A 57671-nucleotide genomic window follows, 5' to 3' on the forward strand; every position below is an offset into this window, starting at 1 on the left:
AAAGTCGTGATCACCAACTACCCGGAAGGCCAGGTCGAGAACCTCGAATTGGCGTGCCACCCGAAAGAAGACATGGGCGTGCGCGTTCTGCCGTTCGCCCGTGAGCTCTACATCGACCGTGAAGACTTCATGGAAGAGCCGCCAAAAGGCTACAAACGCCTGGAACCAGCTGGCGAAGTGCGTCTGCGCGGCAGCTACGTGATCCGCGCCGACGAAGCGATCAAGGACGCCGATGGCAACATCGTCGAACTGCGTTGCTCTTACGATCCGGAAACCCTGGGCAAGAACCCTGAAGGCCGCAAGGTCAAAGGCGTGGTTCACTGGGTGCCGGCCGCGGCCAGCGTCGAGTGCGAAGTGCGTTTGTACGATCGCCTGTTCCGTTCGGCCAACCCTGAGAAGGCCGAAGACAGCGCCAGTTTCCTGGACAACATCAACCCTGACTCGCTGCAAGTCCTCACCGGTTGTCGTGCTGAGCCTTCGCTTGGCAATGCACAGCCGGAAGACCGTTTCCAGTTCGAGCGCGAAGGTTACTTCGTCGCGGATATCAAGGACTCGAAACCCGGTCATCCGGTGTTCAACCGTACCGTGACCTTGCGTGATTCGTGGGGCCAGTGATTCAAGGAACATAAAGTGCTTACGATCTACAACACGCTCACCAAGAGCAAAGAAGTCTTCAAGCCGCTGGATGGCAACAATGTGCGCATGTACGTCTGCGGGATGACCGTGTACGACTACTGCCACATTGGCCACGGCCGCAGCATGGTCGCGTTTGACCTGGTGACCCGCTGGTTGCGGTTCAGCGGTTATAACCTGACTTATGTGCGCAACATCACCGACATTGAAGACAAGATCATCAATCGGGCCAAGGAGAACGGCGAGCCGTTCGATGTGCTGACCGAGCGCATGATCACCGCAATGCACGAGGACGAGGCGCGCCTCAATATCCTCAAGCCGGACATGGAGCCGCGGGCCACCGATCACATCGCTGGCATGCAGGCCATGATCCAGACCCTGATCGACAAGGGTTACGCCTACGCCCCGGGCAATGGCGACGTGTACTACCGCGTCGCCAAGTTCATGGGCTACGGCAAGCTGTCGCGCAAGAAAATCGAAGACCTGCGCATCGGCGCGCGGATCGAAGTCGACGAGTCCAAGCAGGACCCGCTGGACTTCGTGCTGTGGAAAGGCGCCAAGCCGGGCGAGCCGAGCTGGCCTTCGCCTTGGGGCGACGGTCGTCCGGGCTGGCACATCGAGTGCTCGGTGATGTCGACCTGCTGCCTCGGTGAGACCTTCGATATTCATGGCGGCGGCAGCGACCTCGAGTTCCCGCACCACGAAAACGAAATCGCCCAGAGCGAAGCGGCCACCGGCAAGACCTACGCCAACGCGTGGATGCATTGCGGCATGATTCGCATCAATGGCGAGAAGATGTCCAAGTCCTTGAACAACTTCTTCACCATTCGCGACGTGCTGGAAAAGTACCACCCGGAAGTCGTGCGTTACCTGCTGGTGTCGAGCCACTACCGCAGCGCGATCAACTATTCGGAAGACAACCTCAAGGACGCCAAAGGCGCGCTCGAGCGTTTCTACCATGCGTTGAAAGGCCTGCCGAGCGTAGCGCCTGCTGGCGGTGAAGCCTTTGTCGAGCGTTTCACTCAGGTGATGAACGACGACTTTGGTACGCCGGAAGCGTGTGCCGTGCTGTTCGAGATGGTTCGTGAGATCAACCGTCTGCGTGAGAGTGATCTTGATGCGGCGGCGGGTCTGGCAGCTCGCTTGAAGGAATTGGCCAGTGTGTTGGGTGTGTTGCAGCTCGAAGCTGATGACTTCCTGCAGGCCGGTGCCGAAGGGCGGGTTGATGCGGCTGAGGTTGATGCGCTGATTGCCGCGCGTCTGGCGGCTCGTGCTGGTAAAGACTGGGCCGAATCCGACCGCATCCGCGACCAGCTGACCGCCATGGGCGTGGTGCTGGAAGACGGGAAGGGCGGCACGACCTGGCGTCTGGCTGACTGATCGCTGCGTTTGCTACAAACAAAACCCGCCTTGTGCGGGTTTTTGTTTATGCGCAGGGCGCAAGTGCTGCGGAGACAGGGCTGGCGCCATCGCGAGCAAGCCTTGCTCCTACGGGATAGCGTCGTTCGCTGAACTTGTGTACGGCGCAATCCCGTAGGAGCAAGGCTTGCCCGCGATTGACTGCGCAGCAGTCAGCTTTCCGACTGGCGCAACCGCTTGTAAAGGGTATTGCGGCTAACCCCGAGCCGTCGGGCCAAATGGGAGATATTGCCTCCGGCCGCCTGCAACTGCCGATTCAAATCCTCGGCATCATTCAAATCAACCGCCAACGGCTCCGGCAAATCCACCGGCTCCATCTCCATATCCACAAAAAAATCATCCGGCAAATGCTCCGGCCGCACCGGTTGTTCCTCGGCCATGGCCAGCGCTACCTGCATCACGCTGCTGACCTGTCTTAAATTCCCCGGCCACGGATGACGGCTGAACAACTCCAGCACCTCTCGGCTCAACCCGGCCCACTGCGATGGCTCTCGGTGCTGTTCCCACAGGCGTTTGAACAAGGCCTCTTTATCACTGCGTTCTCTTAAGGGCGGCAGTTCCAGGGTCAAACCACCAATCCGGTAATACAAATCCTCGCGGAAGCGCCCCAACTGAACCTGTTCGCGCAACGAGCGGTTGGTCGCGGAAATAATCCGTATATCCACCTGGAACAACTCGCTGCTGCCCACCGGTTGTACGCAACGCTCCTGCAACACTCGCAGCAGTCGAGCCTGAGTCGGCAACGGCATATCACCGATTTCATCAAGGAACAGGGTGCCTTTGTCGGCCTTGCGGATCAGCCCGATGCTGCCTTTCTGGTTGGCGCCGGTAAACGCGCCTTTTTCGTAGCCAAACAGCTCGGACTCAACCAGTTCGGCGGGGATGGCTGCACAGTTGACGGCAATGAACGGTTTTTTACTCCGGGAACTGGCCTGATGCAGGGCTTTGACGAAGACTTCCTTGCCGACTCCGGTTTCACCGTGGATCAATAACGGAATGTCTTTTTCCAGCAACCGCTCGGCCTGGCGCACGGCTTTTTCCACGCGGCTGTCACCGAAGTGCAGGGTGTTGAGGCTGATCGCTGCCGGTGTCGCCACCGTGGGCTCAGTAAACACTCGCGCCTGAATTACTGCCTGTTTCGGCCGCTTCAACAGGCACTGGAAGCGGTTGCGTCCTGAGGTTTGCAAGGCGAAGGGCAGGCCGTCCGGCTGGTTCAGCAATTCCAGCAGCGAGACCTTGAACAGGCTTTCGACACTGACCCGCGACAGGCTGATGCCCAACAGATTGTCGGCCCGACGGTTGGCGGACAGCACCTGACCGGTTTCATCAAAGATCAGCAGCCCGGCCCATTGGCTGTCGAGGTTGTTCAGCCCGGTGTTGAAGGTCAGTTGGAAATGCTGGCCATGGAACAGGTTGAGGATCAGCCGGTTTTCCACGGTCTGACTCATCATCTTGACCATGCCGAGGGTGTGGGACGGCGGCAGGTAGCTGTCGCTGGACACATCCAGCACCGCGATGACCTTGCGTTCGGCATCGAAAATCGGTGCGGCGGAACCGGTCATGAAACGGTTGGCCTTGAGGAAATGTTCGTCGTGCTCGATGTGCACCGCCTGCTCGCAGGCCAGGGCGGTGCCGATCGCATTGGTGCCGCTGCAACGCTCCATCCAGCTGGCACCGGCGCTGAAACCGCGGGTCAGGTTCGGCTCGATAAAACGCTGGGTGCCCCAGGACGTCAGCACCTGGCCCTGATTGTCGGCGAGCATGATCAGGCAGTTGGAGTTGCTGAGGATGTTCTCGTAGTACGGCAGGACTTCCTGGTGAGTGGTTTGCACCAGTGAGTGCTGGCTCTCCAGCAATTGCGCAATGCCCTCGGCCGGCAACTGATCGAACGCCGGGGCGCTCTGATGATTGAGGCCGAACGCGCGGCATCGGGACCAGGAGTCCTGGATGATGGCGTCGTGGGAGAGCGGCAAGGCGGGTGCGGCCATGGCAGTCGATCTCTGAGCAAGCTTTTATTGTTTTTATGGGTTTTGCATAACGCTGGTTTCGTCTCGGCTCCTGTAGGAGCTGCCGAAGGCTGCGATCTTTTGATCTTGATCTTCACAAATGTCACGGGCGCCAGATCAAAAGATCGCAGCCTTCGGCAGCTCCTACGGGGACCGTGAACGGTGTGTAGATTGTTGTTCACTATTGTTCATTGTCAACCGCCGGGTTGTTCAATTGTTCAGTCGCGGTTGTTCATTTCTGTTCAGCTACGAACGCGGTTTTTCTTCCGCTTGAAGGATTCTCAAGCTGGATCAACGGCTTGCAATTTCTGGCACGAATGTCGCTCTGTAGCTCCGGTCGCTTGACTCCAATAATAAAAAGGCCGAGCCATGTCATTAACCCTGGAGCACGTCAGCCGCACCGTCGAGGGCCAGACCTGGATCGATGATGCGTGCCTTAATTTCGAAGCCGGATCCTTCAACGTTTTGCTCGGGCGTACGCTGTCCGGCAAAACCAGTCTCATGCGCCTGATGGCCGGTCTGGACAAGCCCGACAGCGGTCGTATCCTGATGAACGGCGTCGACGTCACCCAGCGTCCGGTGCGTTTGCGCAACGTGTCGATGGTCTATCAGCAATTCATCAACTACCCGACCATGACGGTGTTCGAGAACATTGCCTCGCCCTTGCGCCAGGGGGGTGTTTCCAATGAGCTGATCCAGAGCAAAGTGCTGGAAACCGCGAAGATGTTGCGCATCGAGAAATTCCTCCAGCGCCATCCGCTTGAACTCTCCGGCGGCCAGCAACAGCGCACGGCGATGGCCCGGGCGCTGGTCAAGGATGCCGAGCTGATTCTGTTCGACGAGCCGCTGGTGAACCTCGACTACAAGCTGCGCGAAGAACTGCGTCAGGAAATGCGAGAGCTGTTCAAGGCTCACCACACCATCGCCATCTATGCCACCACCGAACCCAACGAAGCCCTGGCGCTGGGCGGCACCACCACCATTCTTCACGAAGGCCGGGTGATTCAGAGCGGCAAGTCTTCCGAGGTGTATCACCAGCCGCAAACCGTGCTGGCGGCGGAGCTGTTCTCCGAGCCGCCGATCAACCTGATGCCGGGCCGTATCGCCGGCAACGAAGTCAGTTTCGCCAATTTCGTGCACTTCCCGCTCAACGTCGATCTGCGGCCGGTGGGCGAGGGCGAGTTTCGTTTCGGCGTGCGACCGAGCCACATCTCATTGGTGCCGAGCAACGACGATGATCTGGAACTGGCGGTCACCGTCGAGGTGGCCGAGATCAGCGGATCGGAAACCTTCCTCCATGTGCGCAACGAGCATTTCCTGTTGGTGCTGCACTTGCCCGGCGTTCACGAATACGACGTCGATGCGCCAATTCGTATCTATATCCCGACCCATAAACTGTTTGTCTTCGATACGCAGGGGCGGCTGGTCCAGGCGCCTGGTCGCCGTATCGCGAGGGTTGCCTGATGGCCGAAATTCGTTTGCAGCACCTCGCCCACAGTTATACCCGCACGCCGACCGGCCCCGAGGATTATGCGATTCGCGAGATGGACCACGTCTGGGAGCAGGGCGGTGCTTACGCGCTGCTAGGGCCGTCGGGCTGCGGCAAGTCGACCTTGCTCAACATCATTTCGGGGCTGCTCAGTCCGTCTCAGGGCCAGGTGCTGTTCGACAGCAAAGTGGTCAACGACCTGACCCCGGAGAAGCGCAACATCGCCCAGGTTTTCCAGTTCCCGGTGGTCTACGACACCATGACGGTGTTCGACAACCTGGCCTTCCCGCTGCGCAATCAAGGCATGGCCGAGGCGAAAATTCACAGCAAGGTGCAGGAAATCGCCGAAGTCCTCGACCTCCAGGCGCTGCTGAGCAAGAAGGCGCGCAACCTCACCGCCGATGAAAAACAGAAAGTCTCCATGGGCCGTGGGCTGGTGCGCGATGACGTGTCGGCGATCCTGTTCGATGAGCCTCTGACCGTGATCGACCCGCACCTGAAATGGAAGCTGCGGCGCAAGCTCAAGCAGATCCACGAGCAGTTCAACATCACCATGGTCTACGTCACCCACGATCAGCTCGAAGCCTCGACCTTCGCCGACAAGATCGCGGTGATGTACGGCGGGCAGATTGTGCAATTCGGTACGCCGAGAGAACTGTTCGAGCGGCCGAGCCACACCTTTGTCGGCTATTTCATCGGCAGTCCGGGGATGAACCTGATCGAGGTTCAGCCGCAGCCAGGTGGTGTCGGTTTCGCCTCGACTCATTTGCCACTTTCCGATCCTCAACAGAAACGCATCGCCGAGTCCGAGTGGAAAACCCTGAAGGTCGGCATCCGTCCAGAGTTCGTGCATGTGTGGGACGAACCTTTTGATGAGGCGATGCAGGCACAAGTCGTACACGTCGAAGACCTTGGCACCTACAAGATCATGACCCTGAACCTCGACGGCGCCCCTTTGAAAGTGCGCCTGGCCGAAGACAAGCCAGTGCCTGAGGGAACCGCCTACATCAGCTTCCCGGCTCAATGGTTGATGGTGTATGCCGACGAATATCTCCTGGAGACGTAGCCATGAACAAGGTGCAGAACAACAAGGCCTGGTGGCTGGTGTTGCCGGTGTTTTTGCTGGTGGCGTTCAGTGCGGTGATCCCGATGATGACCGTGGTCAACTACTCGGTGCAGGACATCTTCGACCAGTCCAGCCGCTACTTCGTCGGCGCCGACTGGTACAAGCAAGTGCTGCTCGATCCGCGCCTGCATGACTCATTACTGCGTCAGTTCATCTACTCCGGCTGTGTGCTGCTGATCGAAATCCCGCTGGGCATCGCCATCGCCCTGACCATGCCGACCAAGGGTCGCTGGTCGTCGCTGGTGCTGATCATTCTGGCGATTCCGTTGCTGATTCCGTGGAACGTGGTCGGCACCATCTGGCAGATCTTCGGTCGGGCCGACATTGGTCTGCTCGGCGCCAGCCTCAAGGCCATGGGGCTGAACTACAACTATGCGGCCAACACCATGGACGCCTGGGTCACGGTGCTGGTGATGGACGTCTGGCACTGGACGTCGTTGGTGGCGCTGTTGTGTTTCTCCGGTTTACGGGCGATTCCGGACGTTTACTACCAGGCGGCGCGGATTGATCGGGCATCGGCCTGGGCGGTTTTCCGACACATCCAGTTGCCCAAGCTCAAGAGTGTATTGCTGATCGCGGTGATGCTGCGGTTCATGGACAGTTTCATGATCTACACCGAGCCGTTTGTGCTGACCGGTGGCGGTCCGGGGAATGCCACGACCTTCCTGAGTCAGACCCTGACGCAAATGGCGATCGGGCAGTTCGACCTCGGCCCCGCGGCGGCTTTCTCGCTGGTGTACTTCCTGATCATCCTGTTGGTGTCCTGGCTGTTCTATACGGCCATGACTCACTCTGACGCCAACCGCTGAGGTCTGCCATGAGCAAGAGAAAGCTGATTCCGCTGGTGATCTACATTCTGTTCCTGCTGGTGCCGATCTACTGGCTGCTGAACATGTCCTTCAAGAGCAACACCGAAATCCTCAGCGGCCTGACGTTGTTTCCGCAGGATTTCACCTTCGCCAACTACAAGGTGATCTTCACTGATCCGGCCTGGTACACCGGTTACCTCAACTCGCTGTACTACGTGAGCCTGAACACGGTGATTTCGCTGAGCGTGGCATTGCCGGCGGCGTATGCGTTCTCGCGCTATCGGTTCCTCGGTGACAAGCACCTGTTTTTCTGGCTTCTGACCAACCGCATGGCGCCGCCAGCGGTGTTTCTGCTGCCGTTCTTCCAGCTGTATTCCTCGATCGGTTTGTTCGACACCCACATCGCCGTCGCGTTGGCTCATTGCCTGTTTAACGTGCCGTTGGCGGTGTGGATTCTTGAGGGCTTCATGTCCGGGGTTCCCAAGGAAATCGACGAAACCGCCTACATCGATGGCTACAGTTTCCCCAAGTTCTTCGTGAAGATTTTCGTTCCGTTGATTGGCTCAGGGATCGGTGTGACGGCATTTTTCTGCTTCATGTTTTCCTGGGTCGAACTGCTGCTGGCGCGAACGCTGACGTCGGTCAACGCCAAACCGATTGCGGCGGTGATGACGCGCACGGTCTCGGCGTCCGGCATCGACTGGGGCGTACTGGCGGCGGCGGGGGTGTTGACCATCCTGCCGGGCATGCTGGTGATCTGGTTTGTTCGCAACCACGTGGCCAAGGGCTTTGCCCTGGGCCGGGTCTGAGGAACTGATGATGGAATGGATGAGTTGGACCGGCCCTACGGCGGCATTCTTCAGCGTCATTGCCTTGATCCTGGTGGGCATGACGACCTGGGAATTGCGTTCGCCGAGCATTCTTCGGCGTGGTTTGTTGCCGATTGCCACCACCCGTGGCGATCGGTTGTTTATCGGTCTTCTCGGCAGCGCCTACCTGCATTTGCTGGTAATCGGCGTCACCGACTGGAGCATCTGGGTTGCGTTCGCGTTGTCCCTGGTGTGGCTGTTGGCTGTGATGCGTTGGGGCTAGTCGAAATCGATCGGCAATGTTGCTCCGAAACCCAAACAGGAGGTCTCTATGTTCGACAAAAACAATAAGCTGCGACATAGCGTTTCATTGGCAGCCATGCTGGCACTCAGCGGGTTGAGCGCTGCAGCCTGGGCCGATGCCTATGAAGACGCGGCCAAGAAATGGATTGGCAGCGAATTCAAACCGTCCACCCTCACCCCAGAGCAGCAGCTCGAAGAGTTGAAGTGGTTCATCAAGGCGTCCGAGCCGTTTCGCGGGATGAGCATCAAGGTGGTTTCGGAAACCATCGCGACCCACGAATATGAATCCAAAACGCTGGCCAGAGCCTTTACCGAGATCACCGGGATCAAGCTGACCCACGACTTGCTGCAAGAAGGCGACGTGGTGGAAAAGCTGCAGACCCAGATGCAATCGGACAAGAACATCTATGATGGCTGGGTCAATGACTCGGACCTGATCGGCACGCACTTTCGCTACGGCAAAACCGAATCGATCACCGACCTGATGGCCAACGAAGGCAAGGCCTACACCTCGCCGACCCTGGACATCAAAGACTTCATCGGCATCTCGTTCACCACCGCGCCGGACGGCAAGATCTATCAGTTGCCCGACCAACAGTTCGCCAACCTCTACTGGTTCCGCGCCGACTGGTTCGAGCGGGCGGATCTGAAAGCCAAGTTCAAGGAAAAGTACGGCTACGAATTGGGCGTCCCGGTGAACTGGTCGGCCTATGAAGACATCGCCAAATTCTTCAGCGAAGACGTCAAGGAAATCGACGGCAAGCGAATCTACGGGCACATGGACTACGGCAAGAAAGATCCGTCCCTGGGCTGGCGCTTCACCGATGCCTGGTTCTCCATGGCCGGTGCTGGCGACAAAGGCATTCCCAACGGCTTGCCGGTGGACGAGTGGGGCATCCGCGTCGAGGACTGCCATCCGGTCGGCTCCAGTGTGACCCGCGGTGGCGACACCAACGGCCCGGCGGCGGTCTATGCAACCACCAAATACGTCGACTGGCTGAAGAAATATGCGCCACCGGAAGCGGCGGGCATGACCTTCTCCGAATCCGGTCCGGTGCCGTCCCAGGGCAACATCGCGCAGCAGATCTTCTGGTACACCGCGTTTACCGCTGACATGACCAAACCGGGCTTGCCGGTGATGAACGCCGACGGCACGCCAAAATGGCGCATGGCACCGTCGCCTCGCGGGCCGTACTGGGAGGAGGGCATGAAACTCGGGTATCAGGACGTGGGTTCCTGGACTTTCATGAAGTCCACGCCTGAGAAGCAAAAACTCGCGGCCTGGCTGTACGCGCAGTTCGTGACCTCGAAAACCGTATCCCTGAAGAAAACCATCGTCGGCCTGACGCCGATCCGCGAGTCGGACATCAACTCGCAAGCCATGACCGACCTGGCACCGAAACTCGGTGGTCTGGTCGAGTTCTATCGCAGCCCGGCCCGTGTGCAATGGACCCCGACCGGGACCAACGTGCCGGACTATCCGCGTTTGGCGCAACTGTGGTGGAGCCACATCGCCGAAGCGGCCAGCGGCGAGAAAACCCCACAACAGGCGCTGGATGGTTTGGCCAAGGATCAGGACGCGATCATGACCCGTCTGGAGCGCTCGAAGGCGCAAGCCACCTGCGCACCGAAAATGAACCCCGAGCGCGACGCGCAGTACTGGTTGGATCAACCGGGTGCACCGAAGCCGAAACTGGCGAACGAGAAGCCTAAAGGTGAAACTGTGAGTTATGCGGAACTGCTGAAATCGTGGGAGGCGGCGCGTAAATAACATCTGAGCTGTGAAACGCAAACGGCACCGTAAGGTGCCGTTTTCTTTTGTGCCTGCTCCACCGCCTTCGCGAGCAAGCTCGCTCCCACAAGTTTTGCGTCAGTCACAAAAGGTGTGTACACCACAGATCACTGTGGGAGCGGGCTTGCCCGCGAAGAGGACATCCCAGACAACCCGTTACTTATGACTGCTCACAAGTACGAAGATCAAAAGATCGCAGCCTTCGGCAGCTCCTACAGGGTGTATGTCATCCCAATGTAGGAGCTGCCGAAGGCTGCGATCTTTTGATCTTGAAACCCCAAACGCAAAAACGGCACCCGAAGGTGCCGTTTCTGTTTTCTACCGAGTGTCGCTTAAGCGATCAACCCGCCAGCCCCGCCTGCTGAACCAGGATCAGCAACGGCTGCGGATACAGACCGAGGAAGAATGCCAGTGCAGCGATTGCCAGCAGCATCACGCCGCCTGCACGTTGTTCCCAGTGCAGTTGCGCATCGTGGCGACGCAGGTTCGGTTCGATCAGGTACAGGGTGACCATCACACGCAGGTAGTAGAAGACGCCGATGGCGCTGCCCAGTACCAGGGAACCGACCAGCCACCATTGGTGCGACTCGACGCCGGTAGCGATGATGTAGAACTTGCCGATGAAGCCCGCGGTCAGCGGGATACCGGCCAGGGACAGCATCATCACGGTGAGTACGGCGGTAAGGTACGGACGGCGCCAGAACAGGCCGCGGTATTCGTACAGGGCATCCGCATCACGGCCGTTGTACGGCGAGGACATCAGCGTGATCACGCCGAACGCGCCGAGGCTGGTGATCACGTAGGTGACCAGGTACACGCCGATGGCTTCCACGGCCAGACCCTTGCTCGCCACCAGGGCGATCAGCAGGTAACCGAAGTGAGCGATCGACGAGTAACCCAGCAGACGCTTGAGGTTGCTCTGGGTCAGTGCCAGCAGGTTACCGAACAGGATCGACGCGATGGCGATGATGGTCAGCACGTCGCTCAGTACACCGCTGCTTGCCGCCGGCGAGATCTGGAACAGACGCACCATCACTGCGAACACAGCCACTTTGGACGCGGTCGCCAGGAACGCGGCCACCGGTGCCGGAGCACCTTCGTAAACGTCCGGGGTCCAGAGGTGGAACGGTACCAGCGACAGCTTGAACGCCAGACCGATCAGCATCATGCCCAGGCCCAGTTGCGCCAGTGAGCTTGGCAGGCCGGTGGCCGCGAGGGCCTGGCCGATACCGACGAAGCTCAGGCTGCCGGAGTCTGCATACAACAGCGCCATACCGAACAACAGGAACGCAGAACCGGCGGCCGACAGCACCATGTACTTGATACCGGCTTCCAGCGAACGCTTGTTGAAGAAGGCATAAGCCACCAGCCCGTAGACCGGTACCGAGAGCAGTTCCAGACCGATGAACAACCCGGCCAGGTGCTGCGCGCTGACCAGTACCAGGCCACCAGCAGCGGCCATCAGGATCAGCAGGTAAAGTTCTTCACGGTTGCCCGGGTAACCCGAGCCGCCATCGCCGAGGTAGGCGTGGGCGAGGGTTACGCAAGCGAGGGTGGCGACCAGGATCAGCGCCATGTACAAGCAAGCGAAGGTGTCGATCTGCAGCAGTGGAGTCACGGCCAGAGGCGCGACTTTCAGGGCTGGCAGGATCGACAGCAACGCCAGGTTCAGACCCGCCACGGAAATCAGGAAGGTCTGCGAGTGGTTGCGGCGCCAGGCGATTGCCAGCATCACCACGATGATCGTGGCGCTGGTGATCAACAACGGCGCAAGCGCGATAAAGTGTTGAGTCGTGAATTCCATAGCGCTCTTACCGGGCCGAAGCGAGTTGAGTGAAGGCGGTGCCGAGCCATTGCTGCACGCCATGCATCGTCGCAGCAGAGGTATCGAGGAACGGTTGCGGGTACACGCCGATGTAAATCAGCAGTGCGGCCAGACCGACCACCATGATCAGTTCGCGACCATCCATGCCATGCAGCACCGCGTCCGATTTGGACGGGCCGAAGTAGGCACGATGGATCATGATCAGCGAGTAGACCGAACCGAACACCAGACCGGACGTCGCGATGATAGTGATCCATGGGGCGGCCGGGAACGTGCCGATCAGGATCAGGAACTCACCCACAAAGTTACCGGTACCCGGCAAGCCCAGGGACGCGGCTGCGAAGAACAGGCTGACAGCCGGCAGGTAAGCAATCTTCGACCACAGGCCACCCATCTCACGCATGTCGCGGGTGTGGGTGCGCTCGTACAGTTGACCACTGAGGATAAAGAGTGCCGCCGCCGACAGACCGTGTGCCAGCATCTGCATCACCGCGCCCTGCAGCGCCAGTTGGCTGCCGGAGTAGATGCCGATCAACACGAAGCCCATGTGGGAAACGGAGGAGTAGGCGATCAGACGCTTGATGTCGGTTTGGGCGAAGGCCAGGAACGCACCGTAGAAGATCCCGATCAGACCCAGGGTCATGGCGATCGGCGCGAACTCGGCCGAGGCATTCGGGAACAGCGGCAGGGCGAAACGCAGCAGACCGTAAGCAGCTGTCTTCAACAAGATACCGGCCAGGTCGACCGAACCCGCTGTTGGCGCCTGGGCGTGAGCATCAGGCAACCAGGAGTGGAACGGCACCACTGGCAGCTTCACCGCGAAGGCGATGAAGAAGCCGAGCATCAGGATGTACTCGGTGGTCAGCGACATCTTGGTTTTCAACAGGTCGGCGTAGTTGAAGGTAATCACGCCGGTGTCGTTGAAGTTGACCAGGACCAGGCCCAGGATCGCCACCAACATGATCAGGCCGGAAGCCTGAGTGAAGATGAAGAACTTGGTCGCCGCGTAGATCCGGGTTTTCTTGCCGTCCGAAGAACTGTGACCCCAGAGCGCGATGAGGAAGTACATCGGCACCAGCATCATTTCCCAGAAGAAGAAGAACATGAACAGGTCGAGGGCAAGGAACACGCCGACGACACCGCCCAGGATCCACATCAGGTTCAAGTGGAAGAAGCCAACGTGACGCTGGATCTCTTTCCACGAGCAGAGTACCGAGAGGATACCCAGCAGACCGGTCAGCAGGATCATCAACAGCGACAGGCCGTCGAGGGCCAGGTGCACGCTGATGCCGAAGCGCTCGATCCAGATGTGCTTGAACTCGAGCACCCAGGTCGGATCGGCGCCAGGGGCCGGAGCAAATGAATAATTACCGTGGGCCCACAGCCAGAGGCCGAGTGCGAGTTCCAGGGTCATGGTCAACAGCGCAATCCAGCGGGGGAGGGTAGCGCCGAAGCGCTCACCCATCCAGCACAGCAGGCCGCCGATGAAGGGGATCAGGATTAGCCAAGGCAGAATCATGACGGGCTCAATTCCTTTCGCAAGTTCGCAAGGTTCATATCAGACCGCTACCAGCACGATGGCGCCGATGACCAGCACGGAGCCGGCTGCCATCGATGCCGCGTACCAACGCAGTTGACCGGTTTCGGTACGGCTCAGGGCGGTGTGACCACCTTTGGCCATACGCGGGATCAGACCGATGGTCTGGTCGAGCGGGTCTCTGCGCAGTGCGTGGCTGATCGCAAGGTATGGCTTGACGAACAGTTTGTCGTAGATCCAGTCGAAGCCCCAGGCAGCGAACCACCAGGCCGAAAGGAAGCGGCCGATGCCGCTGTTGGCGATTGCAGTGACGAAACGACGCTTGCCGAGGAACAGCAGCGCGGCCAGCAGGATACCGGCCAGGGCAATGGCGCCCGAGGCGATTTCCAGACTGTGCTTGGCTTCGCCGCCGGCATGGCCGACGCTTTCCGGCAGCACGCCGTGCAGCGGTGGAACGATCATCGCGCCGACGAAGGTCGACAGCACGATCAGCACCGACAGTGGCAGCCAGTGAGCGATGCCGTGACCGGCGTGCGCTTCGGTCTTCACTTCACCGTGGAACGCGATGAAGATCAGGCGGAAGGTGTACAGCGACGTCATGAACGCACCGACCAGACCTGCGTAAAGCAGACCGTGGTTGCCGCTGGCGAACGCTTCCCAGAGGATTTCGTCCTTGGAGTAGAAGCCTGCGGTAACCAGTGGCAGGGCAGACAATGCCGCGCCGCCGACGATGAAGCTGGCGTAGGCCAGTGGCAGTTTCTTCCACAGACCGCCCATCTTGAAGATGTTCTGCTCGTGGTGGCAGGCAACGATCACCGCACCGGACGCAAGGAACAGCAGCGCCTTGAAGAAGGCGTGGGTCATCAGGTGGAAGATCGCGCCATCCCAGGCGCCAACGCCCAGCGCCAGGAACATGTAGCCGATCTGGCTCATGGTCGAGTAGGCGAGGATACGTTTGATGTCGGTCTGAACCAGGGCGGCAAAACCGGCGAGTACCAGGGTCACACCGCCGACAACGCCAACCAGGTGCAGGATATCCGGCGCCAGGGAAAACAGGCCGTGAGTACGGGCGATCAGGTAGACACCGGCGGTCACCATGGTTGCGGCGTGGATCAGTGCCGAAACCGGAGTAGGACCGGCCATCGCGTCCGCCAGCCAGGTTTGCAGCGGCAGTTGCGCGGATTTACCGACAGCGCCGCCCAGCAGCATCAGGGTCGCCATGACCATCCAGAAGTCGCCGGCCTGGAATTTCTGCGGTGCCAGCACCAGCAATTCCTGGATGTTCAGCGTGCCCAGTTGCGCGAACAGGATGAACAGGCCGATGGCCATGAACACGTCGCCGATGCGGGTGACGATGAAGGCTTTGAGTGCCGCGTTACCGTTGTTGCGGTTGCTGTAGTAGAAACCGATCAACAGGTACGAGCACAAGCCCACGCCTTCCCAACCGAAGTACAGGAACAACAGGTTATCGCCCAGGACCAGGAACAGCATGCTGGCGATAAACAGGTTGGTGTAGGCGAAGAAGCGCGAGTAACCGGCTTCACCGCGCATGTACCAGGACGCGAACAGGTGGATCAGGAAGCCGACGCCGACCACCACACCGAGCATGGTCAGGGACAGACCATCCAGGTACAGCGCGAAGTTTGGCGTAAAGCCTTCCACCGCCATCCACTGCCACAACACTTGCGTGTAGTGACCGCCTTCAGGTGGCGCAACGTTGAATTGCCAGATCACATAAGCCGTGACGATGGCAGACAAGCCGATCGAACCGACGCCAATCAGCGCCGACAGGTTTTCCGAAAAACGGCCGCGTGAGAACGCCAGCAGCAGGAAACCTATGAGAGGGAATACGAAAGTCAGATAGAGAAGATTCATCCGCGCATCTCGCTGGCAGCGTCGATATCGAGAGTGTGGAAGCGGCGATACAGCTGCAACAGAATCGCCAGGCCAATACTGGCCTCGGCGGCTGCCAGGCTGATCACCAGGATGAACATGATCTGTCCATCCGGCTGACCCCAGCGGCTACCGGCGACGATGAAGGCCAGTGCGGAGGCATTCATCATGACCTCCAGGCTCATCAGCACGAAGAGAATGTTGCGGCGGACCATCAGGCCGACCAGACCGAGGCAGAACAGGATGCCGGCGACCGCCAGACCATGCTCCATAGGGATAGCAGGCATCGTCATTGCTCCTTGGCTTCGTTGCGGCCCAAGTGGAACGCCGTGACGGCTGCGGCGAGCAGCAGCATCGAGGCGAGTTCGACCACCAGCAGGTAAGGACCGAACAGGCTGATGCCCACGGCCTTGGCGTCTACGGTGGTGTGGCCGATGGCCTGGCCGCTGGTGTCGCTGAACAGCACGTACAGCAGTTCAACCAGCAGCAGGGCGCCGAGTGCGACCGGGCCGAGCCAGATGCCGGGTTTTAGCCAGACGCGCTCTTGCTGAACCGAGGCGGGCCCCAGGTTCAGCATCATCACCACGAACACGAACAGCACCATGATGGCGCCAGCGTAGGCGATCACTTCCAGCACACCGGCGAACGGCGCGCCGAGGGCGAAAAACGTCATCGCCACGGCAATCAGCGAAATGATCAGGTAGAGCAGGGCGTGCACGGGGTTGGTGTTGGTGATCACACGAAGCGTGGACACAACAGCGATACCCGATGCGAAATAGAAAGCGAATTCCATCTTTCTTCCTTAAGGCAGCAAGCTCTTCACGTTGATCGGTTCGGCTTCATTCTGCGCGGAGCCTTTTGGCTTACCGGCAATCGCCATACCTGCAACACGATAGAAGTTGTAATCAGGGTTTTTGCCGGGGCCGGAGATCAACAGATCTTCTTTCTCGTACACCAGGTCCTGACGTTTGAACTCGGCCATCTCGAAATCCGGTGTCAGCTGGATCGCGGTGGTCGGGCAGGCTTCCTCGCAGAGGCCGCAGAAAATGCAGCGCGAGAAGTTGATACGGAAAAATTCCGGGTACCAGCGACCGTCATCGGTTTCAGCTTTCTGCAGCGAGATGCAACCGACCGGGCACGCCACGGCGCACAGGTTGCAAGCTACGCAACGCTCTTCGCCGTCGGGGTCGCGGGTCAGTACGATACGGCCACGGAAGCGCGGCGGCAGGTACACCGCCTCTTCCGGGTATTGCAACGTGTCGCGCTTGCGGAAGGCGTGGCCGAAGATCATCACCAGGCTGCGAAGCTGGGTGAAGAAGCCATGCACGATGTCAAATATGTACTTCATGATTCTCTATCCTCACTGAGCCGCGACGGCGGGCGTGTTGAGCAACACGATCGCAGCGGTCACCAGCATGTTGACGAGGGTCAGCGGCAGGCAGAACTTCCAGCTGAAATCCATCACTTGGTCATACCGTGGGCGCGGAATCGAGGCGCGCAGCAGGATGAAGAACATGATGAAGAACGCGGTTTTCAGTGCGAACCAGATGAACGGGATCTGCGGCAGAATGCCAAACGGACCGTGCCAGCCACCGAAGAACAGGGTCACCAGCAGCGCCGAAATCAGCACGATGCCGATGTACTCACCGACGAAGAACATGCCCCATTTCATGCCGGCGTATTCAATGTGGTAACCGTCGGCCAGTTCCTGCTCCGCTTCCGGCTGGTCGAACGGGTGACGGTGAGTCACGGCGACGCCGGCAATGAAGAAGGTCAGGAAACCGAAGATCTGCGGGATGACGAACCACAGGTTCTGCGCCTGGTATTCAACGATGTCGCGCATGTTGAACGAGCCAACCTGGATCACGATGCCCATCAGCGACAGGCCCATGAACACTTCGTACGACACGGTTTGTGCCGAGGCCCGCAAGCTGCCCAACAGGGCGAACTTGTTGTTACTCGACCAGCCGGCGAACAGCACCGCGTAGACCGACAGGCCAGCCATGGCGAAGAAGAACAGGATACCGATGTTGATGTCCGCCACACCCCAGGTCGGGGTAATCGGGATGATCGCGAAGGCAATCAGCAAGGCGCTCATGGCCACGACCGGTGCCAAGGTGAAGATCACCTTGTCGGCGAACGGCGGGGTCCAGTCTTCCTTGAAGAACATCTTGATCATGTCGGCCGCAATCTGGAACGCGCCGAACGGGCCGACGCGGTTCGGACCGTAACGGTCCTGCCAGAGGGCGAGCAGACGACGCTCGACCCAGCTCAGCAGCGCGCCGCACACCACGACGGCGAGCAGAATCACGATGGCCTTGAGGACCGCGATGATCACGTCAATCACTTCAGGCGTGAACCAGGTCATTGAGCTGCCTCCTGCAGACCGTCAACGGATTTGCCAAAGAACGCTGGCGGAATGCCGGCGATACCGGCCGGCAATGCGACCAGACCGGCACCCAGCTCTTCGTTGATGCGCAGCGGCAGACGCAGGGTCTGGCCAGCAACGCTCAAGCTCAGCAGGGCGCCGTCATTGACACCCAGACGGTCGGCTTCGGATTTGGCCAGCGACACGTAAGCGGCCGGGATGCGTTCCTGAACCGGCGCGGCTTTGGAAGAGTTCTCTTCGCTGCCGAACAGGTGGAAGAACGGCACAACCTGCCAGGTACCCGGAGCCGGGTTGAACGCGCGAGGAACACTGGCGAACCAGTTCAGCGAATCACCGGTGCTTTCGATCAGGCGAGTGCCCGGGTCGCCAGCGCGGATGTGACCACCGACTTCGTCCTGGAACTTGTTCCAGGCTTGCGGCGAGTTCCAGCCCGGAGACCAGGCGAAAGGCACTTGCTGACGCGGTTCGACCGAGCCCGAGTAACCTTCCATGGAGAACGAGAACGCGGTGTCGTTATCCTGGGAAGTACGCGGTTCGTGCACGCTGATATCGGCGCGCATGGCGGTACGACCGGAGTAACGCAGCGGTTCGCGAGCCAGTTTCAGGCCTTTGATGCGGAACGCGGCGGACGGTGCGGCGCTGACAATGCCGGCCAGTTGCGGAGTGCTTGCGGCACAGGCAGCGGTGACGTGGTCCAGTTGGGTCCAGTCGATCGGCTGGTTCAACAGGGTAGCGCGCAGGGCATGCAGCCAGCGCCAGCCTTCGTGAACCATGATGCTTGCGTCGAGGTAAGTCGGGTCGAAGACCTGGAAGAAACGCTGGGCGCGACCCTCCTGGCTGACCAGCGTACCGTCGCCTTCAGCGAAGCTGGCGGCTGGCAGAACCAGGTGCGCGCGATCGCTGGTGGCGGTCTTCTGATGGTCCGCCACGATCACCACTTTCGCGGCGTTCAGGGCAGCATCGACCTTGGCTTTGTCGGTACGGGTGTACAGATCGTTTTCCAGCACGACGATGGCGTCAGCTTTACCGTCGATCACGGCTTGCAGCGCGGCATCGACCGAGTCGCCACCGAGCATGGCCAGGCCGAGGCTGTTGGCTTCTGGCACGATCAGGCTGATGGAACCGTTCTTCTCGCGCAGCTTCAGGGCCTTGGCGATGTTCGCCGCGGCTTCGATCAGCGCCTTGGAACCCAACGAGGTACCGGCAATGATCAGCGGACGCTTGGCGGCGAGCAAGGCGTCGGCAATGCGCTTGGCCAGCTCAAGAGCTTCAGCGTCCAGACCTTCAACGGCAGGCGCGCTGGCGTCGAGGGCGTGAGCCACGGCGAAACCGATGCGGGCCAGGTCGTCTGGCGCAGCGTGAACACATTCTTCAGCGATGTCGTCGAGCTTGGTTTCAGCCAGGCTGGCGATGAACAGTGGGTTCAGAGCGTTCTGACCGATGTTCTTCACGGCGGCGTCGAGCCAAGGCTGAACGCGCATGGCGTCGGCCATGTCTTCGGCTTTGCCTTTGACCGATTGACGCAGGGACAGGGCCATGCGCGCAGCAGTCTGGGTCAGGTCTTCACCGAGGACGAAGATCGCATCGTGGTCTTCGATGTCGCGCATGTTCGGGATCGGCAGCGGGCTGTCTTTGAGCACCTGCATGACCAGACGAATGCGTTCCAGCTCGGCAGCTTCGATACCGGAGTAGAAGTGCTCGGCACCGACAAGCTCGCGCAACGCGTAGTTGCTTTCGAGGCTGGCACGTGGCGAACCGATACCGACGATGTTGCGACCGCGCAGCAGGTCGGCGGCTTTATCCAGCGCTTCGTCGAGGGTCAGCTTGGCGCCGTTGGCCAGCAATGCCTGACGCGGACGATCCTTGCGATTGACGTAGCCATAGCCGAAACGGCCACGGTCGCACAGGAAGTACTGGTTCACCGAACCGTTGAAACGGTTTTCGATGCGACGCAGTTCACCGTAGCGCTCGCCCGGGGAGATGTTGCAACCGCTGGAGCAGCCATGGCAGATGCTCGGCGAGAACTGCATGTCCCACTTGCGGTTGTAGCGCTCGGAGTGAGTCTTGTCGGTGAACACACCGGTCGGGCAGACCTCGGTGAGGTTGCCGGAGAACTCGCTTTCCAGGGTGCCGTCTTCAACGCGACCGAAGTACACGTTGTCGTGGGCGCCGAATACACCGAGGTCGGTGCCGCCGGCGTAATCCTTATAGAAGCGCACGCAGCGGTAGCAAGCGATGCAGCGGTTCATTTCGTGGGAAATGAACGGGCCCAGTTGCTGGTTCTGGTGAGTACGCTTGGTGAAGCGATAACGGCGCTCGTTGTGGCCGGTCATCACCGTCATGTCTTGCAGGTGGCAGTGACCGCCCTCTTCACAGACCGGGCAGTCGTGAGGGTGGTTGGTCATCAGCCATTCAACGACGCTGGCGCGAAACACTTTCGCTTCTTCGTCGTCGATGGAGATCCAGCTGCCGTCGGTAGCTGGCGTCATGCACGACATGACGATCCGACCACGCTTGTCGTTTTCGTCGGTGTACTGCTTGACCGCGCACTGGCGGCAAGCGCCAACGCTGCCTAGGGCTGGGTGCCAGCAGAAATAAGGGATATCGAGGCCTAGCGACAGACATGCCTGTAACAGGTTGTCTGCCCCATCGACTTCGAGCTCTTTGCCGTCTACGTGGATAGTGGCCATGGTTCAAAGTTCTTCGTTGGCCCGGTGTCAGCGGGCGTGGCTAATGGAATCTTGTTATTCGCGTGAATCAACACAGCCGCTTGCGGCGTCATCACACGACAAAGCGAAGGGCACGGACCCTTCGCTTTTTTAAGCGTTTACGCGCCGACTACGATCGGCCTTGCCAGAGGCGGGACGACGGCGCTGGTAGGCGCGATGCCGGCTTCGAACTCATGGCGGAAGTATTTGATTGCGCTGCCCAACGGCTCCACGGCGCCCGGTGCGTGAGCACAGAAGGTCTTGCCTGGGCCGAGGAAACCGACCAGACCCAGCAGGGTCTCGATATCGCCGGCTTGCCCTTCACCGTTCTCGATGGCGCGCAGAAGCTTGACGCTCCACGGCAAACCGTCACGGCACGGGGTGCAGAAGCCGCAGGATTCGCGGGAGAAGAACTCTTCCATGTTGCGCAGCAGGGAAACCATGTTGACGCTGTCGTCCACCGCCATGGCCAGGCCGGTACCCATACGGGTGCCCACTTTGGCGATGCCGCCGGCGTACATTTGTGCGTCCAGGTGTTCCGGCAACAGGAAACCGGTACCGGCGCCTCCTGGCTGCCAGCACTTGAGTTTGTAACCGTCGCGCATGCCGCCGGCGTAGTCTTCGAACAACTCGCGACCGGTGACGCCGAACGGCAATTCCCACAGGCCCGGGTTCTTGACCTTGCCGGAGAAGCCCATGAGCTTGGTGCCCATGTCTTCGCTGCCTTCGCGGGCCAACGATTTGTACCAGTCCACGCCGTCGGCAATGATCGCCGGCACGTTGCACAGGGTTTCAACGTTGTTCACGCAGGTCGGCTTGCCCCACACGCCAACGGCCGCAGGGAAGGGCGGCTTGGAGCGCGGGTTGGCGCGGCGACCTTCGAGGGAGTTGATCAGTGCGGTTTCTTCACCGCAGATGTAACGCCCGGCGCCGGTGTGGACGAACAGCTCGAAATCGAAGCCGCTGCCCAGAATGTTTTTACCCAAAAGGCCTGCAGCCTTGGCTTCTTCCACGGCACGGTTCAGGTGCTTGGCGGCGGTGGTGTATTCGCCACGCAGGAAGATGTAGCCACGGTAGGTTTTCAGCGCGCGAGCACTGATCAGCATGCCTTCGATCAGCAGATGGGGCAGTTGCTCCATCAGCATGCGGTCTTTCCAGGTGTTCGGTTCCATCTCGTCCGCGTTGCACAGCAGGTAGCGGATGTTGATGGATTCGTCTTTGGGCATCAGGCCCCACTTCACGCCCGTGGGGAAGCCCGCACCGCCGCGACCTTTAAGGCCCGAGTCTTTCACGGTCTGGACGATGTCGTCCTGAGCCATGTCGGCGAAAGCCTTGCGCGCAGCCGCGTAACCGTTCTTGGCCTGGTACTCGTCGAGCCATACGGCTTCGCCGTCGTCACGCAGGCGCCAGGTCAGCGGGTGAGTCTCGGCCGAACGCTTGATGCGGTTGGCTGGACCGAAGGAAGTCAGGGTCATACGTAGCCCTCGAGCAATTTGGCAACGCCGGCAGGCTGCACATCACCGAATGTGTCGTCGTCGATCATCAACGCCGGCGCCTTGTCGCAGTTGCCGAGGCAGCAGACCGGCAGCAGGGTGAAACGACCGTCGGCGGTGGTCTGACCCAGGCCGATGCCCAGATTGCTCTGGATTTCGCTGACTACCGATTCATGGCCGCCGATGTAGCAGACCATGCTGTCGCAGACGCGAATGATGTGACGGCCGACCGGCTGACGGAAGATCTGGCTATAGAACGTCGCCACGCCTTCAACGTCGCTGGCCGGGATGCCGAGGATTTCGCCGATGGCGTAGAGCGCGCCATCAGGCACCCAGCCACGTTCCTTCTGGACGATCTTCAGGGCTTCGATCGACGCCGCGCGCGGGTCTTCGTAGTGATGCAGCTCGTGCTCGATGGCCGAGCGCTCGGTTTCGCTCAGGGCGAAACGGTCTGTCTGGATAAGCGTGCTGTTCATGCTTAGCGGTCCACGTCGGCCATAACGAAATCGATACTACCCAGGTACGCGATCAAGTCCGCGACCATGCTGCCTTTGATCACCGAAGGGATCTGCTGCAGGTGCGGGAAGCTTGGGGTGCGAATCCGGGTGCGGTAGCTCATGGTGCCGCCATCGCTCGTCAGGTAATAACTGTTGATGCCCTTGGTCGCTTCGATCATCTGGAAGGATTCGTTGGCCGGCATGACCGGGCCCCACGAAACTTGCAGGAAGTGCGTGATCAAGGTCTCGATGTGCTGCAGGGTGCGCTCTTTCGGCGGCGGCGTGGTCAGCGGGTGATCCGCCTTGTACGGGCCTTCCGGCATGTTGCGCATGCACTGCTCGATGATCTTCAGGCTCTGGCGCATTTCTTCGACACGCACGATGCAACGGTCGTAGGCATCGCCATTGGCCGCCAGCGGTACTTCGAACTCGAAGTTCTCGTAGCCGGAGTACGGGCGAGCTTTACGCAGGTCGAAATCGCAACCGGTCGAACGCAGGCCGGAACCGGTGACGCCCCATTCCAGGGCTTCTTTGGTGTTGTAGGCGGCGACGCCGATGGTCCGGCCACGCAGGATGCTGTTGTCGAGTGCGGCTTTCTGGTATTCGTCCAGACGCTTTGGCATCCAATCGATGAAGTCTTTCACCAGTTTTTCCCAGCCGCGCGGCAGGTCGTGAGCGACGCCACCGATGCGGTACCAGGCCGGGTGCAGACGGAAGCCGGTAATGGCTTCGATCACCGTGTACGCCTTCTGACGGTCGGTGAACGTGAAGAACACCGGAGTCATGGCGCCGACGTCCTGGATGTAAGTCCCCAGGAACAGCAGGTGGCTGGTGATCCGGAAGAACTCGGCCATCATGATGCGGATGACGTCGACCTTCTCAGGCACTTTGATGCCGGCCAGCTTCTCGACCGAGAGCACGTACGGCAGGTTGTTCATCACGCCGCCGAGGTAGTCGATACGGTCGGTGTACGGAATGAAGCTGTGCCAGGACTGACGCTCGGCCATCTTCTCGGCACCACGGTGGTGGTAACCGACGTCCGGCACGCAATCGACGATCTCTTCACCGTCCAGCTGCAGAATGATGCGGAACGCACCGTGCGCGGAAGGGTGGTTGGGGCCGAGGTTGAGGAACATGTAGTCCTCGTTCGCCCCGGAACGCTTCATGCCCCAGTCTTCAGGCTTGAAGCGCGCGGCTTCTTCCTCAAGCTGTTGCTTGGCCAGGGTCAGGCTGAACGGGTCGAACTCGGTGGCACGGGCCGGGAAGTCCTTGCGCAGAGGGTGACCTTCCCAGGTCGGCGGCATCATGATGCGGGTCAGGTGCGGGTGACCGGCAAAGTTGATGCCGTACATGTCCCACACTTCACGCTCGTACCAGTTGGCGTTCGGCCAGATGCCGGTCACGGTCGGCACGTTGAGGTCGCTCTCGGACAAGGCGACCTTGATCATTACGTCACTATTACGTTCGATCGACATCAAGTGATAGAACACAGTGAAGTCGGCGCCGCTAGGCAGCCCTTGACGCTTGGTGCGCAGACGCTCGTCCACGCCGTGCAGGTCATAGAGCATGACGTACGGCTTGGGCAGGTTGCGCAGGAAGGTCAGGATTTCGACGAGTTTGGCGCGGGCAACCCAAAGCACCGGCATGCCGGTGCGGGTAGGCTGGGCGGTGAACGCCTCAGGGCCAAAACGGTTGTTCAGTTCGACGACCACATCCTGGTCGTCTGCCTTATAAGGCGGGATGTACAGAGCACTGCCTGTAGTCATGGTTATTTATCGCTTTCGGTCAACGTAAAGAATGAAGCCAGGTTCTCGTTCTATAAAAGAAGCAGGTCTGGATCAGACTTCGTCGGGGCTGCGCAGGTTGGTGACTGCGATTCGCTGTTCGCGGCGCTGTTCCTTTTGCGAAGGCATCTCGGCGCGGTATACGCCTTGATCGCCGACGACCCAGGAAAGCGGACGACGCTCCTGTCCAATGGACTCCTGCAACAGCATCAAGCCTTGCAGAAAAGCTTCAGGACGGGGCGGGCAGCCAGGCACGTAGACGTCCACGGGCAGGAACTTGTCCACCCCTTGAACGACTGAGTAGATGTCGTACATGCCACCGGAGTTGGCGCACGAACCCATGGAGATAACCCATTTAGGTTCGAGCATTTGCTCGTAGAGACGCTGAATGATCGGCGCCATCTTGATGAAGCAGGTACCGGCGATAACCATGAAATCCGCCTGACGCGGCGATGCCCGGATAACCTCGGCGCCAAAGCGCGCGATGTCGTGGGGCGCCGTGAAGGCGGTGGTCATTTCCACGTAGCAGCACGAAAGACCGAAGTTATACGGCCACAGGGAGTTCTTGCGCCCCCAGTTGATCGTGCCGTTAAGCACGTCTTCGAGCTTGCCCATGAAAATGTTTTTGTGGACTTGATCTTCTAACGGATCGGAAACGGTTTCCCGTTCGCCAATCGGATACTGCTCGTTAGGAGCATCGGGGTCGATCCTGGTGAGATTGTATTGCATTGCCAAAGCCTCATTGTTTCAGCTTCGCTTGCCGCTTAAGACGAGCTGCCGGAGCCCAGTCAAGGGCGCCCACTCGAAATAGGTAGACAAGGCCTGCCAACAGAATTGCTATGAAAACGAGAGCTTCGACGAATCCGGTCCAGCCGCTTTCGCGGACGGACACAGACCAGGCAAAGAGAAAAAGGGCTTCGATATCGAAGATCACGAAGAGCATCGCGACCAGATAGAATTTGGCTGAGAGCCGTAAGCGGGCGCCACCTGTAGGTAGCATGCCGGACTCGAACGGTTCGTTTTTGCTGCGGCCCCAGGCTTTTGACCCGAGGAGGCTGGAGACGCCGAGCATGAAGGCACAAAGGCCGACGACGCCCAGAAGGAAAATGGCAAAGCCCCAGTTGTGGGCCATGAGTCCTGTCGCTTCGGGCATGCTGGTAATCCTTAACAGAGAGCAAAGGTCTCTGAGCTTGAAAAGAAACAAAGCAGTGACGATATGTCGCAGCAATCAATCCCGCTGATTTTATGGCACAACACCGTGCAAGTAAAATTCCTATAGCGAAATTATTTATAGGAATAAGGACATAGCGCACCTCCAAAGCTCCGCAGCCCATGCGGTTCGGGCATTAGCCGGGATTTCATCAATATTGTTTTGTTGGGAATGTAACGAACATAGTTACGGCTAAATGATAATCAATATTGTTTGCGGTGGTTTTTAAACTGTTTAATGGGATAAGAACCGGGAAGTTGTCTTATATGTGCGTAACAACAAGTAGCGAGCGGGGTCGTTTTACCTTTTTTTCCTGATCGAGAAACTGCTCTGGATCAATGATTTTCTCGTGGTTACCTGATCCCTGTGGGAGCGAGCTTGCTCGCGATGGCGGCCGTCCAGTCGAAGTTGTACTGACTGACATTTCGCTATCGCGAGCAAGCTCGCTCCCACAGGGTTCGGTGGTGTTGGTTAAATCGCAGGCAAAAAAAACGCCCCGAACCAGTCGGGGCGTCAGATGTGCGGCGTTGCGGTTAGCTTTCTATTCGGTCCGCAACGGCCGTTTGCTCAGGTGAAGCAGATCAGTGGAACTGTTCTTCTTCAGTCGAACCGGTCAGTGCGGTTACCGACGACGAGCCACCTTGAATCACAGTGGTCATGTCGTCGAAGTAGCCGGTGCCCACTTCCTGCTGGTGAGCCACGAAGGTGTAACCCTTGGCAGCGTCAGCGAACTCTTGCTCTTGCAGCTTCACGTAGGCAGTCATGTCGTTACGGGCGTAGTCGTGCGCCAGGTTGAACATGCTGTGCCACATGTTGTGAATGCCGGCCAGGGTGATGAACTGGTGCTTGTAACCCATGGCAGACAATTCGCGCTGGAACTTGGCGATGGTCGCGTCGTCCAGGTTTTTCTTCCAGTTGAAGGAAGGCGAGCAGTTGTACGACAGCAGTTGGTCCGGGTATTCCTTTTTGATCGCTTCAGCGAAGCGACGAGCCTCGTCCAGATCCGGCTTGGCGGTTTCGCACCAGATAAGGTCGGCGTACGGAGCGTAAGCCAGGCCGCGGGAGATTGCCTGGTCGAGACCAGCGCGCACTTTGTAGAAACCTTCCTGGGTACGTTCGCCAGTTACGAACTCTTTGTCATACGGGTCGCAATCGGAAGTCAGCAGGTCCGCCGCGTTAGCGTCGGTACGAGCCAGAATGATGGTCGGAGTACCGGCAACGTCAGCAGCCAGGCGAGCAGCGGTCAGCTTCTGTACAGCTTCCTGGGTAGGAACCAGTACCTTGCCGCCCATGTGGCCGCATTTTTTCACGGAAGCCAGTTGGTCTTCGAAGTGAACGCCAGCAGCGCCTGCTTCGATCATGCTTTTCATCAGCTCGTAAGCGTTCAGTACGCCGCCGAAACCGGCTTCAGCGTCAGCCACGATCGGAGCGAAGTAGTCGATGTAACCTTCGTCGCCCGGGCCTTTGCCGGCTTTCCACTGGATCTGGTCAGCACGACGGAACGAGTTGTTGATGCGCTTGACCACAGTTGGAACCGAATCCACCGGGTACAGCGACTGGTCCGGGTACATCGATTCGGCGGAGTTGTTGTCCGCAGCGACTTGCCAGCCCGACAGGTAGATCGCCTGGATACCGGCTTTAACTTGTTGTACAGCCTGGCCGCCGGTCAGGGCGCCCATGCAGTTGACGAAATCTTTATCAGGACGGAAGGATGGCTTGGCGCCCTGGGTCACCAGGTTCCACAGCTTCTCGGCGCCCAGTTTTGCAAAGGTGTGCTCAGGTTGAACCGAGCCACGCAGGCGGACGACGTCAGCAGCGGAGTAAGCGCGTGTCACGCCTTTCCAGCGTGGGTTTTCAGCCCAATCTTTTTCGAGGGCTGCAATTTGCTGTTCGCGTGTCAGTGCCATGGAGATAAACCTCGTCGCATAGGTCTGGGTGGAAAATTCCTGCTCCTGCCAAGTACGCTTTTCAAAGGTGGGCGTAAAAGGCTGCTCGCTGACCAGAAGCTTAGGTGGTCAAGTCGGATTCGGCGGGGGTGGCGACGGGATGAACGATGGGCTCGAGGGGAAGTGAGCAGGTAAGGGCGAACTGGCGAGCGCATTCGGGCGTCGTGGGCCTTGGTACGAACTTCAGTGTGGAGCCGGGTTACCTAATTACGCTTCCGTCCCTCGGGACAACTTCGTTCCAGTCGGCAACCTCGTCAAACACACCTTGTGGGCGGTACAGACACGAAGCGGCTCGCGGGGTAGGTGCGAACGGCGCCTCGAAGGCCCTTGCCAGGACCCCTGATTAGCGGGAGCGAGGCCATCATGCCTTCGCTTTTTTGTATCGTCAAACGTTTTGTAGTGCTTTTTTTTAAGCACTACATCTTTGGTCTAATACGACTAATCAGTCAGTTTTCGGTGGTTTAGTCCAAAGTATCGACTTTCACCCGCAGGGTCATGTCATCTCGACCCTGAGTCGAGTAGCTGCGGGTCTGGCCCTGTTTATCGGCCTGAGTCTGGCGGTTCACGCCGGCCAGGGTGATCCATTCACCCAGTCGCCCCGTGACAGTTGTGTCGGTACTTTGCACATTCACTACATCGGGACGTTCCTGGCTCATGCGGTCACGATTGGTGCTGATCGCCAGGTGAACGATATCGCCAGTGACGCTGGCGGTGACGTAGAAGCCTTGGGTGACGTTGCGGTATTCGGTTTGGCTGCGCAGGTCGCCGTAGGAATCGGTCTGAGTGCTGGTCAGCGGCACGCTCTGGCCGACCTGGATCAGTGCCGGCGCCCCTTCGCTGGCCTGGATCTGCTGAATCCCGCCGTCACGGCTATCGGTGCTGCGGTTGATGATTCGCGTCTGACTTGGTTTAGCGCCATTCACCGAATAACCCTGATCGCCCTGGAAATTGTTTTCGTTGGTGTCGACAGTGATCAGCAGGCGTTTGGGTTGGGTGTCCAATTGGGCGATAAGGGCTTTAAGTTCGTCGATCTTGCGCTGATCGGCATTAACAATCAGTTGGTTGCCGTAGGCGCTGACCTGGCCGTCCTTGCCGATGAAATCCTGTGCCATCGGCAGCATGTCGGCGCTAGTGTGGTAGTTCAGTGGCACGATCTCGGTGGCTGCCATGACCGAAAAACTGCAGGTCAGCAGCAGCGTGGTGAGCAGGGTGCGTAGGGACATATCCGTTATCTCCGACATCTTGAAGTGTTGATATTGCCAGTTTGTCGGCCCGGCGTGGGGCAAGTTGAATCGTAGACAGCAAAACGCCCCGGCATCCAAGGATGGCGGGGCGTTTTGTGGTGTTCCCTGTGGGGGATTAATCCCCCACCACAGGGTTTCAGGCTGAGTGCCGCACCATGTCCACATGCGGAATCCCGGCTTCCAGGAATTCCTCGCTGACCAGGCTGAAGCCCAGGCGTTCATAGAACGCCGTGGCCTGCACTTGCGCGCTCAACATCTGCTGCTTGAGCCCGCGCTCCTCGGCTTCACCGATCACCGCTTGCATCAGCGCATCGCCGACTTTCAATCCGCGCCAGTCTTTCAACACCGATACCCGGCCGACGTGGCCATCGGGCAGCAGGCGGGCGGTGCCAATCGGAAAGTCGCCTTCGAAGGCCAGAAAATGCACCGCCGTTGCGTCATCAGCATCCCATTCCAGCTCAGGCGGAACGGATTGCTCGGCGATGAACACCGTCTCACGAATGCGCCGGATCTCGGCGTTATCCTTTTGCCAGTCTGCGACACGTACGTGAATTTTATTCATCAGCAAACCCCAGGCTGCCTTGCTTGACCAGCTCGCACAGCAAGCCGCGGCCGTCTTCGTCGTTCAGCCAGTCACCGAGGTTGTCGGTGTGCAGGGCGTCGGCGGCGCAGATCAATTTCAGCAGCTCGCGCAGTTTGCCCGGCAGGTAACGGCTCTGGCCGCTGGCGAACAGCAGCAGGTCGTCATCGACTTCGGACCAGGCCATGCGCGCGCTCGGGTTGCGGATAAGCACAGCGCCTTGCTCGAGGCTGGCGAGCAGGTCATCTTCTTCGACGTCTTCCGGGCCCGCGACCAGTTCCGGGTAGCGCGGCTCGGTCATGAACTGGCCGAACCAGGTCAGCAGCAGGCGCTCGTCACTCATGTGCTCGGCGAGCAAGGCTTTCAGGCGATCGAGGGCGTCGTGCTGGATCTGATTCGGGTCGACAGCAGGCAGGGCGTCGGCGTCGGTGTAACGCTCTTCGTCCGACAGGAACTGGCTGAGGAAGTCGGTGAAGTGGGTCAGCACTTCAGCGGCGCTTGGTGCGCGGAAGCCGACCGAGTAAGTCAGGCAGTCATCAACGGCAACACCGCAGTGGGCCAGGCGCGGCGGCAGGTAGAGCATGTCGCCCGGTTCCAGAACCCATTCGTCGGTGGCTTCGAAGTCGGCAAGGATGCGCAGGTCGGCATGTTGCAGCAGCTTGCTCTCGGAATCGCACATCTGGCCGATTTTCCAGTTGCGCTTGCCGTGACCTTGCAGCAGGAACACATCGTAGTTATCGAAGTGCGGACCGACGCTGCCACCCGGGGCGGCAAAGCTGATCATCACGTCGTCGATACGCCAGGTCGGCAGGAAGCGGAAGTTTTCCAGCAGTTCGGCGACTTCCGGTACGAATTGGTCAACGGCTTGAACCAACAGGGTCCAGTCGCGTTCCGGCAGTTTGCTGAACTCATCTTCGGCGAACGGGCCGCGGCGCATTTCCCAAGGACGCTCACCGTTCTCGATGATCAGGCGCGATTCGACTTCTTCTTCCAGCGCCAGGCCGGCCAGTTCGTCGGCGTCGATCGGACTTTCGAATTCAGGGATCGCCTGACGGATCAGCAGGGGTTTTTTCTGCCAGTAGTCGCGCAGGAATTCGCGCGCCGTGATGCCGCCCAGGAGTTGAAGAGGAATGTCAGGATTCATGTGTAACCTATTGAAAAAAAGCACTTTTCAGACGGGAATAAAAACGCCCGGCGCTGCCGGGCGTCTCAAACGGGTAAAGCGGTCGATCAGATGCGTTTGGCTTGCTCTACAGCGTTGCCGATGTAGTTCGCCGGGGTGAGCAGTTTCAGCTCGGCCTTGGCCGCGGCTGGCATGTCCAGACCGTCGATGAAAGTTTGCAGTGCTTCAGGGCTGATGCCCTTGCCACGGGTCAACTCTTTCAGCTTTTCGTACGGGTTTTCGATGTTGTAGCGACGCATCACGGTCTGGATCGGCTCGGCCAATACTTCCCAGCAAGCGTCCAGGTCGGCAGCGATTTTCTGAGCGTTGAGCTCGAGTTTGCTGATGCCCTTGAGGCTGGCTTCGTACGCGATCACGCTGTGGGCGAAGCCGACACCGAGGTTGCGCAATACGGTGGAGTCGGTCAGGTCGCGCTGCCAGCGGGAGATCGGCAGCTTGCTCGCCAAATGCTGGAACAGTGCGTTGGCGATGCCCAAGTTGCCTTCGGAGTTTTCGAAGTCGATCGGGTTGACCTTGTGCGGCATGGTCGACGAACCGATTTCGCCAGCGATGGTGCGCTGTTTGAAATAGCCCAGGGAGATGTAGCCCCAGATGTCGCGGTCGAAGTCGATCAGGATGGTGTTGAAGCGCGCGATTGCGTCGAACAGCTCGGCGATGTAGTCGTGCGGTTCGATCTGCGTGGTGTACGGGTTGAAGCCCAGGCCCAGCTCGTCTTCGATGAAGGCGCGGGCGTTCTCTTCCCAATCGATCTCAGGGTAGGCCGACAGGTGAGCGTTGTAGTTGCCGACAGCGCCGTTGATCTTGCCCAGCAGCGGAACGGCAGCGACTTGAGCGATCTGACGCTCCAGGCGGTAAACCACGTTTGCCAGTTCTTTGCCCAGGGTGGTCGGCGAAGCCGGTTGACCGTGGGTGCGCGACAGCATTGGTACGTCGGCGAAGCGGATCGCCAGTTCGCGGATGGCTTCGGCAGTCTGGCGCATCAGTGGCAGCATCACGTCATCACGGCCTTCGCGCAGCATCAGGGCGTGGGACAGGTTGTTGATGTCCTCGCTGGTGCAGGCAAAGTGGATGAATTCGCTGACAGCAGCCAGTTCCGGCAGCTTGGCCGCTTGCTCTTTGAGCAGGTACTCAATGGCTTTTACGTCGTGGTTGGTGGTGCGCTCGATCTCTTTGACACGCTCGGCGTGCTCCAGAGCGAAGTTTTCCGCCAGGGTGTTCAGCACAGCGTTGGCTTCGGCGGAGAACGCCGGCACTTCGCTGATGCCTGGGTGAGCGGCCAGGCGCTGGAGCCAGCGCACTTCAACCAGAACGCGAGCACGGATCAGGCCGTATTCGCTGAAAATTGGGCGCAGGGCCTGGGTTTTGCCGGCGTAGCGGCCGTCAACAGGGGAAACCGCAGTGAGCGAAGAAAGCTGCATGGGGTGTTCTCGGACAGTCGGGCAACGAAATGGGGCGCGTATCATACATGAAAAAATCCGCCGGTCCGTTGCCAACTGACCAGCGTCTTACGCGTTACAAATTACAAATGGTCTTGCGGGCGCGGTTCAGCTGCTGCGCATCAGCGGGTAAAGCTCTTTCAGCAACTTGCGACGGCTGATCACCAGCTGCCAGCGATGACCGCCCAACTGCCGCCACAGGCGCGCCGAACGAATTCCGGCCAGCAACAGGGCGCGGATTTTCGAAGCGTTGCTCGGTTGCTGCAGGTTGCGCATGTCGCCGTGGACCTGAATTCGCTGGCGCAGGGTGCTCAGGGTGTCCTGGTACAGCGCACCGCAGGCAGCAATCACGTTTTCGTGCGCCGGGCCGAAGTGCTCGACCTGGGACTGAATCTGCGGCAGACGCTTGCCGATCACATCGAGCATGTCATTGCGCTTGGCCAGTTGACGCTCGAGACCGAGCATCGCCAGCGCATAACGCAGTGGTTCGCGCTGAAGGGTGCTCGGGTCGCGTTCCAGGGCGCCAATCAATGCGCGGTAACCTTCCCGCAGATTGATGTCGTCGCCGCCGTACACTTCCAGAGTGTCCTTGGGGTCGCGAATCAACAGGCTGCCGAGCATGCACGTCAAGCCGGCTTCGGCGGTCTGGCCGGTCTTGGCGATCTTGTCGACCAGCACGGCGGCGAGGAACACGCCGCCCAGTGCCGTCAGTTGCTCCTGAGTCGGGCTCATTGCTGCTCGCCTTGAACATTGCCTTTGCTGGTCCACGGCTCCGCGACTTCGATCACGCCGCCGCCGAGACAGATTTCACCGTCGTAGAACACCACGGACTGGCCAGGGGTGACCGCGCGTTGCGGGTCATCGAAGGTCGCGCGGTAGCCGGTGACGGTTTTTTCCAGCGTGCACGGCTGGTCACTTTGGCGATAGCGGACTTTGGCGGTCAATCGGCGCGGTTCGCTCAGGTCGATCGGGTTGACCCAATAGATGTCTGAAGCGAGCAGGGCGCGGGAGAACAGATACGGGTGGTCATTGCCCTGGCCAACGATCAATTCGTTGTGCTCCAGGTCTTTGATCAGCACGTACCACGGCTCGTCACTGGCGTCTTTCAAACCGCCGATGCCCAGGCCTTGGCGCTGACCGATGGTGTGATACATCAAGCCATGGTGACGGCCGATGACTTCACCTTCGGTGGTCTTGATCTCGCCCGGTTGGGCCGGCAGGTACTGCTTGAGGAAGTCGCTGAAACGGCGCTCGCCGATAAAGCAGATCCCGGTGGAATCCTTTTTCTTCGCGGTGGCGAGTTCGTGTTTCTCGGCAATCGCGCGCACTTCGGGTTTTTCCAGCTCGCCGACCGGGAACAGGGTCTTGGCGATCTGTTCACCGCCGACGGCGTGCAGGAAGTAGCTCTGGTCCTTGTTCGGGTCCAGGCCCTTGAGCAGCTCGGTGCGGCCATCGATATCGCGGCGGCGCACGTAGTGACCGGTGGCAATCAGGTCGGCGCCAAGCATCATGGCGTAGTCGAGGAACGCCTTGAACTTGATCTCGCGGTTGCACAGGATGTCCGGGTTCGGCGTGCGACCGGCCTTGTATTCGGCCAGGAAGTGCTCGAACACGTTGTCCCAGTACTCGGCGGCGAAGTTGGCGGTGTGCAGCTTGATGCCAATCTTGTCGCACACGGCCTGAGCGTCCGCCAGGTCATCCATGGCGGTGCAGTATTCCGTTCCATCGTCTTCTTCCCAGTTCTTCATGAACAGGCCTTCCACCTCATAACCCTGCTCGATCAGCAGGAGAGCGGAAACGGAAGAGTCCACGCCGCCGGACATGCCGACAATGACGCGCTTCTTTTGTGTGTCAGAAGGGGCTGGATCACGCATAGGGATTCAATGAGTGTCTTGAAAAAGGACGCGATTCTAACAGGCCGAAGCCCGCAAGGCTAAAGAGAAGGGCGGATCAGTTCGAGACCGAAGTGTTGACCGTCCAGATAATCATCAATACAGCGGATGATCAGCTCACTGCGCCAGTTTGCGCGCTGTGCCAGCAGTTCGTCACGCGTCAGCCATTTTGCGCCGACGATGCCATCGTCCAGCTGATAGTCGGGGTGATGTTTCAACGGTTTTGCGGTGAAGCAGACCCGCTGATAAGTCACGCCGTTGCTCGGAGCGGTGTAGAGGTAAACTCCCACTACGCCAGTCGGCTCGACGTCCCAGCCGGTTTCTTCGAGGGTTTCGCGTACGGCGGCTTCGATCAGGGTTTCGTCCGGGTCGAGGTGGCCGGCGGGCTGGTTGAGCACCGTTCGTCCGCCCTTGGATTCTTCGACCATCAGGAAGCGGCCGTTGTCTTCGACGATGGTCGCGACGGTGATGTGGGGTAGCCAATCCATAAAGCTTCCTCGAATTTCTATGTTGGAACAAAGATCAATGTGGGAGCGAGCTTGCTCGCGATAGCGGTGGGTCAGTCAATATCAGTGTTGAATGATAAACCGCTATCGCGAGCAAGCTCGCTCCCACAGGGTCCGGGTTCTAGATAAATATGTGTGAACGCCACAAACACAAACCCCGGCACATGGCCGGGGTTTGTGATGTTCCCTTACAACCTTAAACCAGCGCTGCGATCGCGGCGTTGAAAGTGTTGCTTGGGCGCATGGCCTTGCTGATCAGCTCGGCATTGGCGTGGTAGTAACCGCCGATGTCCACTGGCTTGCCCTGAACGGCGTTGAGCTCGGCAACGATAGTTGCTTCGTTCTCGGCCAGGGTCTTGGCCAGTTCGCCGAACTGCGCTTGCAGTGCGGTGTCTTCGGTCTGGGCAGCCAGGGCTTGAGCCCAGTACAGCGCCAGGTAGAAGTGGCTGCCGCGGTTGTCGATGTTGCCGACTTTGCGCGATGGCGACTTGTTGTTGTCCAGGAACTGGCCAGTGGCCTGATCCAGAGTCTTGGCCAGCACCAGCGCTTTAGGGTTGTTGTAGGTAACACCCAGGTGCTCGAGGGAAGCGGCCAGGGCCAGGAACTCGCCCAGGGAATCCCAGCGCAGGAAGTTCTCTTCCAGCAGCTGCTGAACGTGCTTCGGTGCCGAGCCGCCGGCGCCGGTTTCGAACAGACCGCCGCCGTTCATCAGCGGAACGATCGACAGCATCTTGGCGCTGGTGCCCAGTTCCATGATCGGGAACAGGTCAGTCAGGTAGTCGCGCAGTACGTTGCCGGTCACCGAGATGGTGTCCTTGCCTTCGCGAGTGCGACCCAGGGTGAAGGCCATCGCGTCGACTGGCGACATGATGCGGATATCCAGGCCGGAGGTGTCGTGATCCTTCAGGTAGGCCTGAACTTTCTCGATCACAACGCCGTCGTGGGCGCGCATCGGGTCCAGCCAGAAAATCGCTGGAGTAGCGCTTGCGCGAGCACGGTTGACGGCCAGTTTGACCCAGTCCTGGATCGGCGCGTCTTTGGTCTGGCACATGCGGAAGATGTCGCCGGCTTCAACCGACTGTTCCAGCAGCATGCGACCAGCGCCATCGGAAACCCGAACTACGCCGTTTGCCTTGATCTGGAAAGTCTTGTCGTGCGAGCCGTACTCTTCGGCTTTTTTCGCCATCAGGCCAACGTTTGGCACGCTGCCCATGGTGGTCGGATCGAAAGCGCCATGCAGCTTGCAGTCTTCGATCACCGCCTGGTAGATGGTGGCGTAGCAGCGATCCGGGATCACAGCCTTGGTGTCGTGCAGCTGACCGTCAGTGCCCCACATCTTGCCGGAGTCACGGATCATTGCTGGCATCGAGGCGTCGACGATAACGTCGCTCGGCACGTGCAGGTTGGTGATGCCTTTGTCGGAGTTGACCATGGCCAACGACGGACGATCGGCGTAGACCGCCTGGATGTCCGCTTCGATCTGCGCTTGCTGCTCAGCCGGCAGGGCTTTGATGCGAGCGTACAGGTCGCCGATGCCGTTGTTCAGGTTGAAGCCGATCTGCGCCAGCACGTCAGCGTGCTTGGCCAGTGCGTCTTTATAGAACTCGGCAACGATCTGGCCGAACATGATCGGGTCGGAGACCTTCATCATGGTGGCTTTCAAGTGAACCGACAGCAGCACGCCTTTGGCTTTAGCGTCTTCGATCTCGGCAGCGATGAAGCTGCGCAGAGCGTTTTTGCTCATGACCGCGCAATCGAGGATCTCACCGGCTTGCACGGTGGTTTTTTCTTTCAGGACGGTGGTGGTGCCGTCTTGAGCGATCAATTCGATTTTGACGGCGTCAGCGGCGTCGATCAGGGCAGCTTTTTCGCTGCCGTAGAAATCGCCGGTGCTCATGTGCGCTACGTGGGACTTGGAGTCCGTAGCCCAGGCGCCCATTTTGTGCGGGTGCTTGCGCGCGTAGTTCTTGACCGACAATGGTGCACGACGATCGGAGTTGCCTTCGCGCAGTACCGGGTTCACGGCGCTGCCCTTGATCTTGTCGTAACGCGACTTGGCGAGCTTGTCGGCGTCGCTGGTCACGGTTTCCGGGTAGTCCGGCAGTGCGAAGCCCTGGGCTTGCAGTTCCTTGATCGCGGCTTGCAGTTGCGGAACCGAAGCGCTGATGTTCGGCAACTTGATGATGTTGGCTTCAGGCGTAACGGCCAGGTCGCCCAGTTCGGCGAGGTGGTCGGCTACGGCTTTGTCACCCAGTTGCTCGGGGAAGCTGGCCAGGATGCGCCCTGCAAGAGAGATATCGCGGGTTTCCACGGCGATATCAGCGGAGGCGGTAAAGGCCTCTACGATAGGCAACAGAGAATAGGTGGCGAGGGCGGGAGCTTCGTCGGTGAAGGTATAGATGATCTTCGAGCGGGTGGGCATATTCGGATTAACTCTCTCTTCTTTGCTAAAGCGTGCGCAGAAAAACTCGAGGGGCGCCGGGTAAGCGCGTTCGTTCAAAGTCGTCCATGAGCCGAATGTCGAGATTTCTTCGCGGTGATGTTGGGTGCATCAGTCGAGCGTCAAGCGGGTGGACTGCGGTAACAGTCCGGCTTTTTCGGGCCGAAAGTCTCGTAGTAGAGAGGTTGGCCGTCGTGACTCTGTGGTCAGCGGGCGGCATTATACATAGGTAGCTGGCAATCTGCCGATGGTTCACAAGCAACGATTGTCGTCCATTGGTCTAAAGGTCGCAGGGGCGAGGGGGGCGTAGAGTCTTGCACCGTGCTTGAGTTTGGCGCTTTTCCCTTTGCTTTCAGGCTTGTACGTCGCGAACTGTGCAGCTTTGCGGCAGATGGTTGGAACATAGGGTTTGCGTGCCGATTTAACTGGGGTACGCTCGAACGAAGCCAGATGTTCAATCCAAACAATGGAGTTCAGCATGGGATACAAGAAGATTCAGGTTCCAGCAGTCGGCGACAAAATCACCGTCAACGCGGACCATTCTCTCAATGTTCCTAACAACCCGATCATCCCCTTCATCGAAGGTGATGGTATTGGCGTTGATATCAGCCCGGTCATGATCAAGGTTGTCGATGCTGCTGTTAAGAAGGCTTACGGCGGCGAGCGCAAAATTTCCTGGATGGAAGTCTACGCCGGGGAGAAAGCGACTCAGGTTTACGATCAGGACACCTGGCTACCCCAGGAAACCCTGGACGCAGTTAAAGATTACGTGGTTTCCATCAAGGGCCCTCTGACCACTCCGGTCGGTGGCGGTATCCGTTCCCTGAACGTGGCCCTGCGTCAGCAACTCGACCTTTATGTCTGCCTGCGCCCTGTGCGCTGGTTCGAAGGCGTGCCTAGCCCGGTCAAGAAGCCAGGCGACGTCGACATGACGATCTTCCGTGAGAACTCGGAAGACATCTACGCCGGTATCGAGTGGAAAGCCGGTTCGCCGGAAGCGACCAAAGTCATCAAGTTCCTTAAAGATGAAATGGGCGTCACCAAGATCCGTTTCGACGAAAACTGCGGTATCGGCATCAAGCCGGTTTCGCTGCAAGGCACCAAGCGCCTGGCGCGAAAAGCTCTGCAGTATGTGGTCGACAACGACCGCGACTCGCTGACCATCGTGCACAAAGGCAACATCATGAAGTTCACCGAAGGTGCCTTCAAGGAGTGGGCCTACGAAGTGGCGGCTGAAGAGTTCGGCGCGACCCTGCTCGATGGCGGTCCGTGGATGCAGTTCAAAAACCCGAAAACCGGCAAGAACGTTATCGTCAAAGATGCCATCGCCGACGCCATGCTCCAGCAGATCCTGCTGCGCCCGGCTGAATACGATGTGATCGCGACCCTGAACCTGAACGGCGACTACCTCTCCGACGCCCTGGCGGCGGAAGTGGGCGGTATCGGTATCGCACCGGGTGCCAACTTGTCTGACACCATTGCGATGTTCGAAGCGACCCACGGTACTGCGCCGAAGTACGCAGGCAAGGACCAGGTCAACCCGGGTTCCCTGATCCTGTCCGCAGAGATGATGCTGCGCCACATGGGCTGGACTGAAGCGGCGGATCTGATCATCAAGGGCACCAATGGCGCGATTTCCGCCAAGACCGTGACCTATGACTTCCACCGTCTGATGGAAGGCGCGAAGCTGCTGTCTTCTTCGGCGTTTGGTGATGCGCTCATCTCGCATATGTAAGCTGCATATGTAAGCGAATCAGCATTAAAAAAACCGCCTTCGGGCGGTTTTTTTATGACTGGATGACAGGTTGCGTCAGCTCGACACTGTTTCCTGTTGGGTGGTAGGTGCGGCCTGTTCGTTCTCGGTCGTGGCAGCCCCAATCTTGACTGCATGCAGCCCTTTGGGTCCCTGGACGATCTCGAAGCTTACGAGTTGCCCGGCCTTGAGAGTCTTGTATCCGTCCATTTCAATGGCCGAATAGTGTGCAAAGAAATCAATAAGATGACCGTCTTCGTCACGACCTTCTCTGGCGTCGGTGTTAATGAAACCGAATCCCTTGGCATTGTTGAACCATTTCACCTTACCGACTGACATACCCATATCCCTCTGCAACAGACTCCATCACTGGAGTATCATCCAGTTCATCCGCAGTCATTTCCTGGAAATAAGATTGACTCCGCGGACCTTTTTTACCCACTGTGGGCTCTATTGGTTGTAACACCGTTTTGCCGATAGTCAAGGTGACCGGGCGGTCGGAGTTGAAATCGTCCATAGCCGCCCCCACCACTGTATTTGAACAACTGACGAACCTTTCTTTCCATGCATGCAATCAGCCAGATTCGACTAACATTCAATCAGGATCGCCCGGCTCTCCAAAAAGATCACCCGGAGCCTCACGACGACGATTCCGCAGGCATTGCTGTTCAGGAGGCAAAGCCTGCTTTACAGGCGCCGCCGATGTACAAGGTGGTTTTGTTCAATGATGACTACACACCGATGGATTTCGTCGTCGAAGTGCTCGAGGTGTTTTTTAACCTGAATCGGGAGCTGGCGACCAAGGTCATGCTGGCCGTCCACACAGAAGGACGGGCAGTATGTGGAGTGTTTACCCGCGACATCGCCGAGACTAAGGCCATGCAGGTCAACCAGTACGCCAGGGAAAGCCAGCATCCGCTACTCTGTGAAATCGAGAAGGACGGTTAATCGCCGACCACTTGGGTATGAGGTGAAGCTATGTTAAACCGCGAGCTCGAAGTCACCCTCAATCTTGCCTTCAAGGAGGCTCGATCGAAACGTCATGAATTCATGACTGTCGAACACCTCCTGCTGGCCCTATTGGACAATGAGGCTGCCGCCACCGTTTTGCGTGCCTGCGGCGCAAACCTCGACAAACTCAAGCACGATCTGCAGGAGTTCATCGACTCCACCACGCCATTGATCCCCGTTCATGACGAGGATCGTGAGACCCAGCCAACCCTGGGCTTCCAGCGTGTTCTGCAACGTGCTGTCTTTCACGTACAGAGCTCGGGCAAACGCGAAGTGACTGGCGCCAACGTACTGGTCGCGATCTTCAGTGAGCAAGAGAGTCAGGCAGTGTTCCTGCTGAAACAGCAGAGCGTTGCGCGCATCGATGTCGTCAACTACATCGCACACGGCATTTCCAAAGTGCCGGGGCATGGCGATCACTCTGAAGGTGAACAAGATATGCAGGACGACGAGGGCGGTGAGTCTTCTTCTTCAGGCAATCCTCTGGATGCTTATGCCAGCAACCTCAACGAACTCGCGCGCCAGGGTCGTATCGATCCATTGGTAGGCCGTGAGCTGGAAGTCGAGCGCGTTGCGCAGATCCTGGCGCGTCGTCGCAAAAACAATCCGCTGTTGGTGGGCGAGGCGGGCGTGGGTAAAACCGCGATTGCCGAAGGTCTGGCCAAGCGCATTGTCGACAACCAGGTGCCGGACCTGCTGGCCAACAGCGTGGTGTATTCCCTCGATCTGGGGGCCTTGCTGGCGGGGACCAAATACCGCGGCGATTTCGAGAAACGCTTCAAAGCGCTGCTCAATGAGCTGAAAAAACGTCCGCAGGCGATCCTGTTCATCGACGAAATCCACACCATTATCGGTGCGGGTGCCGCGTCGGGTGGCGTCATGGATGCCTCGAACCTGCTCAAGCCGCTGCTGTCGTCGGGTGATATCCGCTGCATCGGTTCGACCACGTTCCAGGAATTCCGCGGGATCTTCGAGAAGGACCGTGCTTTGGCCCGGCGCTTCCAGAAGGTCGATGTGTCGGAACCTTCGGTGGAAGACACCATTGGCATCCTGCGCGGCCTGAAAGGTCGTTTCGAAGCGCATCACAACATCGAATACAGCGATGAAGCGTTGCGTGCGGCAGCCGAACTGGCCTCGCGCTACATCAATGACCGGCACATGCCGGACAAAGCCATCGACGTCATCGACGAGGCGGGCGCCTACCAGCGTCTGCAGCCAATCGAGAAACGCGTGAAACGCATCGAAGTGCCTCAAGTCGAGGACATCGTCGCGAAAATCGCGCGGATTCCGCCTAAGCACGTCACCAGCTCCGACAAAGAGCTGCTGCGTAACCTTGAGCGTGACTTGAAGCTGACAGTATTTGGCCAGGATGCCGCAATCGACTCGTTGTCGACCGCGATCAAACTGTCCCGTGCCGGCCTCAAGTCGCCTGACAAGCCTGTCGGCTCGTTCCTGTTCGCAGGGCCAACCGGTGTCGGTAAAACCGAAGCGGCGCGTCAGTTGGCCAAAGCGTTGGGTATCGAACTGGTTCGTTTCGACATGTCCGAGTACATGGAGCGCCACACCGTATCGCGTCTGATCGGTGCGCCTCCAGGCTATGTCGGGTTCGATCAGGGCGGTCTGCTGACCGAAGCCATCACCAAGCAGCCTCACTGCGTGCTGTTGCTCGATGAGATCGAGAAGGCGCATCCGGAAGTCTTTAACCTGCTGCTGCAGGTCATGGACCACGGTACGCTGACCGATAACAACGGGCGCAAGGCGGACTTCCGTAACGTGATCGTCATCATGACGACCAACGCCGGTGCCGAAACGGCAGCTCGCGCTTCGATCGGTTTCACCCATCAGGACCACTCGTCCGATGCGATGGAAGTGATCAAGAAGAGCTTCACGCCGGAGTTCCGCAACCGTCTGGACACCATTATCCAGTTTGGTCGCCTCAGCCATGAGGTCATCAAAAGCGTGGTGGACAAGTTCCTTACCGAGCTTCAGGCGCAGCTGGAAGACAAGCGCGTGCAGCTGGAAGTGACGGACGCGGCGCGCACCTGGTTGGCAGAAAGCGGCTACGACACGGCAATGGGCGCTCGACCAATGGCGCGTTTGATTCAGGACAAGATCAAGCGTCCGCTGGCGGAAGAAATCCTGTTTGGCGAACTGGCCGACCATGGTGGTGTGGTTCATATCGATCTCAAGGACGGCGAGCTGACCTTCGACTTCGAGACCACAGCAGAGATGGCCTGACGGTTGTTGCTGTAAAGCAAAAGGCGCCTTCGGGCGCCTTTTTTGTTTTAGGTGTATATCCATTCCTGCGGTAACGGCTACTTAGGGTTTCGCCCTTACGGCGACTCACTTTTTTTTCAAACGCCAAAAATAAGTAAGCAAAAAAAGGCTCGCCCCGAGCGTCCGGCCCCTCGCTAAGGCTCGGCGTTCCTTCGCTCCGGTATTCATCTGGGGGCATCGCCTACGGTCTGCTTCGCGACGACCTCCTCTCGATGTGTTCGACTTCGTCGAACGGCGCTACGCGCCTGCCCCCCAGATGAACACCTCCACTCAGCCTCCCGAAGGGGCGGGCAGAGCAAGATCAAGAGCTGCTGGCGAGCTAACGCTCGGCCTGTTGAGTGGTGAGGGGCGGGTGTACACCCATCCTCTGTAGGAGCTGTCGAGTGAAACGAGGCTGCGATCTTTAGATCTGGCTGTGGCTGTGGCTTTAGATGTTGATCCTGCTTTTGATCTTTCGCCCCTTCGGCAGGCCGAGTGGAGGTGTTCATCAGGGGATTAGGCGCGTAGCGCCGTGCGGCGAAGCCGAACACATCGAGAGGAGGTCGTAGCGAAGCAGACCGTAGGCGATGTCCCCTGATGGATACCGGAGCGAGGGAACGCGGAGCTTTAGCGAGGCGCCGTACGCCGGGGCGAAGCCTTTTGGTTACTTTTCGGCGTTTGGAAAAGTGACTCGCTGTAAGAGCGAAACCATAATCAGCCATCACCGCAGCAACGGATATTCACCCAAAACCCAAAACCCAAAACCCAAAACCCCATCAAATCGCAGACACAAAAACGCCCGGCATAAACCGGGCGTTTTGTATTGACTTGATTAGCGAGCGCGGTAAGTGATGCGCCCTTTGCTCAAGTCATAGGGCGTCAGCTCGACGCGCACTTTGTCACCGGTAAGAATACGAATGTAGTTCTTGCGCATCTTGCCGGAAATATGCGCGGTTACGACGTGCCCATTTTCCAACTCCACACGAAACATGGTGTTGGGCAGGGTGTCGACGACAGTGCCTTCCATTTCGAAGCTGTCTTCTTTCGACATGCAGTAAAGCCCTCGGTGTCCAATGAATGGCCCGGTGCAACTGCGCCAGGCAAAAGCGGCGTGCATTGTGCCCGAAAAATGGGGTTTAAGCCAAGGGGTTTACGGCTTGCTCTAGTTCAGGATGACCCAGCGCTGATTAATCAGCAGTTCGATAGGGCGATATTGAGTCTTGTAGCTCATCTTTTTGCAGTTTTTGATCCAATAGCCCAGATAGACGGCTTCCAGCCCCAGACGCTGAGCCTCGGCGATTTGCCAGAGAATCGCATAACGCCCCAGGCTGCGGCGTTCTTCAGCGGGCTCGTAGAAGGTGTAGACCGCCGACAGACCGTTCGGCAGCAAATCGGTGACGGCCACCGCCACCAGTCGTCCTTCGAGACGGAATTCGTAGAATCGGGAAAACGGCAGGTCACGTACCAGGAACGTCGCAAACTGATCGCGACTCGGCGGGTACATATCGCCATCGGCGTGACGCTGTTCGATATACCGCTGATAAAGGTCGAAATACTCTTCGCTGAATTGCGGCCTGGCAGGGCGCACCTGAAGGTCGACGTTGCGTTTGAAGATGCGTTTCTGCTGGCGGTTGGGCGAAAATTGCGCCACAGGGATGCGCGCCGGTACGCATGCATTGCAATTCTGGCAATGAGGCCGGTAAAGATGATCGCCGCTACGACGGAAACCCATTTCAGACAGGTCTGCATAGACATGCACATCCATGGGCTGACTAGGGTCGAGGAACAAGGTCGTGGCCTGCTCCTCGGGCAGATAACTGCAAGAGTGGGGCTGAGTGGCATAAAACTTCAAACGCGCCAACTCGGTCATGATCAACCCTCGGGAATAAGCTTTGAATTAAGTGTAAGCCACACGGACAAAAGTCGCTCAGCAAACCCAGGTTGCGCGGCTGGGCTGATCCAGATGCCGCGCAAGGTAACCGGCAAACTCGCTGCGAGGAATCGCCCGGGCGCCGAGGCTGTGCAGATGGTCGGTAGGCATCTGGCAGTCGATCAGCACGAAGCCTGAGTCTTTCAGATGTCGGACCAGTGTGGCAAAGCCATATTTCGAGGCGTTGTCGGCGCGGCTGAACATGGACTCGCCGAAAAACAGCTGACCCATCGCCAGGCCATAGAGTCCGCCGACCAGTTCACCCTGGTCCCAGACTTCCACCGAATGGGCGTAGCCACGCCTGTGCAGCTCGAGGTAGGCGTTCTGCATGGCTTCGGTGATCCAGGTGCCGTCGGCGTAATCCCGAGGCGCGGCGCAAGCGCGGATGACCGCGGCAAAATCCTGATCAAAGGTCACTTGATAGCGTTGCTGGCGCAGTAGTTTGTTCAGGCTGCGCGAGACATGCAGTTCGTCGGGAAACAGTACGGTGCGCGGATCCGGCGACCACCAGAGAATCGGCTGGCCTTCCGAGAACCACGGAAAACAGCCGTGGCGATAGGCCTGAATCAGACGATCGGCGGACAGATCGCCGCCCGCGGCCAACAGCCCGTTGGGATCGCGCATGGCTTTTTCCAGGGGCGGGAAGGTCAGAGTATTGCGTTGTAACCAAGTCAGCATGGCATCCGGGCTTGCAGAAGGGGAGGGCAGTGGTGGGCGGGTGGGCCCACCGTGAAGTGTGCCGTCAAACGACTGGAATGTCGTCGAGATACTTCTCGGCGTCCAGCGCGGCCATGCAGCCGGCCCCGGCAGATGTGACGGCCTGGCGGTAAACGTGATCGGCCACGTCACCGGCGGCAAACACGCCCGGGATTTCGGTACTGGTAGCGTCGCCTTCGCTGCCGCCTTTGACCAGCAGGTAGCCGTCACGCATTTTCAGCTGGCCCTCGAACAGGTCGGTATTGGGTTTGTGGCCGATGGCGATGAACACGCCGGCCAGCGCCAATTCACGGGTTTCGCCCGTATGGCTATCCCTTAGGCGGGCGCCGGTCACACCGCTGGCATCGCCCAGCACTTCATCGAGGTTCTGGTTCCAGTGCAGGCGGATATTGCCTTTGGCGGCTTTTTCGAAGAGCTTGTCCTGAAGAATCTTCTCCGAGCGCAACTTGTCGCGCCGGTGAATCAGGTGAACTTCCTTGGCGATGTTCGACAGGTACAGCGCTTCTTCAACTGCCGTGTTGCCGCCGCCCACGACCGCGACCACCTGATTGCGGTAGAAGAAACCGTCGCACGTCGCGCAAGCCGAAACCCCTCTGCCAGCGAACGTCTCTTCCGATGGCAGCCCCAGGTATTGCGCCGAGGCGCCGGTGGCGATAATCAGCGCGTCACAGGTGTAAGTGCCGCCGTCGCCGATAAGTTCGAACGGGCGTTGTTGCAACTTGGCGGTGTGGATGTGGTCGTAAACGATCTCTGTATGAAAGCGCTCGGCGTGTTTTTGCATGCGTTCCATCAGCACCGGTCCAGTGAGGCCTTCGACATCACCGGGCCAATTGTCGACTTCGACGGTGGTGGTGAGCTGGCCACCTGCCTGTATGCCGGTAATGACAACGGGTTTGAGGTTGGCGCGTGCGGCATAAACGGCTGCGCTGTAACCGGCAGGGCCGGAACCCAGAATGATCAGGCGGGAATGCTTCGCTTCGCTCATAAAAACACCTCATAAGCCTTTGTCACAAAAGAGAATGCATGCTCAAATTGAACCGCGAGTAATGTGCTGTTGGCTATGCTACACCTTGGGTTTCAAGCATGGCATCGGACGAACAAACCCGTACAATGCCTGCCTGTTACAGTGCTTGTAATAAAATAAGCGGTACGCGCCGTGTTTATAAAAACCGGAGCGTAGTGTTAAAAGTAGTCCCAGTTACGCCTGTTCACTTTTTTACCTGCCTGGATTGGGCAGTTTTTTATAGTCATTCAACAGATGGACGCGCCACAGGCGCAGGAAAAGAAGCGTTTTGAAGAAATCCACCGCAGCACCAAAAACAGTCGTTCCGCTCTGGCGCCAGCAATTGCACTACCGGCTCAAGGAAGGTGCATTGATCGCCATCGGCGGCTTGTGCCTGTTCCTGATGATGGCCTTGTTGACCTATGGCAAGGACGATCCGGGCTGGAGCCATAACAGCAAGATCGACGATGTGCAGAACTTCGGCGGACCGGTCGGCTCCTACAGCGCCGATATCCTGTTCATGGTGTTGGGTTACTTCGCCTACATCTTCCCGCTGTTGCTGGCGATCAAGGCATATCAAATCTTCCGTCAACGCCACGAGCAGTGGGAGTGGAGCGGCTGGCTGTTCTCCTGGCGCCTGATTGGCCTGGTGTTCCTGGTGCTGTCGGGCGCGGCCCTGGCCCATATCCATTTTCACGCCGCGACCGGTCTGCCGGCCGGCGCTGGCGGCGCTTTGGGCGAAAGCCTCGGTGATCTGGCCAGGAACGCCCTGAATATTCAGGGCAGTACGCTGTTGTTCATCGCGCTGTTCCTGTTTGGCCTGACGGTGTTCACCGACCTGTCGTGGTTCAAGGTGATGGACCTCACCGGCAAGATCACCCTCGACCTGTTCGAATTGTTCCAGGGCGCGGCCAATCGCTGGTGGGCGGCTCGTGTCGAGCGCAAACAATTGGTTGCGCAGTTGCGTGAAGTCGACGATCGCGTGCATGACGTGGTCGCTCCGACGGTCACAGACAAGCGTGAGCAAGCCAAGGTCAAGGAACGCCTGATCGAACGCGAGCAAGCCCTGAGCAAACACATGTCGGACCGCGAGAAGCAGGTGCCGCCGGTGATTGCCCCGGCGCCGCCCAAGCCAGCGGCGCCCAGCAAACGCGTGGAAAAAGAGAAACAGGCGCCGTTGTTCGTCGACAGCGCCGTCGAAGGCACCTTGCCGCCGATCTCGATTCTCGATCCCGCAGAAAAGAAACAACTCAATTACTCGCCTGAATCCCTGGCGGCGGTCGGCCACTTGCTGGAAATCAAGCTGAAGGAATTCGGCGTCGAAGTCTCGGTGGATTCGATTCACCCGGGCCCGGTGATTACCCGTTACGAAATCCAGCCAGCGGCCGGCGTCAAGGTCAGCCGCATCTCCAATCTGGCGAAAGACCTGGCACGCTCCCTGGCCGTGACCAGCGTGCGTGTGGTGGAAGTGATTCCGGGCAAGACCACCGTCGGTATCGAAATTCCTAACGAAGACCGCCAGATCGTGCGCTTCTCCGAAGTGCTGTCGACCCCCGAGTACGACAACTTCAAGTCGCCGGTTACTTTGGCCCTGGGTCACGACATCGGTGGCAAACCGGTCATCACCGACCTGGCGAAAATGCCTCACTTGCTGGTGGCCGGTACGACCGGTTCCGGTAAGTCGGTGGGCGTGAACGCGATGATCCTGTCGATCCTGTTCAAGTCCGGCCCGGAAGACGCCAAGCTGATCATGATCGACCCGAAAATGCTTGAGCTGTCGATCTACGAAGGCATTCCGCACCTGTTGTGCCCGGTCGTGACCGACATGAAGGACGCCGCCAACGCCCTGCGCTGGAGCGTGGCGGAGATGGAGCGTCGCTACAAACTGATGGCGAAAATGGGCGTGCGTAACCTGTCGGGCTTCAATGCCAAGGTCAAGGAAGCCCAGGACGCCGGTACGCCATTGACCGATCCGTTGTACAAGCGCGAAAGCATTCACGACGAAGCGCCGCTGCTGACCAAGCTGCCGACCATCGTCGTGGTGGTGGACGAATTCGCCGACATGATGATGATCGTCGGCAAGAAGGTTGAAGAACTGATCGCCCGTATCGCCCAGAAGGCGCGTGCTGCCGGTATCCACTTGATCCTCGCGACCCAGCGGCCGTCGGTTGATGTGATTACCGGTCTGATCAAGGCCAACATTCCGACGCGAATGGCGTTCCAGGTGTCGAGCAAGATCGACTCCCGGACCATTATCGATCAGGGCGGTGCCGAACAACTGTTGGGCCACGGTGACATGCTCTACATGCCGCCGGGCACCAGCCTGCCGATCCGTGTCCACGGCGCCTTTGTGTCCGATGACGAGGTTCACCGGGTGGTTGAAGCCTGGAAACTGCGCGGCGCGCCAGAATACAACGACGAGATTCTCGCCGGTGTCGAAGAGCCGGGTAGCGGCTTTGAAGGCGGCAGCGGTGGCGACGAAGACAGTGAATCCGACGCGCTCTACGACGAAGCGGTGCAGTTCGTACTGGAAAGCCGTCGCGCGTCCATCTCTGCGGTTCAGCGCAAGCTGAAAATCGGCTACAACCGCGCCGCGCGCATGATCGAAGCCATGGAAATGGCCGGGGTCGTGACGTCCATGAACACCAACGGTTCGCGTGAAGTCCTGGCTCCGGGCCCGGTACGCGACTGAATTGATTGAAACGCGGTGGCGTAATGACGCGCCATCGCACCCCCACGAATGTTATGAGGACTCCCATGCGTCTTATCCGCATGCTGTTGCTGCCGGTTTTGGCTTTGACCACGCTCTCGGCCCACGCCGATGACAAGGACGTGGCACGTCTGACCCAACTGCTGGAAAAATCCCAGACCCTGACCGCGCGTTTCTCCCAGCTGACCCTCGACGGCAGTGGCACCCAGTTGCAGGAAACCGCGGGTGAAATGTCCTTGCAGCGTCCTGGCTTGTTTTACTGGCACACCAACGCGCCGGCCGAACAAACGATGGTCTCCGATGGCAAGAAGGTAACGTTGTGGGATCCGGACCTGGAACAGGCCACCATCAAGAACCTCGATCAGCGCCTGACCCAGACCCCGGCGTTGTTGCTGTCCGGTGACGTGTCCAAGATCAGCCAGAGCTTCGACATCAGCGCCAAGGAAGCCGGTGGCGTGATCGACTTCACCTTGAAGCCGAAAACCAAGGACACCCTGTTCGACAGCCTGCGCTTGTCGTTCCGTAACGGTTTGGTCAATGACATGCAGATGATCGACAGCGTCGGTCAGCGCACCAACATCCTGTTCACCGGCGTCAAGGCTAACGAGCCGATTCCGGCGTCCAAGTTCAAGTTCGACATCCCCAAGGGTGCCGATGTGATCCAAGAGTAAGACGCATAACCTGTGAGAACGAGCTTGTGTGGCGAGGGAGCTTGCTCCCGCTGGGGCGCGAAGTGCCCCCCAAAATGGGACTGCTGTGCAGTCCAGCGGGAGCAAGCTCCCTCGCCACAGGATTTCGCCAGACTTGAGAACTGCGTAATAAAGCGAGGTTTCAACCGCACGTGATGGACCTGTTTCGCAGTGCCCCGATTGCTCAGCCCTTGGCCGCCCGTTTGCGTGCGGCCAATCTGGACGAGTACGTCGGTCAGGAACACGTGCTCGCTCGCGGCAAGCCTTTGCGCGAAGCCCTGGAGCAGGGTGCCCTGCACTCGATGATTTTCTGGGGCCCGCCGGGTGTGGGAAAAACCACACTGGCGCGGCTGCTGGCGGAAGTCTCGGATGCGCACTTCGAAACGGTTTCGGCGGTATTGGCCGGCGTGAAGGAAATCCGTCAGGCGGTAGAAATCGCCAAGCAGCAGGCCGGGCAGTACGGCAAGCGGACCATCCTGTTCGTCGATGAAGTGCATCGCTTCAACAAGTCCCAGCAGGATGCGTTCCTGCCGTACGTTGAAGACGGCACGCTGATTTTCATCGGCGCAACCACTGAAAACCCCTCGTTTGAACTCAACAACGCGTTGCTCTCCCGGGCTCGCGTCTACGTGCTCAAAAGCCTCGATGAAGCGGCCCTGCGCAAGTTGGTGCATCGCGCGCTGACTGAAGAGCGTGGCCTGGGCAAACGGCAACTGACCCTTAGCGATGAAGGTTTCCAGATGCTGCTGTCGGCCGCCGATGGCGATGGCCGGCGTCTGCTCAATCTGCTGGAAAACGCCTCTGACCTGGCTGAAGACAACAGCGAGATCGGCGTCGATCTGCTGCAAAGCCTGCTTGGTGATACCCGCCGGCGTTTCGACAAGGGCGGTGAAGCGTTTTACGACCAGATCTCTGCGCTGCATAAATCCGTGCGCGGCTCCAATCCCGACGGCGCGCTGTACTGGTTCGCCCGAATGATCGACGGCGGTTGCGATCCGTTGTACCTGGCCCGGCGCGTGGTGCGCATGGCCAGCGAAGACATCGGCAATGCCGACCCCCGCGCCCTGAGCCTGTGTCTGGCGGCGTGGGAAGTGCAGGAGCGCCTCGGCAGCCCCGAAGGCGAATTGGCGGTGGCCCAGGCCATTACCTATCTGGCTTGCGCGCCGAAAAGCAACGCGGTGTACATGGGGTTCAAAGCCGCCATGCGCAGCGCCACCGAACACGGTTCGCTGGAAGTGCCGCTGCACCTGCGCAACGCGCCGACCAAATTGATGAAGCAATTGGGTTATGGCGACGAATACCGTTACGCCCACGATGAGCCGGACGCTTATGCCGCTGGCGAAGACTATTTCCCGGAAGAACTCGAGCCACAACCGTTCTATCAGCCGGTGCCGCGTGGCCTGGAGCTGAAGATCGGCGAGAAGCTCAATCACCTCGCGCAACTTGACCGTCTCAGCCCCCGGCAGCGGAGAAAATAGTGATCCCATTGATCGTTGCCGTTTCTGTGGGCGGTATCGCCGGAACGCTTTTGCGCTTTGCCACGGGTAACTGGATCAACGCTAATTGGCCGCGGCACTTCTATACCGCGACGCTGGCCGTTAATATCGTCGGCTGTTTGCTGATCGGCGTTCTATACGGTCTGTTTTTAGTACGCCCGGAGGTGCCGATTGAGGTGCGCGCCGGGTTGATGGTCGGCTTCCTCGGGGGGCTGACGACTTTTTCATCTTTTTCACTGGATACGGTGCGTCTGCTGGAAACCGGGCAACTGCCGCTGGCTTTTGTCTATGCTGCCATCAGCGTATTCGGCGGGCTGCTCGCTACCTGGGCTGGCCTGTCCTTGACCAAACTTTGATAACGAGAGACCGACATGCTCGATTCCAAACTGTTACGTAGCAACCTTCAGGACGTAGCGGACCGCCTGGCATCCCGTGGCTACACGCTGGATGTTGCGCGCATCGAAGCGCTGGAAGAACAGCGCAAGACCGTCCAGACCCGCACCGAAGCACTGCAGGCAGAACGTAATGCGCGCTCCAAATCCATCGGCCAGGCCAAGCAGCGCGGCGAAGACATCGCACCGCTGATGGCTGACGTCGAGCGCATGGCGAACGAGTTGAGTGACGGTAAAGTCGAGCTGGACGGGATTCAGACCGATCTGGATTCGATCCTGCTCGGCATCCCGAACCTGCCGCACGAATCCGTGCCGATCGGTGATGACGAAGACGGCAACGTCGAAGTGCGCCGCTGGGGCACCCCGACCGCGTTCGATTTCCCGGTTCAGGACCACGTCGCCCTGGGCGAGAAATTCGGCTGGCTGGACTTCGAAACCGCCGCCAAGCTGTCCGGCGCCCGTTTCGCCCTGTTGCGCGGCCCGATCGCTCGTATGCACCGCGCCCTGGCGCAGTTCATGATCAACCTGCACACCAGCGAACACGGTTACGAAGAGGCCTACACGCCTTATCTGGTTCAAGCGCCGGCGCTGCAAGGCACCGGTCAGCTGCCGAAGTTCGAAGAAGACCTGTTCAAGATCACTCGCGAAGGCGAAGCCGATCTGTACCTGATCCCGACCGCTGAAGTGTCGCTGACCAACATCGTCGCTGGCGAAATCGTCGATTCGAAACTGCTGCCGATCAAGTTCGTCGCCCACACCCCATGCTTCCGCAGCGAGGCTGGTGCTTCGGGTCGCGATACGCGCGGCATGATCCGTCAGCACCAGTTCGACAAGGTTGAAATGGTCCAGATCGTTGAGCCGTCGACCTCGATGGAAGCGCTGGAAGGCCTGACTGCCAACGCTGAAAAAGTCCTGCAATTGCTCGAGCTGCCATATCGCACCATTGCGCTGTGCACCGGTGACATGGGCTTCAGCGCGGTCAAGACCTACGACCTGGAAGTGTGGATCCCGAGCCAGGACAAATACCGCGAGATTTCGTCGTGCTCCAACTGCGGTGATTTCCAGGCCCGTCGCATGCAAGCGCGTTTCCGCAACCCGGAAACCGGCAAGCCTGAACTGGTTCACACCCTGAACGGTTCCGGCCTGGCGGTCGGTCGTACCCTGGTGGCGGTGCTGGAAAACTACCAGCAAGCCGACGGTTCGATCCGTGTGCCAGACGTACTGAAACCGTACATGGGTGGCCTTGAGGTCATCGGCTAAATGGACTATCTGCCGCTGTTCCATAACCTTCGCGGCAGTCGTGTCTTGGTCGTCGGCGGGGGGGAGATTGCCTTGCGCAAATCCCGCCTGCTGGCCGAAGCCGGTGCGCTGCTGCGGGTGGTCGCACCTGAAATCGAACCGCAACTGCGCGAACTGGTTGCCGGCAGTGGTGGCGAGTGTCTGGTGCGAGGCTACGTTGGGTCGGACCTGGACGGTTGCGGGCTGATCATCGCCGCCACCGACGACGAACCGCTGAACGCGCAAGTCTCCGCCGATGCTCATCGGCGTTGCGTGCCGGTCAATGTGGTGGACGCGCCAGCCTTGTGCAGCGTGATCTTCCCGGCGATCGTCGACCGTTCTCCTTTGATCATTGCGGTCTCCAGCGGCGGCGATGCGCCGGTGCTGGCGCGGTTGATCCGCGCCAAACTGGAAACCTGGATTCCTTCCACCTACGGTCAACTGGCCGGCCTGGCAGCGCGGTTTCGCAGCCAGGTCAAACGCCTGTTCCCGGATGTGCAGCAGCGTCGGGCGTTCTGGGAAGATGTCTTCCAGGGTCCGATTGCCGACCGGCAACTGGCCGGGCAGGGCGCCGAAGCCGAGCGCTTGATGCTGGCGAAAATTGCCGGTGAAGCGCCGACTGCAACGGGCGAAGTCTATTTGGTGGGCGCCGGCCCGGGTGATCCCGACCTGCTGACCTTCCGCGCCTTGCGCCTGATGCAGCAAGCCGATGTGGTGCTGTATGACCGCTTGGTGGCGCCGGCGATTCTGGATTTGTGCCGTCGCGATGCCGAGCGGATTTACGTCGGCAAGCGCCGCGCCGATCACGCCGTGCCGCAGGATCAGATCAACCAGCAATTGGTGGATTTGGCCAAGCAAGGCAAGCGGGTGGTGCGGTTGAAGGGCGGTGATCCGTTCATCTTCGGGCGCGGTGGTGAAGAGATCGAAGAACTGGCGGCCCATGGCATCCCGTTCCAGGTGGTGCCGGGCATCACTGCGGCCAGCGGTTGCGCGGCGTATGCCGGGATTCCGCTGACTCACCGTGATTACGCGCAGTCTGTGCGTTTTGTCACTGGGCACTTGAAGGACGGTTCCACCGATTTGCCGTGGGCCGACCTGGTCGCGCCGGCGCAAACCCTGGTGTTTTACATGGGGTTGGTGGGTTTGCCGATCATCTGTGAACAGTTGATCAAGCATGGTCGCGCCGCGGATACGCCGGCGGCGTTGATCCAGCAGGGCACCACGGTCAATCAGCGGGTGTTTACCGGTACGTTGGCCGATTTGCCAAGTCTGGTGGCGGAGCATGAAGTGCATGCGCCGACGCTGGTGATCGTTGGGGAAGTGGTGCAATTGCGCGAGAAACTGGCGTGGTTCGAGGGCGCTCAGGCGCAAGTCTAGAGACCGCGTCGCCCCCATCGCGAGCAAGCTCGCTCCCACATTTGATTTGTGTCGTTCACAAATCCCCTGTGGGAGCGAGCTTGCTCGCGATGGGGCCCTCAAAACCGCCCAGTATTTCAGATCAGGCCTGGCTCTTGAGCCAAACCCCTTTCCCGCTCAACCGTTCCCGATCATGCGGCGCTGTGAAGTACTGCGCCGGCCCTTTAGGCACAATCCCGGTCGGATTGATGGTCTTGTGGCTGCCGTAGTAGTGATTCTTGATGTGCTCAAAATCCACCGTCTCGGCAATCCCCGGCCACTGATAAATCTCCCGCAGCCAGTTCGACAGATTCGGGTAATCGACAATCCGTCGCAGGTTGCACTTGAAGTGCCCGTAATACACCGCATCAAAGCGAATCAACGTGGTGAACAGCCGAATATCCGCTTCCGTCAGGTATTCACCGACCAGGTAACGGTTCTCGCTTAACAGCAACTCCAGCCGATCCAGCTCGGCAAACACATCATCGAACGCCTCTTCATACGCCTGCTGCGACGTGGCAAACCCTGCGCGATACACGCCATTGTTCACCGCCGGATAAATCCGTTCGTTCAGCGCGTCGATCTCGCCCCGCAGCGGCGCCGGGTAGAAATCCAGGTCATTACCCGTCAAATCATCGAAGGCGCCATTGAACATGCGGATGATCTCCGCCGATTCATTGTTGACGATGCGATTCTGCTGTTTGTCCCAGAGCACCGGCACGGTGACGCGGCCGGTGTAGTCGGCGGTATCGGCGGTGTAGCGCTGGTGCATGAAATTAAAGTGATCGAGTTTGTCGCCGGTCGATCCGAGGTTTCGGTCGAAGGTCCAGCCGTTTTCCAGCATCAACCAACTGACCACCGAGACGTCGATGAGGCTTTCGAGGCCTTTGAGTTTGCGCAGGATCAGCGTGCGGTGAGCCCATGGACAGGCGAGGGACACGTAGAGGTGATAACGACCGGCCTCGGCCGCGAAGCCACCGACACCTGTCGGGCCGGGTTTGCCGTCGGCGGTCAGCCAGTTACGACGCTGCGCTTGTTCACGCTGGAACGTGCCGTCCTTGCCGCTTTCGTACCACTGGTCATGCCAGCGACCTTCAACTAACAAACCCATGTTCAAGACTCCTCAGCCAATAAGCGTTGGAGAGGAGTCTATTCGCATAGGTTCGATAAAAAAGCGCAAAGGTTGGGCGCTTATGATCGGTTAAATCGATTTGTTCCGAGCATCCCAGTACTGCTGGGCGGTTTCGAAGGCCTGTTCGCGAGTCTGGCCGAGACCGCGCAAGGCCAGGGCCATGGTCGAAATCAGCGCCATTTGCGGGTAGCTGTCGACTACATCGCCACGCCACACGGCTTTCAAATGCTCGGGATCGAGGGTGGCCGGTTTGACGTGGCGCTGGCTCGACAGCTGCGGCCATTCCTCGTCCCAGCTTTCGCCGCCAGTGGTGCCGTACAAGTGACTGTCGGCGTCCGGGTTGATCTCGATTTCGCCGCCGTCGCCCTTGATCACGATTGCGGTGTCCCCGAGCAAGCCGCTGGCATCGCGATGCACCGCCTGGTAACCGGGGTGGAAAATGCTTTGCAGACCACAGCGGGCACTCAACGGGTTGAGAATCCGGGTCAGGGAATGGATTGGCGAACGCAGGCCCAATGTATTGCGCAGGTCGATCATGCGCTGAAGCTGGGGCGCCCAATCGACTAAAGGCATGAACGCCAGACCGCCGTTATCGAGCGCCACACCTACCTGCTGCCAGTCGCGGCATAGCGGGATCTGCAGCGTTTCGAGCAATTGTTCGCTATAGAGCCGACCCGCCGTATGCGCGCCGCCGCCATGCATGAAGATACGCAGACCATTTTGCGCCAGGCATTTGGCCGCCAGCAGATACCACGGCAGATGACGCTTCTTGCCGGCGTAGGTTGGCCAGTCCAGATCCACATTCAACGTCGGTGCCTGTAAACGTTCACGCAACGCTTCGGTAAAACCCGCCATCTCCTCGGCGCTTTCTTCCTTGTGGCGCAACAGCATCAGGAACGCGCCGAGCTGGGTGTCTTCGACCTTGTGGTCGAGCACCATGCCCATGGCGACCCGGGCTTCCTCGCGGGTCAGGTCGCGGGCGCCGCGTTTGCCTTTGCCGAGAATGCGCACGAACTGGGCGAACGGGTGTTCGGCGGGTGTTTCGAGGGTCAGCGCTGGGTAGTCGGTCATAAGCAATTCGTCGGTTTGGGCAGGCCCGCCAGTTTCGCGGCGAGTTTGGCAGGGGTGCCTTTGAACAATCGGTTCAGGTGCAGGCTGTTGCCCTTGTCCGGGCCCAGCTTCAGCGCGGTGTACTTGATCAGCGGACGGGTGGCCGGGGACAGCTGGAATTCGGCATAGAAACTGCGCAGCAGTTCGAGGATTTCCCAGTGTTCGGGGCTCAACTCGATGTCTTCGGCGGCGGCCAGGGCGCTGGCTACGTCGGAGGACCAGTCGCTCAGTTCGACCAGGAAACCGTCCTTGTCCAACTCGATGGCGCGTGCGCCGACGGTCAAGGAGTTCATAGCCAACTGTTGACCTTGTCGTAGTGAATCGACAGCTCGACGAAGGCCGGGTAATCGATGGCCTTGGCCGTGTCAGGAATCTCCAGCGCGCGAGCCTGGGCGTCTTCGACCAGTACGAACAGTTTCAGATTACGGGCGTTCAGCGCATTGAACGGCGCGGTGTCCGGTTGCAACGCATAGGCCGCGTCGCCAGTCAGCAGCAGCGCATCGTCAGCGCCAATCAAGCGCAGGCAACTGGTCAGGCGATCGTCGCCGAACGGGGAATGAGACAACACATGCAAAGTCGACATCAGAGGGTGATCACCTGGTCGTAACGGTCAATAAGTGCGGTGATTTCGTGGGCGGCCAGCACTTGAGCTTCTTCCAGCGACAAGCCAGTCGGGTTCAGACCCCGTTCCGCAACGCTGTCGCCACAGACAAACAGCTCGTCGACACCGAACATCGGCAAGGCTTGCAGGTTGGCGCTCAGGTCCTTCTGCTGGAGGGCCTTGGCATCCTGTTTCGCGGCGAGCTGGAACACCCCGTCATCGAGAAACAGCAGGCCGATCGGCAGATCAAAGGCACCGCCGGCCAGCACGATGTCCAGCGCTTCGCGCGCGCTCGGCCCGGACCAAGGCGCCTGACGGCTGATAATCAGCAAGGATTTAGCCACCTCACGCGCCTCCGAAACAGATCAGGCGGTCAGCGTCCTGCACCGCGTCATGCAACTGGCCCAGACCAGACAATTCCCACGGCGCGCCCACCGCAACGGCTTCACGTTGATAGCGCCCGGCTTCTTCTTCGTTCAACACACCACGACGCAGGGCCGCGGCGATGCACACGACGCCGTCCAGTTGATGCTCGGTGACGAAATTGCGCCATTGCTTGGGCAAGTCCTGCTCATCCTGCGGTGTGACCAGGCTGCCGGAGGCGTTGTAGACGCCGTCCTGATAGAAAAACAGCCGGACAATTTCATGTCCACCGGCCAGCGCAGCCTGGGCAAACAATAAGGCGCGGCGCGAGGAGGGCGCATGGGCAGCGGAAAACAGCGCGATGGCGAACTTCATGACGGACTCGATCAGTAAAACTGCGGCCATGATAAAGCTTTATGGCCGGGGCGGCGAAGGGCGTTTACTCGTAGACCGAGTCGCCCCCATCGCGAGCAAGCTCGCTCCCACAAGGGATCTGTGTCGTACACAAAATCGGAATCCACCACAAACCCCTTGTGGGAGCGAGCTTGCTCGCGATGGGGCCCGCACAGGCCACACAAGATTCAGCGTGGCATGTAACCCAACTGCCAGCGCCGCGGGATTTTCAGCGACAGCAGCCCGACCGCGCCGGCCAGCAGACCGCTGACAAACAACGCCTTGAGCCCCAGGTGATGTTCCAGCACGGCGCCGAGTACCGCGCCGGCAAACATTCCGGTCCAGGGGATCAGTTGCACGCGCCAACCGTTGCGCCGTTCGCCGAGCATCCAGCGTCCCAGCCCACGGCCGAAGCGCGACAGGGCGCCGGTGACGTAGGTCAGGCCGACCGGCAGGCCGTTCACTTCTTCCACGGCGGCATTGAGCATGCCCA

Annotated in this window: 52 protein-coding genes (2 of these 52 running past the window's edge); 17 read left to right on the plus strand and 35 right to left on the minus strand. The window is 59.2% G+C overall.

All coding sequences use genetic code 11. From position 1 onward, the window contains the following. Window positions 1–615: the 3' portion of a glutamine--tRNA ligase/YqeY domain fusion protein gene (locus tag ACA079_RS10300; protein WP_497703368.1), read on the plus strand. It extends 1083 nt beyond the left edge of the window; the window shows 615 of its 1698 coding nt (coding positions 1084–1698); its start codon lies beyond the left edge, outside the window; it ends in the stop codon at window positions 613–615. A 15-nt stretch (window positions 616–630) separates the two neighbouring features. Further along, window positions 631–2013: a cysteine--tRNA ligase gene (cysS, locus tag ACA079_RS10305; protein WP_497703369.1), complete on the plus strand. Its 1383-nt coding sequence runs from the start codon at window positions 631–633 to the stop codon at window positions 2011–2013. A 191-nt stretch (window positions 2014–2204) separates the two neighbouring features. On the opposite strand, the gene ACA079_RS10310 is transcribed toward cysS, so the two are convergent. Further along, complete coding sequence (locus ACA079_RS10310) at window positions 2205–4040, minus strand: sigma-54-dependent Fis family transcriptional regulator (RefSeq protein WP_497703370.1); 1836 nt, start codon at window positions 4038–4040, stop codon at window positions 2205–2207. A gap of 387 nt (window positions 4041–4427) precedes the next feature. Here ACA079_RS10310 and ACA079_RS10315 point away from each other — a divergent pair, with 387 nt between their 5' ends. Genes ACA079_RS10315 through ACA079_RS10340 form a run of 6 tightly spaced genes read left to right on the plus strand, consistent with a single transcriptional unit; the run spans window position 4428 to window position 10365 of the window. Beyond that, window positions 4428–5522 (plus strand): ABC transporter ATP-binding protein, encoded by a 1095-nt coding sequence (locus ACA079_RS10315; protein ID WP_415768228.1) that lies wholly within the window; start codon window positions 4428–4430, stop codon window positions 5520–5522. Next, the gene (locus ACA079_RS10320) at window positions 5522–6613 is read left to right on the plus strand and encodes an ABC transporter ATP-binding protein (RefSeq protein WP_497633763.1); all 1092 of its coding nucleotides are present in this window, start codon (window positions 5522–5524) and stop codon (window positions 6611–6613) included. The genes ACA079_RS10315 and ACA079_RS10320 overlap by 1 nt, the downstream gene beginning before the upstream one ends. 2 nt (window positions 6614–6615) lie before the next feature. Beyond that, complete coding sequence (locus ACA079_RS10325) at window positions 6616–7482, plus strand: carbohydrate ABC transporter permease (RefSeq protein ID WP_129436920.1); 867 nt, start codon at window positions 6616–6618, stop codon at window positions 7480–7482. Between the two features lie 8 nt (window positions 7483–7490). Next, entirely contained in the window at window positions 7491–8291 is an 801-nt protein-coding gene (locus ACA079_RS10330; protein ID WP_129436919.1) for a carbohydrate ABC transporter permease, read from the plus strand. Window positions 8292–8301: 10 nt separating this feature from the next. Then, entirely contained in the window at window positions 8302–8574 is a 273-nt protein-coding gene (locus tag ACA079_RS10335; RefSeq protein ID WP_008146061.1) for a DUF2160 domain-containing protein, read from the plus strand. A gap of 48 nt (window positions 8575–8622) precedes the next feature. Beyond that, window positions 8623–10365 carry an ABC transporter substrate-binding protein gene (locus tag ACA079_RS10340; protein ID WP_497703371.1) on the plus strand — a complete coding sequence of 581 codons (1743 nt, stop codon included), beginning with the start codon at window positions 8623–8625 and terminating at the stop codon, window positions 10363–10365. 361 nt (window positions 10366–10726) lie between these two features. Here the strand turns inward: ACA079_RS10340 and nuoN are convergent, their stop codons facing one another. The 22 genes from nuoN to ACA079_RS10450 form a co-directional block, all read right to left on the minus strand. Further along, window positions 10727–12190, minus strand: coding sequence for an NADH-quinone oxidoreductase subunit NuoN (gene nuoN / locus ACA079_RS10345; protein WP_283180873.1), 1464 nt, complete (start codon window positions 12188–12190; stop codon window positions 10727–10729). A 7-nt stretch (window positions 12191–12197) separates the two neighbouring features. Then, entirely contained in the window at window positions 12198–13730 is a 1533-nt protein-coding gene (gene nuoM / locus ACA079_RS10350) for an NADH-quinone oxidoreductase subunit M (protein ID WP_497633773.1), read from the minus strand. 39 nt (window positions 13731–13769) lie between these two features. Further along, the gene (gene nuoL, locus ACA079_RS10355) at window positions 13770–15623 is read right to left on the minus strand and encodes an NADH-quinone oxidoreductase subunit L (protein ID WP_497703372.1); all 1854 of its coding nucleotides are present in this window, start codon (window positions 15621–15623) and stop codon (window positions 13770–13772) included. Next, window positions 15620–15928: an NADH-quinone oxidoreductase subunit NuoK gene (gene nuoK / locus ACA079_RS10360; protein WP_133838688.1), complete on the minus strand. Its 309-nt coding sequence runs from the start codon at window positions 15926–15928 to the stop codon at window positions 15620–15622. Before nuoK ends, nuoL begins: the two co-directional genes overlap by 4 nt. A gap of 2 nt (window positions 15929–15930) precedes the next feature. Further along, window positions 15931–16434: an NADH-quinone oxidoreductase subunit J gene (gene nuoJ, locus ACA079_RS10365; RefSeq protein WP_415768234.1), complete on the minus strand. Its 504-nt coding sequence runs from the start codon at window positions 16432–16434 to the stop codon at window positions 15931–15933. 9 nt (window positions 16435–16443) lie between these two features. Then, a complete protein-coding gene (gene nuoI, locus ACA079_RS10370; RefSeq protein WP_200889382.1) occupies window positions 16444–16989 on the minus strand; it encodes an NADH-quinone oxidoreductase subunit NuoI in 546 nt (181 codons plus the stop codon). Window positions 16990–17001: 12 nt separating this feature from the next. Beyond that, on the minus strand, window positions 17002–18009 hold the full coding sequence (gene nuoH / locus ACA079_RS10375) for an NADH-quinone oxidoreductase subunit NuoH (RefSeq protein WP_008146046.1): 1008 nt from the start codon (window positions 18007–18009) through the stop codon (window positions 17002–17004). Then, window positions 18006–20720, minus strand: a complete 2715-nt coding sequence (gene nuoG, locus ACA079_RS10380; RefSeq protein ID WP_497703373.1) for an NADH-quinone oxidoreductase subunit NuoG — start codon at window positions 20718–20720, stop codon at window positions 18006–18008. Before nuoG ends, nuoH begins: the two co-directional genes overlap by 4 nt. Window positions 20721–20857: 137 nt before the next feature. Further along, window positions 20858–22213: an NADH-quinone oxidoreductase subunit NuoF gene (gene nuoF, locus ACA079_RS10385; RefSeq protein WP_008146041.1), complete on the minus strand. Its 1356-nt coding sequence runs from the start codon at window positions 22211–22213 to the stop codon at window positions 20858–20860. Further along, the gene (gene nuoE / locus ACA079_RS10390) at window positions 22210–22707 is read right to left on the minus strand and encodes an NADH-quinone oxidoreductase subunit NuoE (protein WP_008146039.1); all 498 of its coding nucleotides are present in this window, start codon (window positions 22705–22707) and stop codon (window positions 22210–22212) included. Before nuoE ends, nuoF begins: the two co-directional genes overlap by 4 nt. A 2-nt stretch (window positions 22708–22709) precedes the next feature. Further along, on the minus strand, window positions 22710–24494 hold the full coding sequence (nuoC, locus tag ACA079_RS10395) for an NADH-quinone oxidoreductase subunit C/D (RefSeq protein WP_497703374.1): 1785 nt from the start codon (window positions 24492–24494) through the stop codon (window positions 22710–22712). Between the two features lie 72 nt (window positions 24495–24566). Next, window positions 24567–25241 carry a NuoB/complex I 20 kDa subunit family protein gene (locus ACA079_RS10400; protein WP_008146035.1) on the minus strand — a complete coding sequence of 225 codons (675 nt, stop codon included), beginning with the start codon at window positions 25239–25241 and terminating at the stop codon, window positions 24567–24569. Between the two features lie 10 nt (window positions 25242–25251). After that, window positions 25252–25665, minus strand: coding sequence for an NADH-quinone oxidoreductase subunit A (locus tag ACA079_RS10405; protein WP_008146033.1), 414 nt, complete (start codon window positions 25663–25665; stop codon window positions 25252–25254). 638 nt (window positions 25666–26303) lie between these two features. Next, complete coding sequence (gene aceA / locus ACA079_RS10410; RefSeq protein ID WP_131062363.1) at window positions 26304–27629, minus strand: isocitrate lyase; 1326 nt, start codon at window positions 27627–27629, stop codon at window positions 26304–26306. A 500-nt stretch (window positions 27630–28129) separates the two neighbouring features. After that, window positions 28130–28891 (minus strand): secretin N-terminal domain-containing protein, encoded by a 762-nt coding sequence (locus tag ACA079_RS10415; protein ID WP_497703375.1) that lies wholly within the window; start codon window positions 28889–28891, stop codon window positions 28130–28132. 157 nt (window positions 28892–29048) lie between these two features. Next, window positions 29049–29474 (minus strand): GNAT family N-acetyltransferase, encoded by a 426-nt coding sequence (locus ACA079_RS10420; RefSeq protein ID WP_497619615.1) that lies wholly within the window; start codon window positions 29472–29474, stop codon window positions 29049–29051. Beyond that, window positions 29467–30636, minus strand: coding sequence for a ribosomal protein uL16 3-hydroxylase (locus tag ACA079_RS10425; RefSeq protein WP_497703376.1), 1170 nt, complete (start codon window positions 30634–30636; stop codon window positions 29467–29469). The genes ACA079_RS10420 and ACA079_RS10425 overlap by 8 nt, the downstream gene beginning before the upstream one ends. Window positions 30637–30722: 86 nt before the next feature. Further along, on the minus strand, window positions 30723–32093 hold the full coding sequence (gene purB, locus ACA079_RS10430; RefSeq protein WP_027925117.1) for an adenylosuccinate lyase: 1371 nt from the start codon (window positions 32091–32093) through the stop codon (window positions 30723–30725). A 126-nt stretch (window positions 32094–32219) separates the two neighbouring features. Next, window positions 32220–32843, minus strand: a complete 624-nt coding sequence (hflD, locus tag ACA079_RS10435) for a high frequency lysogenization protein HflD (RefSeq protein ID WP_033057057.1) — start codon at window positions 32841–32843, stop codon at window positions 32220–32222. Next, a complete protein-coding gene (mnmA, locus tag ACA079_RS10440) occupies window positions 32840–33985 on the minus strand; it encodes a tRNA 2-thiouridine(34) synthase MnmA (protein ID WP_497703377.1) in 1146 nt (381 codons plus the stop codon). Before mnmA ends, hflD begins: the two co-directional genes overlap by 4 nt. A gap of 59 nt (window positions 33986–34044) precedes the next feature. After that, window positions 34045–34491: an NUDIX hydrolase gene (locus tag ACA079_RS10445; RefSeq protein ID WP_497703378.1), complete on the minus strand. Its 447-nt coding sequence runs from the start codon at window positions 34489–34491 to the stop codon at window positions 34045–34047. A 214-nt stretch (window positions 34492–34705) separates the two neighbouring features. Further along, window positions 34706–36931 (minus strand): NADP-dependent isocitrate dehydrogenase, encoded by a 2226-nt coding sequence (locus ACA079_RS10450; protein WP_497703379.1) that lies wholly within the window; start codon window positions 36929–36931, stop codon window positions 34706–34708. A gap of 496 nt (window positions 36932–37427) precedes the next feature. On the opposite strand from ACA079_RS10450, the gene icd reads away from it, so the two are divergent. Continuing rightward, window positions 37428–38684, plus strand: coding sequence for an NADP-dependent isocitrate dehydrogenase (gene icd, locus ACA079_RS10455; RefSeq protein WP_010458895.1), 1257 nt, complete (start codon window positions 37428–37430; stop codon window positions 38682–38684). Window positions 38685–38759: 75 nt separating this feature from the next. Here the strand turns inward: icd and ACA079_RS10460 are convergent, their stop codons facing one another. After that, window positions 38760–39041, minus strand: a complete 282-nt coding sequence (locus tag ACA079_RS10460) for a cold shock domain-containing protein (RefSeq protein ID WP_497703380.1) — start codon at window positions 39039–39041, stop codon at window positions 38760–38762. 225 nt (window positions 39042–39266) lie between these two features. Here ACA079_RS10460 and clpS point away from each other — a divergent pair, with 225 nt between their 5' ends. Both clpS and clpA read left to right on the plus strand, forming a co-directional pair. After that, window positions 39267–39650, plus strand: coding sequence for an ATP-dependent Clp protease adapter ClpS (clpS, locus tag ACA079_RS10465; protein ID WP_010458899.1), 384 nt, complete (start codon window positions 39267–39269; stop codon window positions 39648–39650). A gap of 30 nt (window positions 39651–39680) precedes the next feature. Next, entirely contained in the window at window positions 39681–41951 is a 2271-nt protein-coding gene (clpA, locus tag ACA079_RS10470) for an ATP-dependent Clp protease ATP-binding subunit ClpA (RefSeq protein ID WP_497703381.1), read from the plus strand. 850 nt (window positions 41952–42801) lie between these two features. On the opposite strand, the gene infA is transcribed toward clpA, so the two are convergent. The 4 genes from infA to trxB form a co-directional block, all read right to left on the minus strand. Beyond that, entirely contained in the window at window positions 42802–43020 is a 219-nt protein-coding gene (gene infA, locus ACA079_RS10475) for a translation initiation factor IF-1 (RefSeq protein ID WP_002553999.1), read from the minus strand. A gap of 111 nt (window positions 43021–43131) precedes the next feature. Then, entirely contained in the window at window positions 43132–43839 is a 708-nt protein-coding gene (locus ACA079_RS10480; protein ID WP_111448957.1) for an arginyltransferase, read from the minus strand. Between the two features lie 57 nt (window positions 43840–43896). Further along, window positions 43897–44577: a leucyl/phenylalanyl-tRNA--protein transferase gene (gene aat / locus ACA079_RS10485; RefSeq protein ID WP_497703382.1), complete on the minus strand. Its 681-nt coding sequence runs from the start codon at window positions 44575–44577 to the stop codon at window positions 43897–43899. Between the two features lie 64 nt (window positions 44578–44641). Beyond that, window positions 44642–45601, minus strand: coding sequence for a thioredoxin-disulfide reductase (gene trxB / locus ACA079_RS10490; RefSeq protein ID WP_497703383.1), 960 nt, complete (start codon window positions 45599–45601; stop codon window positions 44642–44644). A 307-nt stretch (window positions 45602–45908) separates the two neighbouring features. On the opposite strand from trxB, the gene ACA079_RS10495 reads away from it, so the two are divergent. The 6 genes from ACA079_RS10495 (at window position 45909) to cysG (ending at window position 53561) form a co-directional block, all read left to right on the plus strand. Beyond that, window positions 45909–48311, plus strand: coding sequence for a DNA translocase FtsK (locus ACA079_RS10495; RefSeq protein ID WP_497703384.1), 2403 nt, complete (start codon window positions 45909–45911; stop codon window positions 48309–48311). A 65-nt stretch (window positions 48312–48376) separates the two neighbouring features. Further along, window positions 48377–49000: an outer membrane lipoprotein periplasmic chaperone LolA gene (lolA, locus tag ACA079_RS10500; RefSeq protein ID WP_008154853.1), complete on the plus strand. Its 624-nt coding sequence runs from the start codon at window positions 48377–48379 to the stop codon at window positions 48998–49000. 173 nt (window positions 49001–49173) lie between these two features. After that, a complete protein-coding gene (locus ACA079_RS10505) occupies window positions 49174–50496 on the plus strand; it encodes a replication-associated recombination protein A (protein WP_008029505.1) in 1323 nt (440 codons plus the stop codon). Beyond that, on the plus strand, window positions 50496–50870 hold the full coding sequence (gene crcB, locus ACA079_RS10510; RefSeq protein ID WP_497703385.1) for a fluoride efflux transporter CrcB: 375 nt from the start codon (window positions 50496–50498) through the stop codon (window positions 50868–50870). The genes ACA079_RS10505 and crcB overlap by 1 nt, the downstream gene beginning before the upstream one ends. Before the next feature lie 15 nt (window positions 50871–50885). Further along, window positions 50886–52166, plus strand: coding sequence for a serine--tRNA ligase (serS, locus tag ACA079_RS10515; protein ID WP_497703386.1), 1281 nt, complete (start codon window positions 50886–50888; stop codon window positions 52164–52166). Next, entirely contained in the window at window positions 52167–53561 is a 1395-nt protein-coding gene (gene cysG, locus ACA079_RS10520; protein ID WP_497703387.1) for a siroheme synthase CysG, read from the plus strand. It abuts the gene before it with no gap. A 121-nt stretch (window positions 53562–53682) separates the two neighbouring features. Here the strand turns inward: cysG and ACA079_RS10525 are convergent, their stop codons facing one another. The 7 genes from ACA079_RS10525 to ACA079_RS10555 form a co-directional block, all read right to left on the minus strand. Continuing rightward, complete coding sequence (locus ACA079_RS10525) at window positions 53683–54690, minus strand: glutathione S-transferase family protein (RefSeq protein WP_497703388.1); 1008 nt, start codon at window positions 54688–54690, stop codon at window positions 53683–53685. A gap of 90 nt (window positions 54691–54780) precedes the next feature. After that, entirely contained in the window at window positions 54781–55782 is a 1002-nt protein-coding gene (locus ACA079_RS10530) for a glycosyl transferase family protein (protein WP_497703389.1), read from the minus strand. Beyond that, window positions 55779–56114 (minus strand): TusE/DsrC/DsvC family sulfur relay protein, encoded by a 336-nt coding sequence (locus ACA079_RS10535; protein WP_129436893.1) that lies wholly within the window; start codon window positions 56112–56114, stop codon window positions 55779–55781. Before ACA079_RS10535 ends, ACA079_RS10530 begins: the two co-directional genes overlap by 4 nt. After that, the gene (gene tusB / locus ACA079_RS10540; RefSeq protein ID WP_497703390.1) at window positions 56111–56404 is read right to left on the minus strand and encodes a sulfurtransferase complex subunit TusB; all 294 of its coding nucleotides are present in this window, start codon (window positions 56402–56404) and stop codon (window positions 56111–56113) included. The genes ACA079_RS10535 and tusB overlap by 4 nt, the downstream gene beginning before the upstream one ends. After that, entirely contained in the window at window positions 56404–56766 is a 363-nt protein-coding gene (gene tusC, locus ACA079_RS10545; protein ID WP_497703391.1) for a sulfurtransferase complex subunit TusC, read from the minus strand. Before tusC ends, tusB begins: the two co-directional genes overlap by 1 nt. A gap of 1 nt (window position 56767) precedes the next feature. Beyond that, complete coding sequence (tusD, locus tag ACA079_RS10550; protein ID WP_497703392.1) at window positions 56768–57160, minus strand: sulfurtransferase complex subunit TusD; 393 nt, start codon at window positions 57158–57160, stop codon at window positions 56768–56770. Window positions 57161–57366: 206 nt separating this feature from the next. Then, window positions 57367–57671: the end of a YoaK family protein gene (locus tag ACA079_RS10555; protein WP_497703393.1), read on the minus strand. The gene runs 400 nt beyond the window's last position; only the last 305 of its 705 coding nucleotides appear in the window; its start codon lies beyond the right edge, outside the window; its stop codon occupies window positions 57367–57369.

It is taken from the genome of Pseudomonas sp. LBUM1645 (genome assembly GCF_059716185.1).

Excerpts from the sequence above, each read along its gene's own strand:
- ACA079_RS10310 (WP_497703370.1), bottom strand. The coding sequence starts at position 4,040 with ATGGCCGCACCCGCCTTGCCGCTCTCCCACGACGCCATCATCCAGGAC.
- ACA079_RS10315 (WP_415768228.1), top strand. The coding sequence starts at position 4,428 with ATGTCATTAACCCTGGAGCACGTCAGCCGCACCGTCGAGGGCCAGACC.
- ACA079_RS10320 (WP_497633763.1), top strand. The coding sequence starts at position 5,522 with ATGGCCGAAATTCGTTTGCAGCACCTCGCCCACAGTTATACCCGCACG.
- ACA079_RS10325 (WP_129436920.1), top strand. The coding sequence starts at position 6,616 with ATGAACAAGGTGCAGAACAACAAGGCCTGGTGGCTGGTGTTGCCGGTG.
- ACA079_RS10330 (WP_129436919.1), top strand. The coding sequence starts at position 7,491 with ATGAGCAAGAGAAAGCTGATTCCGCTGGTGATCTACATTCTGTTCCTG.
- ACA079_RS10335 (WP_008146061.1), top strand. The coding sequence starts at position 8,302 with ATGGAATGGATGAGTTGGACCGGCCCTACGGCGGCATTCTTCAGCGTC.
- ACA079_RS10340 (WP_497703371.1), top strand. The coding sequence starts at position 8,623 with ATGTTCGACAAAAACAATAAGCTGCGACATAGCGTTTCATTGGCAGCC.
- nuoN (WP_283180873.1), bottom strand. The coding sequence starts at position 12,190 with ATGGAATTCACGACTCAACACTTTATCGCGCTTGCGCCGTTGTTGATC.
- nuoM (WP_497633773.1), bottom strand. The coding sequence starts at position 13,730 with ATGATTCTGCCTTGGCTAATCCTGATCCCCTTCATCGGCGGCCTGCTG.
- nuoL (WP_497703372.1), bottom strand. The coding sequence starts at position 15,623 with ATGAATCTTCTCTATCTGACTTTCGTATTCCCTCTCATAGGTTTCCTG.
- nuoK (WP_133838688.1), bottom strand. The coding sequence starts at position 15,928 with ATGCCTGCTATCCCTATGGAGCATGGTCTGGCGGTCGCCGGCATCCTG.
- nuoJ (WP_415768234.1), bottom strand. The coding sequence starts at position 16,434 with ATGGAATTCGCTTTCTATTTCGCATCGGGTATCGCTGTTGTGTCCACG.
- nuoI (WP_200889382.1), bottom strand. The coding sequence starts at position 16,989 with ATGAAGTACATATTTGACATCGTGCATGGCTTCTTCACCCAGCTTCGC.
- nuoH (WP_008146046.1), bottom strand. The coding sequence starts at position 18,009 with ATGACCTGGTTCACGCCTGAAGTGATTGACGTGATCATCGCGGTCCTC.
- nuoG (WP_497703373.1), bottom strand. The coding sequence starts at position 20,720 with ATGGCCACTATCCACGTAGACGGCAAAGAGCTCGAAGTCGATGGGGCA.
- nuoF (WP_008146041.1), bottom strand. The coding sequence starts at position 22,213 with ATGACCCTGACTTCCTTCGGTCCAGCCAACCGCATCAAGCGTTCGGCC.
- nuoE (WP_008146039.1), bottom strand. The coding sequence starts at position 22,707 with ATGAACAGCACGCTTATCCAGACAGACCGTTTCGCCCTGAGCGAAACC.
- nuoC (WP_497703374.1), bottom strand. The coding sequence starts at position 24,494 with ATGACTACAGGCAGTGCTCTGTACATCCCGCCTTATAAGGCAGACGAC.
- ACA079_RS10400 (WP_008146035.1), bottom strand. The coding sequence starts at position 25,241 with ATGCAATACAATCTCACCAGGATCGACCCCGATGCTCCTAACGAGCAG.
- ACA079_RS10405 (WP_008146033.1), bottom strand. The coding sequence starts at position 25,665 with ATGCCCGAAGCGACAGGACTCATGGCCCACAACTGGGGCTTTGCCATT.
- aceA (WP_131062363.1), bottom strand. The coding sequence starts at position 27,629 with ATGGCACTGACACGCGAACAGCAAATTGCAGCCCTCGAAAAAGATTGG.
- ACA079_RS10415 (WP_497703375.1), bottom strand. The coding sequence starts at position 28,891 with ATGTCCCTACGCACCCTGCTCACCACGCTGCTGCTGACCTGCAGTTTT.
- ACA079_RS10420 (WP_497619615.1), bottom strand. The coding sequence starts at position 29,474 with ATGAATAAAATTCACGTACGTGTCGCAGACTGGCAAAAGGATAACGCC.
- ACA079_RS10425 (WP_497703376.1), bottom strand. The coding sequence starts at position 30,636 with ATGAATCCTGACATTCCTCTTCAACTCCTGGGCGGCATCACGGCGCGC.
- purB (WP_027925117.1), bottom strand. The coding sequence starts at position 32,093 with ATGCAGCTTTCTTCGCTCACTGCGGTTTCCCCTGTTGACGGCCGCTAC.
- hflD (WP_033057057.1), bottom strand. The coding sequence starts at position 32,843 with ATGAGCCCGACTCAGGAGCAACTGACGGCACTGGGCGGCGTGTTCCTC.
- mnmA (WP_497703377.1), bottom strand. The coding sequence starts at position 33,985 with ATGCGTGATCCAGCCCCTTCTGACACACAAAAGAAGCGCGTCATTGTC.
- ACA079_RS10445 (WP_497703378.1), bottom strand. The coding sequence starts at position 34,491 with ATGGATTGGCTACCCCACATCACCGTCGCGACCATCGTCGAAGACAAC.
- ACA079_RS10450 (WP_497703379.1), bottom strand. The coding sequence starts at position 36,931 with ATGCCCACCCGCTCGAAGATCATCTATACCTTCACCGACGAAGCTCCC.
- icd (WP_010458895.1), top strand. The coding sequence starts at position 37,428 with ATGGGATACAAGAAGATTCAGGTTCCAGCAGTCGGCGACAAAATCACC.
- ACA079_RS10460 (WP_497703380.1), bottom strand. The coding sequence starts at position 39,041 with ATGTCAGTCGGTAAGGTGAAATGGTTCAACAATGCCAAGGGATTCGGT.
- clpS (WP_010458899.1), top strand. The coding sequence starts at position 39,267 with ATGCATGCAATCAGCCAGATTCGACTAACATTCAATCAGGATCGCCCG.
- clpA (WP_497703381.1), top strand. The coding sequence starts at position 39,681 with ATGTTAAACCGCGAGCTCGAAGTCACCCTCAATCTTGCCTTCAAGGAG.
- infA (WP_002553999.1), bottom strand. The coding sequence starts at position 43,020 with ATGTCGAAAGAAGACAGCTTCGAAATGGAAGGCACTGTCGTCGACACC.
- ACA079_RS10480 (WP_111448957.1), bottom strand. The coding sequence starts at position 43,839 with ATGACCGAGTTGGCGCGTTTGAAGTTTTATGCCACTCAGCCCCACTCT.
- aat (WP_497703382.1), bottom strand. The coding sequence starts at position 44,577 with ATGCTGACTTGGTTACAACGCAATACTCTGACCTTCCCGCCCCTGGAA.
- trxB (WP_497703383.1), bottom strand. The coding sequence starts at position 45,601 with ATGAGCGAAGCGAAGCATTCCCGCCTGATCATTCTGGGTTCCGGCCCT.
- lolA (WP_008154853.1), top strand. The coding sequence starts at position 48,377 with ATGCGTCTTATCCGCATGCTGTTGCTGCCGGTTTTGGCTTTGACCACG.
- ACA079_RS10505 (WP_008029505.1), top strand. The coding sequence starts at position 49,174 with ATGGACCTGTTTCGCAGTGCCCCGATTGCTCAGCCCTTGGCCGCCCGT.
- serS (WP_497703386.1), top strand. The coding sequence starts at position 50,886 with ATGCTCGATTCCAAACTGTTACGTAGCAACCTTCAGGACGTAGCGGAC.
- cysG (WP_497703387.1), top strand. The coding sequence starts at position 52,167 with ATGGACTATCTGCCGCTGTTCCATAACCTTCGCGGCAGTCGTGTCTTG.
- ACA079_RS10525 (WP_497703388.1), bottom strand. The coding sequence starts at position 54,690 with ATGGGTTTGTTAGTTGAAGGTCGCTGGCATGACCAGTGGTACGAAAGC.
- ACA079_RS10530 (WP_497703389.1), bottom strand. The coding sequence starts at position 55,782 with ATGACCGACTACCCAGCGCTGACCCTCGAAACACCCGCCGAACACCCG.
- ACA079_RS10535 (WP_129436893.1), bottom strand. The coding sequence starts at position 56,114 with ATGAACTCCTTGACCGTCGGCGCACGCGCCATCGAGTTGGACAAGGAC.
- tusB (WP_497703390.1), bottom strand. The coding sequence starts at position 56,404 with ATGTCGACTTTGCATGTGTTGTCTCATTCCCCGTTCGGCGACGATCGC.
- tusD (WP_497703392.1), bottom strand. The coding sequence starts at position 57,160 with ATGAAGTTCGCCATCGCGCTGTTTTCCGCTGCCCATGCGCCCTCCTCG.